General features: G+C 64.7%; 58 protein-coding genes (2 of these 58 running past the window's edge). 27 read left to right on the top strand and 31 right to left on the bottom strand.

The features are described from left to right. The 5 genes in view from zomB to glf are tightly spaced (at most 25 nt apart) and all read right to left on the bottom strand, a layout consistent with a single transcriptional unit that may run on beyond the window. On the bottom strand, positions 1–169 hold the beginning of the coding sequence (gene zomB, locus CSW57_RS12310; RefSeq protein WP_099383001.1) for a flagellar motor control protein ZomB. 1868 nt of this gene lie to the left of the window's left edge; 169 of the gene's 2037 nt are visible here — the first part of the coding sequence; it begins with the start codon at positions 167–169; its stop codon lies beyond the left edge, outside the window. Then, a complete protein-coding gene (locus CSW57_RS12305) occupies positions 156–1082 on the bottom strand; it encodes a decaprenyl-phosphate phosphoribosyltransferase (protein ID WP_099383000.1) in 927 nt (308 codons plus the stop codon). Before CSW57_RS12305 ends, zomB begins: the two co-directional genes overlap by 14 nt. Further along, on the bottom strand, positions 1079–1627 hold the full coding sequence (locus CSW57_RS12300; protein WP_099382999.1) for a phosphatase PAP2 family protein: 549 nt from the start codon (positions 1625–1627) through the stop codon (positions 1079–1081). The genes CSW57_RS12305 and CSW57_RS12300 overlap by 4 nt, the downstream gene beginning before the upstream one ends. Positions 1628–1652: 25 nt before the next feature. Further along, complete coding sequence (locus CSW57_RS12295) at positions 1653–3587, bottom strand: glycosyltransferase (RefSeq protein WP_099382998.1); 1935 nt, start codon at positions 3585–3587, stop codon at positions 1653–1655. After that, complete coding sequence (gene glf / locus CSW57_RS12290; protein ID WP_099382997.1) at positions 3584–4858, bottom strand: UDP-galactopyranose mutase; 1275 nt, start codon at positions 4856–4858, stop codon at positions 3584–3586. The genes CSW57_RS12295 and glf overlap by 4 nt, the downstream gene beginning before the upstream one ends. Positions 4859–5027: 169 nt before the next feature. On the opposite strand from glf, the gene CSW57_RS12285 reads away from it, so the two are divergent. Beyond that, positions 5028–5345 (top strand): hypothetical protein, encoded by a 318-nt coding sequence (locus CSW57_RS12285; protein WP_099382996.1) that lies wholly within the window; start codon positions 5028–5030, stop codon positions 5343–5345. A 68-nt stretch (positions 5346–5413) separates the two neighbouring features. Here CSW57_RS12285 and CSW57_RS12280 read toward each other — a convergent pair whose 3' ends face one another. After that, on the bottom strand, positions 5414–5905 hold the full coding sequence (locus CSW57_RS12280) for a nuclear transport factor 2 family protein (RefSeq protein WP_099382995.1): 492 nt from the start codon (positions 5903–5905) through the stop codon (positions 5414–5416). Next, a complete protein-coding gene (locus tag CSW57_RS12275) occupies positions 5898–6413 on the bottom strand; it encodes an RNA polymerase sigma factor (RefSeq protein WP_062794739.1) in 516 nt (171 codons plus the stop codon). Before CSW57_RS12275 ends, CSW57_RS12280 begins: the two co-directional genes overlap by 8 nt. 107 nt (positions 6414–6520) lie before the next feature. Here CSW57_RS12275 and CSW57_RS12270 point away from each other — a divergent pair, with 107 nt between their 5' ends. Both CSW57_RS12270 and CSW57_RS12265 read left to right on the top strand, forming a co-directional pair. Further along, positions 6521–8437 carry a dynamin family protein gene (locus tag CSW57_RS12270; protein WP_189339230.1) on the top strand — a complete coding sequence of 639 codons (1917 nt, stop codon included), beginning with the start codon at positions 6521–6523 and terminating at the stop codon, positions 8435–8437. Further along, the gene (locus tag CSW57_RS12265) at positions 8434–9870 is read left to right on the top strand and encodes a GTPase (RefSeq protein WP_099382993.1); all 1437 of its coding nucleotides are present in this window, start codon (positions 8434–8436) and stop codon (positions 9868–9870) included. The genes CSW57_RS12270 and CSW57_RS12265 overlap by 4 nt, the downstream gene beginning before the upstream one ends. 15 nt (positions 9871–9885) lie before the next feature. On the opposite strand, the gene CSW57_RS12260 is transcribed toward CSW57_RS12265, so the two are convergent. Beyond that, complete coding sequence (locus CSW57_RS12260; protein ID WP_099382992.1) at positions 9886–10545, bottom strand: TetR/AcrR family transcriptional regulator; 660 nt, start codon at positions 10543–10545, stop codon at positions 9886–9888. A gap of 146 nt (positions 10546–10691) precedes the next feature. Further along, positions 10692–11795, bottom strand: a complete 1104-nt coding sequence (locus tag CSW57_RS12255) for a glycosyltransferase (RefSeq protein WP_099383361.1) — start codon at positions 11793–11795, stop codon at positions 10692–10694. A 350-nt stretch (positions 11796–12145) separates the two neighbouring features. On the opposite strand from CSW57_RS12255, the gene CSW57_RS12250 reads away from it, so the two are divergent. The 4 genes from CSW57_RS12250 to CSW57_RS12235 all read left to right on the top strand — a co-directional run bounded on the left by CSW57_RS12250 (position 12146) and on the right by CSW57_RS12235 (position 16127). After that, a complete protein-coding gene (locus CSW57_RS12250) occupies positions 12146–12850 on the top strand; it encodes an MBL fold metallo-hydrolase (protein ID WP_223249212.1) in 705 nt (234 codons plus the stop codon). Positions 12851–12996: 146 nt separating this feature from the next. Then, positions 12997–13401, top strand: a complete 405-nt coding sequence (locus tag CSW57_RS24470) for a hypothetical protein (RefSeq protein WP_189339229.1) — start codon at positions 12997–12999, stop codon at positions 13399–13401. A 30-nt stretch (positions 13402–13431) separates the two neighbouring features. After that, positions 13432–13812 (top strand): hypothetical protein, encoded by a 381-nt coding sequence (locus CSW57_RS12240; protein ID WP_189339228.1) that lies wholly within the window; start codon positions 13432–13434, stop codon positions 13810–13812. A gap of 167 nt (positions 13813–13979) precedes the next feature. Continuing rightward, complete coding sequence (locus tag CSW57_RS12235) at positions 13980–16127, top strand: Hsp70 family protein (RefSeq protein WP_099382990.1); 2148 nt, start codon at positions 13980–13982, stop codon at positions 16125–16127. Positions 16128–16221: 94 nt separating this feature from the next. On the opposite strand, the gene CSW57_RS12230 is transcribed toward CSW57_RS12235, so the two are convergent. Both CSW57_RS12230 and CSW57_RS12225 read right to left on the bottom strand, forming a co-directional pair. Then, the gene (locus tag CSW57_RS12230; RefSeq protein ID WP_099382989.1) at positions 16222–16659 is read right to left on the bottom strand and encodes a hypothetical protein; all 438 of its coding nucleotides are present in this window, start codon (positions 16657–16659) and stop codon (positions 16222–16224) included. A 57-nt stretch (positions 16660–16716) separates the two neighbouring features. Then, complete coding sequence (locus CSW57_RS12225) at positions 16717–18411, bottom strand: SpoIID/LytB domain-containing protein (protein WP_189339227.1); 1695 nt, start codon at positions 18409–18411, stop codon at positions 16717–16719. 311 nt (positions 18412–18722) lie between these two features. On the opposite strand from CSW57_RS12225, the gene CSW57_RS12220 reads away from it, so the two are divergent. Beyond that, a complete protein-coding gene (locus CSW57_RS12220; protein WP_223249211.1) occupies positions 18723–20882 on the top strand; it encodes an N-acetylmuramoyl-L-alanine amidase in 2160 nt (719 codons plus the stop codon). 81 nt (positions 20883–20963) lie between these two features. Here CSW57_RS12220 and CSW57_RS12215 read toward each other — a convergent pair whose 3' ends face one another. Both CSW57_RS12215 and CSW57_RS12210 read right to left on the bottom strand, forming a co-directional pair. Then, positions 20964–21809 (bottom strand): HAD family hydrolase, encoded by an 846-nt coding sequence (locus CSW57_RS12215; RefSeq protein ID WP_099382987.1) that lies wholly within the window; start codon positions 21807–21809, stop codon positions 20964–20966. 1 nt (position 21810) lies between these two features. After that, positions 21811–22569, bottom strand: a complete 759-nt coding sequence (locus CSW57_RS12210; RefSeq protein WP_099382986.1) for a lysophospholipid acyltransferase family protein — start codon at positions 22567–22569, stop codon at positions 21811–21813. Between the two features lie 113 nt (positions 22570–22682). Between CSW57_RS12210 and CSW57_RS12205 the strand changes: the two genes are divergently transcribed. From CSW57_RS12205 to CSW57_RS12195, 3 genes are all read left to right on the top strand, one after another. Next, positions 22683–24473: a thiamine pyrophosphate-requiring protein gene (locus CSW57_RS12205; RefSeq protein WP_099383359.1), complete on the top strand. Its 1791-nt coding sequence runs from the start codon at positions 22683–22685 to the stop codon at positions 24471–24473. Positions 24474–24739: 266 nt separating this feature from the next. After that, positions 24740–25402, top strand: coding sequence for a GAF and ANTAR domain-containing protein (locus tag CSW57_RS12200; RefSeq protein ID WP_099383358.1), 663 nt, complete (start codon positions 24740–24742; stop codon positions 25400–25402). Positions 25403–25588: 186 nt separating this feature from the next. After that, on the top strand, positions 25589–25930 hold the full coding sequence (locus CSW57_RS12195) for a hypothetical protein (protein ID WP_099382985.1): 342 nt from the start codon (positions 25589–25591) through the stop codon (positions 25928–25930). Positions 25931–26017: 87 nt separating this feature from the next. On the opposite strand, the gene CSW57_RS12190 is transcribed toward CSW57_RS12195, so the two are convergent. The 3 genes from CSW57_RS12190 to CSW57_RS12175 form a co-directional block, all read right to left on the bottom strand. Then, a complete protein-coding gene (locus tag CSW57_RS12190) occupies positions 26018–26341 on the bottom strand; it encodes a WhiB family transcriptional regulator (RefSeq protein WP_099383357.1) in 324 nt (107 codons plus the stop codon). A gap of 129 nt (positions 26342–26470) precedes the next feature. Next, positions 26471–26959 (bottom strand): hypothetical protein, encoded by a 489-nt coding sequence (locus tag CSW57_RS24290; protein WP_143696529.1) that lies wholly within the window; start codon positions 26957–26959, stop codon positions 26471–26473. Between the two features lie 274 nt (positions 26960–27233). Further along, on the bottom strand, positions 27234–28052 hold the full coding sequence (locus CSW57_RS12175; protein WP_099382982.1) for an IclR family transcriptional regulator domain-containing protein: 819 nt from the start codon (positions 28050–28052) through the stop codon (positions 27234–27236). 265 nt (positions 28053–28317) lie between these two features. On the opposite strand from CSW57_RS12175, the gene CSW57_RS12170 reads away from it, so the two are divergent. The 7 genes from CSW57_RS12170 (at position 28318) to leuD (ending at position 36084) form a co-directional block, all read left to right on the top strand. Then, the gene (locus CSW57_RS12170) at positions 28318–29916 is read left to right on the top strand and encodes a bifunctional 3-(3-hydroxy-phenyl)propionate/3-hydroxycinnamic acid hydroxylase (RefSeq protein ID WP_099382981.1); all 1599 of its coding nucleotides are present in this window, start codon (positions 28318–28320) and stop codon (positions 29914–29916) included. Between the two features lie 2 nt (positions 29917–29918). Further along, on the top strand, positions 29919–31037 hold the full coding sequence (locus CSW57_RS12165) for an alpha/beta hydrolase family protein (protein ID WP_099382980.1): 1119 nt from the start codon (positions 29919–29921) through the stop codon (positions 31035–31037). Beyond that, entirely contained in the window at positions 31034–32398 is a 1365-nt protein-coding gene (locus CSW57_RS12160) for an amidohydrolase family protein (protein ID WP_099382979.1), read from the top strand. The genes CSW57_RS12165 and CSW57_RS12160 overlap by 4 nt, the downstream gene beginning before the upstream one ends. A 48-nt stretch (positions 32399–32446) precedes the next feature. Further along, entirely contained in the window at positions 32447–33634 is a 1188-nt protein-coding gene (locus CSW57_RS12155; protein ID WP_099382978.1) for a CaiB/BaiF CoA transferase family protein, read from the top strand. Further along, a complete protein-coding gene (locus CSW57_RS12150; protein WP_099382977.1) occupies positions 33631–34461 on the top strand; it encodes a citryl-CoA lyase in 831 nt (276 codons plus the stop codon). Before CSW57_RS12155 ends, CSW57_RS12150 begins: the two co-directional genes overlap by 4 nt. Positions 34462–34497: 36 nt before the next feature. Further along, positions 34498–35361, top strand: coding sequence for a dioxygenase family protein (locus CSW57_RS12145; protein WP_099382976.1), 864 nt, complete (start codon positions 34498–34500; stop codon positions 35359–35361). 90 nt (positions 35362–35451) lie between these two features. Continuing rightward, positions 35452–36084 carry a 3-isopropylmalate dehydratase small subunit gene (leuD, locus tag CSW57_RS12140; RefSeq protein WP_099382975.1) on the top strand — a complete coding sequence of 211 codons (633 nt, stop codon included), beginning with the start codon at positions 35452–35454 and terminating at the stop codon, positions 36082–36084. A gap of 1 nt (position 36085) precedes the next feature. Here leuD and CSW57_RS24285 read toward each other — a convergent pair whose 3' ends face one another. From CSW57_RS24285 to CSW57_RS12115, 4 genes are all read right to left on the bottom strand, one after another. Next, a complete protein-coding gene (locus CSW57_RS24285; RefSeq protein WP_143696528.1) occupies positions 36086–36406 on the bottom strand; it encodes a hypothetical protein in 321 nt (106 codons plus the stop codon). Between the two features lie 325 nt (positions 36407–36731). Further along, the gene (locus CSW57_RS12125; protein WP_099383356.1) at positions 36732–37556 is read right to left on the bottom strand and encodes a glycosyltransferase family 2 protein; all 825 of its coding nucleotides are present in this window, start codon (positions 37554–37556) and stop codon (positions 36732–36734) included. Beyond that, positions 37553–38536 carry a hypothetical protein gene (locus tag CSW57_RS12120; RefSeq protein ID WP_099382972.1) on the bottom strand — a complete coding sequence of 328 codons (984 nt, stop codon included), beginning with the start codon at positions 38534–38536 and terminating at the stop codon, positions 37553–37555. Before CSW57_RS12120 ends, CSW57_RS12125 begins: the two co-directional genes overlap by 4 nt. Then, the gene (locus tag CSW57_RS12115; RefSeq protein WP_223249209.1) at positions 38533–39615 is read right to left on the bottom strand and encodes a glycosyltransferase family 4 protein; all 1083 of its coding nucleotides are present in this window, start codon (positions 39613–39615) and stop codon (positions 38533–38535) included. Before CSW57_RS12115 ends, CSW57_RS12120 begins: the two co-directional genes overlap by 4 nt. A gap of 367 nt (positions 39616–39982) precedes the next feature. Between CSW57_RS12115 and CSW57_RS12110 the strand changes: the two genes are divergently transcribed. Further along, the gene (locus CSW57_RS12110) at positions 39983–40405 is read left to right on the top strand and encodes an STAS domain-containing protein (RefSeq protein WP_099382970.1); all 423 of its coding nucleotides are present in this window, start codon (positions 39983–39985) and stop codon (positions 40403–40405) included. A gap of 47 nt (positions 40406–40452) precedes the next feature. Beyond that, on the top strand, positions 40453–40884 hold the full coding sequence (locus CSW57_RS12105; protein ID WP_099382969.1) for an ATP-binding protein: 432 nt from the start codon (positions 40453–40455) through the stop codon (positions 40882–40884). 1 nt (position 40885) lies between these two features. Here the strand turns inward: CSW57_RS12105 and CSW57_RS12100 are convergent, their stop codons facing one another. Beyond that, complete coding sequence (locus tag CSW57_RS12100) at positions 40886–41638, bottom strand: lysophospholipid acyltransferase family protein (protein WP_099382968.1); 753 nt, start codon at positions 41636–41638, stop codon at positions 40886–40888. Between the two features lie 112 nt (positions 41639–41750). Here CSW57_RS12100 and CSW57_RS12095 point away from each other — a divergent pair, with 112 nt between their 5' ends. Both CSW57_RS12095 and CSW57_RS12090 read left to right on the top strand, forming a co-directional pair. Continuing rightward, entirely contained in the window at positions 41751–43316 is a 1566-nt protein-coding gene (locus CSW57_RS12095) for an MBL fold metallo-hydrolase (RefSeq protein ID WP_099382967.1), read from the top strand. 242 nt (positions 43317–43558) lie between these two features. Continuing rightward, the gene (locus CSW57_RS12090; protein WP_099383355.1) at positions 43559–45070 is read left to right on the top strand and encodes an FAD-dependent oxidoreductase; all 1512 of its coding nucleotides are present in this window, start codon (positions 43559–43561) and stop codon (positions 45068–45070) included. 44 nt (positions 45071–45114) lie between these two features. Here the strand turns inward: CSW57_RS12090 and CSW57_RS12085 are convergent, their stop codons facing one another. The 3 genes from CSW57_RS12085 to CSW57_RS12075 form a co-directional block, all read right to left on the bottom strand. Further along, entirely contained in the window at positions 45115–45504 is a 390-nt protein-coding gene (locus tag CSW57_RS12085) for an ATP-binding protein (protein ID WP_143696527.1), read from the bottom strand. Positions 45505–45771: 267 nt separating this feature from the next. Continuing rightward, the gene (locus CSW57_RS12080) at positions 45772–46182 is read right to left on the bottom strand and encodes an STAS domain-containing protein (RefSeq protein ID WP_099382965.1); all 411 of its coding nucleotides are present in this window, start codon (positions 46180–46182) and stop codon (positions 45772–45774) included. Between the two features lie 115 nt (positions 46183–46297). Next, positions 46298–47125 carry a SigB/SigF/SigG family RNA polymerase sigma factor gene (locus CSW57_RS12075; protein WP_023954937.1) on the bottom strand — a complete coding sequence of 276 codons (828 nt, stop codon included), beginning with the start codon at positions 47123–47125 and terminating at the stop codon, positions 46298–46300. Positions 47126–47299: 174 nt separating this feature from the next. Here CSW57_RS12075 and CSW57_RS12070 point away from each other — a divergent pair, with 174 nt between their 5' ends. Beyond that, the gene (locus CSW57_RS12070) at positions 47300–48478 is read left to right on the top strand and encodes a zinc-dependent alcohol dehydrogenase (protein ID WP_099382964.1); all 1179 of its coding nucleotides are present in this window, start codon (positions 47300–47302) and stop codon (positions 48476–48478) included. A 48-nt stretch (positions 48479–48526) separates the two neighbouring features. Here CSW57_RS12070 and CSW57_RS12065 read toward each other — a convergent pair whose 3' ends face one another. Then, positions 48527–48946 (bottom strand): ChaB family protein, encoded by a 420-nt coding sequence (locus CSW57_RS12065; protein ID WP_023954941.1) that lies wholly within the window; start codon positions 48944–48946, stop codon positions 48527–48529. A 122-nt stretch (positions 48947–49068) separates the two neighbouring features. On the opposite strand from CSW57_RS12065, the gene CSW57_RS12060 reads away from it, so the two are divergent. Continuing rightward, positions 49069–49917: an SDR family oxidoreductase gene (locus CSW57_RS12060; protein ID WP_099382963.1), complete on the top strand. Its 849-nt coding sequence runs from the start codon at positions 49069–49071 to the stop codon at positions 49915–49917. Between the two features lie 59 nt (positions 49918–49976). Here CSW57_RS12060 and CSW57_RS12055 read toward each other — a convergent pair whose 3' ends face one another. Both CSW57_RS12055 and CSW57_RS12050 read right to left on the bottom strand, forming a co-directional pair. Next, positions 49977–50483, bottom strand: a complete 507-nt coding sequence (locus tag CSW57_RS12055) for a hypothetical protein (protein ID WP_223249208.1) — start codon at positions 50481–50483, stop codon at positions 49977–49979. After that, positions 50480–51391 carry a hypothetical protein gene (locus CSW57_RS12050; RefSeq protein WP_099382962.1) on the bottom strand — a complete coding sequence of 304 codons (912 nt, stop codon included), beginning with the start codon at positions 51389–51391 and terminating at the stop codon, positions 50480–50482. Before CSW57_RS12050 ends, CSW57_RS12055 begins: the two co-directional genes overlap by 4 nt. Positions 51392–51891: 500 nt before the next feature. On the opposite strand from CSW57_RS12050, the gene phoU reads away from it, so the two are divergent. Beyond that, positions 51892–52545: a phosphate signaling complex protein PhoU gene (gene phoU / locus CSW57_RS12045; RefSeq protein WP_099382961.1), complete on the top strand. Its 654-nt coding sequence runs from the start codon at positions 51892–51894 to the stop codon at positions 52543–52545. On the opposite strand, the gene CSW57_RS12040 is transcribed toward phoU, so the two are convergent. The 3 genes from CSW57_RS12040 to CSW57_RS12030 form a co-directional block, all read right to left on the bottom strand. After that, positions 52530–53243 carry an ANTAR domain-containing protein gene (locus CSW57_RS12040; protein ID WP_099382960.1) on the bottom strand — a complete coding sequence of 238 codons (714 nt, stop codon included), beginning with the start codon at positions 53241–53243 and terminating at the stop codon, positions 52530–52532. The two genes, phoU and CSW57_RS12040, sit on opposite strands and share 16 nt — an antisense overlap. A gap of 295 nt (positions 53244–53538) precedes the next feature. Continuing rightward, the gene (gene serS / locus CSW57_RS12035; RefSeq protein ID WP_099382959.1) at positions 53539–54798 is read right to left on the bottom strand and encodes a serine--tRNA ligase; all 1260 of its coding nucleotides are present in this window, start codon (positions 54796–54798) and stop codon (positions 53539–53541) included. Between the two features lie 10 nt (positions 54799–54808). Continuing rightward, on the bottom strand, positions 54809–55225 hold the full coding sequence (locus CSW57_RS12030; protein ID WP_099382958.1) for an ankyrin repeat domain-containing protein: 417 nt from the start codon (positions 55223–55225) through the stop codon (positions 54809–54811). Positions 55226–55355: 130 nt separating this feature from the next. On the opposite strand from CSW57_RS12030, the gene CSW57_RS12025 reads away from it, so the two are divergent. Both CSW57_RS12025 and CSW57_RS12020 read left to right on the top strand, forming a co-directional pair. Further along, the gene (locus CSW57_RS12025; RefSeq protein ID WP_099382957.1) at positions 55356–56459 is read left to right on the top strand and encodes a septum formation family protein; all 1104 of its coding nucleotides are present in this window, start codon (positions 55356–55358) and stop codon (positions 56457–56459) included. A 3-nt stretch (positions 56460–56462) separates the two neighbouring features. Next, on the top strand, positions 56463–56813 hold the full coding sequence (locus tag CSW57_RS12020) for a metallopeptidase family protein (protein ID WP_099382956.1): 351 nt from the start codon (positions 56463–56465) through the stop codon (positions 56811–56813). A gap of 57 nt (positions 56814–56870) precedes the next feature. Here the strand turns inward: CSW57_RS12020 and CSW57_RS12015 are convergent, their stop codons facing one another. Beyond that, positions 56871–56902, bottom strand: the 3' end of a protein-coding gene (locus CSW57_RS12015; protein ID WP_099382955.1) for a histidine phosphatase family protein. It continues 634 nt past the right edge of the window; the window shows 32 of its 666 coding nt (coding positions 635–666); its start codon lies beyond the right edge, outside the window; its stop codon occupies positions 56871–56873.

Raw genomic sequence — 56902 nt, 5'->3', positions numbered from 1 at the left:
GGCGCTGCCACGCGCCGTAACCGAAGATCGCGCCCACCACGACAGCGCTGATCCATAGTGAGATGGTGGCCGGATCGACGCTGCGGCCGAGCACGCGTGGTTCAGCTACCGGCCGATCCCCAACTGCTGGCCGGTGTTCAGCTGATGGCCGCCGTTCAGCTGATGGCATAGACCGCGACACCCACGCATACTATCCACGCGATTGCCAGCAGCTGGAGAACACGATCGCCGAGCGCAATTTCTTCGGGTTCGCCCGCTTGACCACCGTCGACGTCCACTGCATATCGCAAGATGGCGATGGTGAAAGGCACCATGGACAGCGCGTACCAGACGTTGTCGTCGTGGCCGCCGTCCGTGTCGAAGGCCCACATGCCGTAGCAGAGCACCACCGCGGTTGCGGACAATGTCCAGACGAAGCGGAGGTAGGTGGTGGTGTAGTACTCCAGGCTCTTGCGGATCTTCGCGCCGGTCCGTTCCGCGAGCTGCAGTTCGGCGTACCGCTTACCTGCCGCCATGAACAGCGAACCGAAGGTCATCACCAGCAGGAACCACTTGGACAGACCGTTGGGAAGGTCGGCGGCCACGCCACCCGCGACCGCACGGAGCAAGAAGCCCGACGAGACGATGCAGATGTCGATGACGGGTTCGTGTTTGAGGCCGAAGCAGTAGGCGAGCTGAATGGCCATGTAGATGCCGATGACCACCGCGAGCTGCCAGTTGGCCAGGAACGAGATCGCGATCGACGCGACACCGAGCACGATGGCGAGCGCGAACGCCAGCTTGACCGGGACCACCCCGGCCGCGATCGGACGGAAACGCTTGGTGGGGTGATTGCGGTCGGCCTCGACGTCCAGGGCGTCGTTGACGAGGTAGATGCACGAGGCAACCAGGCAGAACGCGACGAAGGCGATGGCGGTCCGGCCCAGGATGTCCGGTTCGTCGACTGCTCCGGCCGCCACCGGTGCAGCCAGGACCAGGACATTCTTGACCCATTGCCGCGGGCGGACAGCCTTCACCAGACCGGTCGCCAGATTCTTCGGCGGGCCGCGCACCACGTCGTGCTCGATCGGCTCCTCGCTCACAACATTCCTCGGCTCTCTGTTCTCGTCAGTCTTTCACCGGCACCGACCGCGGCGGCGCAAGCAGCACCGATCAACGCGCCCCCGACGACGTCGGTCGGGTAGTGCACGCCGAGCACCAACCGCGACAACAGCATGGGCGGAACCAGCGCGGCGGGCAGCGCGGCAGGAGGTAATCCGGCGGCGCGGCCGATGAGGATGGCCGCAGCAGTGGTCGATGTGGCGTGGCTGGATGGGAAGCTCAACTTGCTGGGGGTCCCGACCCCGATCCTCACGTCGGCATGATCGGGGCGCTTGCGCCTGACGATGCGTTTGAGCACCACCGAGGCGGCATGGGCACCGAAGGCTCCGACACCCGCGGCCACCCACAGGTTCCGACCACGTTCGTCACCGCGGATCTGCGCGATGGCGGCACCTGTGCCCGCGACCGCAAGCCAGCCCAGTGAGTGTTCTCCGAAATGCGACAGTGCACGAGCCGAAGCCACGGCACCCGGCTTGTCCACGAACACACTCTGTACGGCCACAAGGACTTTGGTTTCGCCACTCATCGGCGCGAACGCTGCGGGATATGTATCAGTCGATTCCGAAGACACGTTCCCAGCTCTCTTTGCTGACCAGGTCGGCCTGAGCGGATCGGTACGTCTCCCGCATCTCGGGGAACCGGGCCTTCAGCTCGCGAACCAGGGCAGCCGATTCCCTTGCCAGCGCTACCATCTTGTCGCGGTCACGCTGCCGATAGACCACTCCCCGGCCATCCGCGGTGGTGACCGTGACCCCGTCGACCCGGCCGAGACTGAACCAACGGGCCTGCAGCGGCGGATAGTTGGCCTGCGGCACCTCGTGATGGCGAGGATCGGCCGGGCGCAAATTGTTGACGATGCTCGCGCTCAGCGAACGGATCTTCGCCACCGGGTTGAGTGGGATGGTCATGCCGTACGCGGTGGCCTCACCGGTGGTCGGCGGCAGTTCGGTGGCCGAAGGCAGCACCACCGCATCGGGGTACTGCTTGCGCATCGCGGCGATCTTGGGCAACGCCGTGGGCAACAGGTCCCGAACGTGCTCGGGACCTGCGAGGAAGTCGCGGATCGCCTCGTTCTGGATGGCGACTGTCGAATACTCCAGGCAGAGCAGATGTTTGGCGGTTGCCTTCGCCATCGACTTCAGGATCCCGGCGGTGGACCCGTCGTGGTGGATGGCCGCGACGACCAGGCGGTTACGCAGATGGAAGTACGCCTGCCAGTCGATGGCGTCGTCCTTGTCGCTCCAGGCCATGTGCCAGATCGCGATGCCCGGGATGGTGGCGGTGGGATATCCCGCCTTGCCGGCGCGGAGGGCGAACTCCCAGTCGTCCCACTTGATGAACAGCGGCATGGGCAGGCCGACCTTCTCGGCGGCCTCCCGCGGGATCATGCACATCCACCACCCGTTGCCGTCCACATCGATGCGACGGTGCAGGTTCTTGGAGTGCCTGCGGTCGCGCAGGGGGTATTGCGCGAAGTCGTGGTCGTACTCGACGTAGGGCGCGCTGGTCCACATGAAGGTGTCGTGGTTGATCACCTCACCCATGCAGTGCAGATGGCTGCGGTCCTGCAGATTGAGCATCTGCCCACCGACGAGCATGGGCGACTTCGCGAATCGGGACATCGCCAGCGCACGCAGGATCGAGTCGGGCTCGATGCTGATGTCGTCGTCCATGTAGAGGATGTACGGACTGTCTGTCAGCTTGAGGGCCTCGTACATGATGCGCGAGTAACCGCCCGAGCCACCGAGATTTCCCTGCTTGAACATGTGGAGCCGGTCGCCCAATGCTGCTGCGGCCTCGGCGAATCCGGCCTCTTCAGTGACGAGTTTGGTCCCCTGGTCCGGCATCATCACCGCATCGATGACCTCGTCGACCAACGGGTCGGAGGTCAGTGCCCGCAGGGCATTGACCGCGTCGGTGGGGCGGTTGAAGGTGGGGATACCAACCGTGACGCGCTTGGTGTCCGGGCCGACGGGAGGATCGATGGGTGCGTACCAGCCGGCCGATATCACCTCGACGTCGGTGTCCGTGGTGACGTCGAACCAGATCCATCCGCCATCCTCGAACGGCTCGAGTCCCACCTCGAACTCGATGACGCCCTTGCCGTTCTCGTCGACGGGCACCAGGTTGCCGTCGACTGCGATCCGCGAACCGTCGACCTTGGAGCGATAGACGTCCACTCGGCACTTGCCGACGAGCTCGATCCGCAGCACCACCGACTTCAGGACAGTCCACCGACGCCAGTACGAGGCGGCAAAGGCGTTGAAGTAGGTCTCGAAGCTCACCTCGGTCTCGGCCCCGAGCACCACCGATGTGCGGCTGGGCGCGTGTGCCCGCCGGGCGTTGCTCGTGGCCTCCACCAGGTACAGCGAACGCACGTCGAGTGGCTCGCCTTGGCGCGGCAGGATGACGCGTTGCAGCAGGTTCTTGGCGACGTCGTACGTCTGCGGATTCTGTGATTGCTCGGCTGCAGTGGTGACTGTCAAGAGTTACGCCTCTCCGGTGGGGTCGAGCCGGCCTTGGTGGAGCCCGGCTCCGCCTCTGGCTGCGTCTCCGCCAGCGGCGCACCGGTTTCGAGATGCGGTGCCAACGTGTTCTCGTACATCGTCAGTGCGCTCGCGATGGCCATGTGCATGTCCAGGTACTGGTAGGTGCCGAGCCGGCCCCCGAACAGCACTTTGTTCGACGCGGTCTCGCGTTTGGCCCGGGAGCGGTAGGCGTTCAGCTTCTCGCGATCCTCGGGGGTGTTGATCGGATAGTAGGGCTCGTCGCCACTCTCGGCGAACCGGCTGAATTCCCGCATGATGACCGTCTTGTCGGCCGGGTACTCACGTTCGGGATGGAAGTGACGGAACTCGTGGATTCGCGTGTACGGCACGTCGGCATCGTTGTAGTTCATCACCGGGGTGCCCTGGTAGTCACCGGTCTCGAGGACCTCGGTCTCGAAATCGAGTGTGCGCCAGCCCAGCTCGCCATCGACGAAATCGAAGTATCGGTCCAGCGGGCCGGTGTACACCACAGGCGCGTCGGGGCTCTGGGCCCGCAGCTCATCGCGCACATCGAACCAGTCCGTGTTCAGCCGGACCTCGATGTTGTCGTCGGCGGCCATGTTCTCGAGCCACGCGGTGTATCCGTCGACCGGAAGTCCCTCGTAGGTGTCGTTGAAGTAGCGGTTGTCGAACGTGTACCGCACCGGCAACCGCGCGATGTTGGCCGCCGGCAGCTCGGTGGGATCGGTCTGCCACTGCTTTGCCGTGTAGTGCTTGACGAAGGCTTCGTAGAGCGGGCGGCCGATGAGGCTGATGGCCTTCTCTTCGAGGTTCGCGGCTTTCTCGGTCTCGATCTCGCTGGACTGCTCGGCGATCAGGGCTCGCGCCTCGTCCGGCGTGAAGTACCGCCCGAAGAATTGCGACACCAGGCCGAGACCCATCGGGAACTGGTAGGCCTGCCCCTGGTACATCGCGAAGACCCGGTGCTGATACCCGGTGAAGTCGGTGAACTTGTTGACGTAGTCCCACACCTTCTTGTTCGACGTGTGGAACAGGTGGGCACCGTATTTGTGGATCTCGATACCGGTGGTGGGCTCGGGCTCGGAGTACGCGTTGCCACCGATGTGCGAGCGGCGATCGAGAACCAGGACGCGTTTGCCCAGCTGGGTCGCGGCACGCTCGGCGATGGTCAGTCCGTAGAAGCCCGATCCGACGATGATGAGGTCGTAGCCTGAGCTGGTATCGGAACTGGAGCTGTCGGGGGTCACGGGTGTTCAGCGTAACGGACCGGCCCCGCAGCTCCGACCCGCCACGGGCCACGCACGGACAACAAAGCGGGTGTTCTGGGGAACATTCCGGGGTCGGTGGCACTCCTATCACCGACCAACATGCCGCGCGCCGCCCGCGCAGCGGCACCCACGACCGAGGAGAAGTACCGTGACCAGCCCAAACGACCCGCTCAGCGACATCTTTTCGCAGATCGCCGCCGACGACGCGGTTGACCCGGCGGTCTTCGACCAGAGCCTCGAAGCCGCCTTCGACTACGACGGCGCCGGATTCGACGAATTGATTCCCGACAGCGACGACAGCGCCACCGAGGGTGATCTCGTTGCCGATGTCGATGGCGGCGATGTCGACTCCCCTGACGATGTCTTCGAGACCGACGACGCCGACATCGACGACGATGCGACCGACTTCTCCATCGGCCCCGACCTCACCGACGACTACTCCACGGACGACGACCTGACCCTGTGAACCCGATGTTGTGCCCTTCTGGCGACCAAAACCGCAGGTCGAACTCGCCATAAGGGCACAACATCGGTCTAGCGCAGGTGGTCGATCAGGACGTCAGGGTTGCCCTGCGACCACACAGTGACGATGGTGAGGCGCTTGATCCGCCAGATGTCGCCGTCGCGGACGAGCTCGGCGTCGTATTTGTTGCCCATCATCACCTGGTCGGTGGTGTGTCGTGATGGCCCTTCACCCGGGCGGAAATGCTGGGCCATCGCGTAACAGTTCAGGACGGCACGGTCACCGTCTACGCGAACCCGGAAGTTCGACAGTGCGTGCATGGTGTCCAGCGGTCCCATCGACATCAGCAACATCCCGACCACCGACTCGCGACCCTCGATCGGGGGGAATCCACTGTCCTCGTCGCCGACCCGGCTGACGTCGAACAAGACGTCGTCGGTGAATGCCGACTCGAGCAGACCTCGGTCGGCGGCGTCGAGACCGAACGCGAAGCGGTTGAGAGCATCCTCGGGGTCGGCGGTGGCGGGAATGGTGTCGATCGTGGCGGGGATTGCCTCAGGCATCTTGCAGAATCTCCAGCAGTTTGGCGCGAGCCCGGTTGATCCGGCTCTTCACAGTTTGCACGCCCACCCCCTGCTGGTCGGCTATTTCTTGATATGAGAGATCGCCGAACTCACGCAACACGATCGCCTCACGGAACTCGAGTGGCAACGCGGCCAGCGCGGTGCGAACCCGGTCGACGTCGGTCACCTGGGCATCGATTCGGGGTGCAGCCGACTCGAACTCCGGCGGACCGTCCGCGGAGGTGTCGAGACGCTTGCGGATCACCGCGAGCGCGGCGTTCGCGGCGATCCGGTACATCCAGCTGGTGAACTTCGAGTCGCCACGGAACTTGCCGATGTTCTGCCAGGCAGCGATCAGCGCGTCTTGCAAGGCGTCCTCGGCGTCGTGTCGGTTGGCGGTGATCCGTAGGCAGACGGCCCAGATCTGGTCGCGGTTGCGGGTGACGAGTTCACCGAAAGCCGCCTGGTCGCCTTCTTGACTGCGTAGTACCAGGTCACGCTCGCTCATGTCGGTCACTTGATAAATGTCGCAGACACCCAGGGATACGGCAGAGTTATCGGCAGCGAAACCGATCCATCGACTGACCCTTTTACTCGATCGAATCTGGAGTGACCGTGAACGCAGGTGCCACCGCCCACGCGGCTGAAACCCTGGCCGCTGCGACCGAGACGCTGCGCAAGTACGGACAGACGAAGGCCGCCGAGCTGGCACAAGCCCGCTTCCACGCAGCGGACTCGGCAGCTGCGGTCGTCTTCGTCGGTGAGGTGAAGCGCGGCAAGAGCACCCTGGTGAACTCGCTCATCGGCCGGGCCGACCTCGCACCCGTGGGTGTCGACATCACCACCAGCGCGAGCGTGTGGTTCTCGCCCCCCGACGACACGCTTGCGGCCGGCACCGCCCGCCTGGTCTTCGGCGATTCCGATCAGGTGATCCCGGTCGACCAGCTCCCGGAATGGGTGACGATGGGTGGCCGGCACGTGCTCGACCCCACGATCGAGGCGTTGCCCACCGAGGCTGTGGTTGCCGTCGACCCGTTGCACCTTCCCGGTCTCACCCTGGTGGACACACCGGGCGCCGGCGGCCTGGACCCACGGCACGCGCGCCTGGCACTGACCGCCGCGCGCCGCGCCGGGGCGATCGTGATGGTGTGTGACAGCGCCGCTCCCCTGACGGCACCGGAAATCGAGTTCCTCAGGACCGCTACCGAGACCTCCGGTTCGGTGGTGGTGGCGATGACGAAGATCGACAAGAACCGCCGCAACTGGCGAACCATCGCCGAGGAGAACAGGACGATAGTCCGCAGCCGACTCGGTCGCGAAGTCCGGGTGATCGGGGTGTCCGGGGTGCGCGCGCTCGCTGCGTTGACCGAATCTGCGGGCACCCGCGAGGAGATCCTCACGGCCTCGGGCATACCCGCGCTGCGGGACGCCATCACCGGCTTGCTGGACAACGCCGAGATCGCGCCGCAACTCGACGGACTGCAGGTCTGCCTCAGCGGCATGCATCGGATGAAGACCCGCCTCGACACCGAGATCGATGTGGTGCGGGGCAATTCGAGCGCACTCGACGACCTGAATGAGAAAAAGGCTCAACTCAAGGCGCTCCGCGAACACGGCACCGAGTGGGACCAGCACCTGTCTCGCGACATCACCCTCGCCCGTCAACGGGCCGTGGCCGTACTCGACGCCGATTTCAACAAGATCAAGGAGGACTGGAGCGCACGGATCAACGGCGAGGGGTGGCGCATCCTGCGCAAGCAACCACAGGTGTTCACCGCCGCCATCATGTCCGACCTGCAAGCTGCGTCGGCGCGGGCATTCGACACCTTCGCGACCTCGCTACACGACATCGTCTCCCGGCTGTTCGGCAACGACGAGCACTGGGAAGACATCATGGATACCGTTGCGAGCGCGCTGGTCGCCGAGGACATCAATTCTCCAGAGGTGCAACGGAAGTGGAAAGACGTCGTCGATCCCAGCGCCATGATGATGGGCTTCATGGGGGCGAACCTGCTCACCGGCGGAATGGTCGGCGGCGCGATCTTCGGCAGCCTCGCGATGGCGGCCGTGCTGCCGATCGGGCTCGTGGCCGGAGGTGTGTGGTTGTCGGTGAACTTGGGCTACCGCGCCATGCGCAACGGACGCCAGCACCTGATCACCTGGCTGCGGGAAACACTGTCGCTCGCCAACAAATCGACGCTGCGTGTGATCGACCGAACCGTCGCGACCGCGCGACCGGAAATCGTGGTGGCCTACCGCCGTCACCTGCGTGCCCAGACCGATGAGATCACCGAACAGATCAACGCCGGAGCCGAGGCGGCAAAGGAAGACAAGGCAACCCGAGACAAGCGGGTGCGCGGTCTGACCCGCCGTCTCACCGAGATCGTCTCTCTCATCGAACAACTGGACACCGCCATCGCCGGGCTCAAAGCCGATGCCCGACGCAGCGACGTGGACCTCGGCGACCATGTGGCTCTCGGGAAAGACCCGGTGCTCGGCACAGAGTCGGCCTCCATCGGTGACACCCCGTGAGCCGGCCCCACGAAGGGCGACGGACCCGGCCCCATGCTCTCCGTGATCAGCTCACCGCGGCGCTGGCGGAGATCGCGCGTATCGACCGTCCCCTGGCTCGCAGCACCGCCCAGATCCGCGACACCCTCTGGGCGCCACCGCGTGTGGTGGTCGTCGGGCGGGTGAAGGCCGGCAAGTCGACACTGGTCAACGCCCTGATCGGCGACCTGGTCGCCGACACCGCCGCAACCGAGTGTACGAAAGTCGTTGCGGTGTACCAGGACGGTGCGCCGGCGCGCGCCGAGGCGGTGAAGATCGGCGGCGCCCGGCACACCGTCCGGCTGGTCGACGGCAGACCCACCGAATTGGGTTGTCCGACAGATCAGGTCGCCTATCTCGACCGTTTTCTACCGAGCCGGTTGCTGCGCAACATGGTGCTGATCGACACCCCCGGGCTGGCGACCATCACCACCGGTAACGAGCAGGCCACCCGCCGCGCACTGATCGACGGGTTCGGGCAGACCCGCGACGCGTCGGTGAACGCCGACGCGGCGATCTTCCTGTTCGACGCGACGCCGCGCGCCGACGAAGTGCAATTCCTGCGCGAGCTGGGTTTCTCGGCGGTCAACACGATCGGGGCCCTGGCCAAAGCGGACACCCTGGGCGAGGGCGCATTCGGCGACGTCGATCCCATCGACGCGGCACGAGCACAGTCCGCCGTGATCGCCGAATCGATGTCGGCGAGCCTGCTGACGGTGCAGCCCGTCGCCGGATTGTTGGCGCAGACGGCGCAGACCGGCCAGTTCACCGAATCCGATGCCGACGCACTCGCGGCACTGGCCGGGCTCTCCGACACGTCGCTCGAGCTCTGGCTGGAAGCAGAGACCCCCTCCATCGGCACCGACGCCGAACGCGACAGACTGCTGGACCTGTTGGGCGAGTACGGCTTACGGCACGCCAGAAAACTCGCCCCGCGCGGCGCCCACGCGGTCAACTCATGGCTGCAGCAGCGTTCGGGCGTCGACGAGCTCCGGGCGAACATCGAACTCGATCTCACCCGGTCGGTACTCATCACGCGAGCTGTGCGGGCGTGCACCGAGATCGAGCATCTGGCGTTGACGCATCCTGCAGGCGGCCAGATCCGGTCGTACCTGCGTCAGGTTCGTCAGACCCCCCAGGCACACACCATGGCCGAGTTCAAGGCGATGCGCGCCCTGACCCGATCGGACCCTGAGTCGCCTTGGGTCGGCGAGTTACGGCAGATCCTGATCGGCTCGGGTATCGCGGGTCGGATCGGCCTGCCGCCCACCGCTGACCGCAATACCGTTGCGGCCGAGCTGGATCGACGCCTTCGCCAGGTCCATGAGGCCGGCCTCATGGGCGGGTCCGCGGCGGAGGAGCAGGCGGTGGCCGTGCTGTTGCGCACCTACTCGATGATGCGCCGCGCGATCTGACGGGACACAGACGGGTTACCCGGTCCCACGCGACGACGGAGCCAGCCACATCCCCACGATGGCATCGAGCAGATCGGCGGAGAAGTCGTCCCAGCCCAGCGACTCGTCGTCGAGCGCATCCACGAGACGTCGTTCACGCTCGGCTGTCATGTGCACCGACAACTGCCGTGCCATGTCGGCACGGAACCATCGGACCTCGGCAGGCAGCTCGGGAAGTCGACTGCCGATGCCGCGCAACGTCTCCTGGAGCGATGGTGAGGTGAGCGAATCGTTGTAGACGATGTCGCGCAAGGTGGGGTCAGTCAACACCTGCGCACTGAACCGGGCGTACCAGGTGGGGCTTCCGAGGGAGGCGAGGTGGTCGATCGGCGGCTGGATCAGACAGGCGATCCAATCCCGGACTTCGGGTGAGTCCCCCGCCTCACGGAGCAACCGTGCGCGATGCTGTTCGATGCCGACCCCGTGTTTGTGCACGATGGCGCGAACGAGGTCGGTTTTGGTGCCGAAGTGATACCCCACGGCAGCGTTGTTTCCTTGCCCGGCAGCTTCACTCACCTGCCGGTTCGAGACCGCGAACACCCCGTGCTCGGCGAAGAGCCGTTCCGCGGCGGAGAGGATCCGCTCGCGCGTCTCCTCTGCCCGCGCCGACTTGGTGCCGGTGTTGCCACTCGCCATTGGTTTCCTCGAGTCCTCGGGTGAAGGGCCGCCCGCGGGTCATCGATGAACTGCATCGCGGCGTCTTCCACCATCTACGCAGCGACCAACTAAGTCAAGTGATTGAAAACCCTGATTCGGCGACGCCTGTCCCCTTCAGCGTCCCGTCACACCGCCAGCGCAGCGAGCATCTCCCGGACCGCCCGCGGCCACCCGAAGTCTTCGGCACGCCGCCGGGCGGCCTCGCGTCGGGGGGCCTCGGGCCGGGACAACACATCACCGATGCCGTGGGCGAAACCCTCGGGCGAGTTCTCTGCCACGAACCCGCACTCTCGATCGAGGACCTCGGCGAGCGCCGACGTGGCAGAGACGACTGCCGGTGTCCCCGAGGCAAGTGATTCGAGCGCCGACAACCCGAAGGTCTCGTGCGGTCCCGGGGCCAGTGCCACATCGGCGGACGCCAGCAGCCGGGCGAGTGCCAGCTGGTCGGTGATGAACCCCGCGAATTCGACGGGCAGACCGACGGCGCGGCGCTCGAGTCGTCCTCGCATGGGCCCGTCTCCCGCGATCACCAACCGCGCGTCGACTCCGTTGTCACGCAACACACCAAGCGCGTCGATGCTCCCGTCCACGTGCTTCTCGACCGAGAGTCGGCCGCAGTGGACCAAGAGCGGCTGATCCGTCCTCGCCCACCGAGCACGAGTCCCGGCGTCACGACGATCGGGATGAAAAGTCCGCAGATCCACGCCGAGCGGTACGCGCCTGACATTGCTCGCGCCGATCCGATCGAACTCTTCGCGGGCGAACTCGGTGGTGCACACCACCGTGTCGTACGACTGCGCGGTGCGGCGGTTGGCCACGTCGGCCAGCCGTCGCGCGGCTTGCGCTGGCATCACCTGACCGAGCATGCGGTCGAGGCGTTCGTGGGAGATCATCGTGCTGGCGACATCTCGACGCCGAGCCCACTGCCCGAGCCCACGCAACGTCAACCGGTCGGACACCTCGATGGCGTCGGGTCGCATGGCGGCGGCGACATCGACCACGGGCCGCATCCGCGCCACCCGATATCCTCCGGTGAACGCAACCCTGGGAGCGGGGACGGTGATCCGCACGACTCCGGAGGCCAACTTCTCCTCGGTGTGCAGTGGTCCCGGAACGATCAGCGTCACGTCGTGCCCTGCCGCGCAGTACCCGGCCCCGAGCTGATCCACCGCAGTCCGGAGGCCCCCGGACCGGGGGCCGTAGAAGTTCGCGACCTGCACCACTCGCATCCTCGGACTGTGTCGCGAGCAGAAGTGCTCGATGCATCCGCCGATCGAACGCGAACTCAACAAATCGTGAACTCTGATCACCTCGATACAACCGGTCGGACAGGCGCCGTCGCCGGACCGCGCGTTTTGGGGCACCGTAGGCCGGGTAATCCGCCGAAAGCCGCCCGACACCACATCGGCAGGAGATGCCCGAACCATGACCTCGACAATCGAAAATCGCCAGGGCGCAATCGATTTCCTCGTCGGGTGTTCGTTCGACTCGTTGCTCGACCGTGCGCGAGACGCCCCCAAGAACCACTTCTGATCGGAGCAGCACTGTGCTGAGCAAAAATGTCGCCCCGGGCATCCACATGTTAACCTACGCCTCCACGAATCTGTATCTCGTGGAGTACGACGATCGGGTGCTGATCGTGGATTCCGGATTGCCCCGGGTGTGGCCTCACCTGATCTCAGCCCTCGACGAACTGGGCCGCAAGCCCGACTCGGTCGAGGGAATCGTGCTCACCCATGCGCATTTCGACCACGTGGGCACCGCACGTCGGGCGCAGAAGGAGTGGAATGTGCCGGTGTGGGTGCACACCGACGACGAACGGCTCGCCCGGCATCCCTACCGCTACCAGCACGAGAAGACGCGGCTGCTCTATCCACTTCGGTACCCGGCATCCATCCCCGCGCTCGGACGGATGACCATGGCCGGGGCACTGATGGTCCGGGGAGTCCTCGATCCGACTCCGATCACCACCGACCAGGCGCTACCCGGGGCGCCGGTGGTCATCCCGACGCCAGGCCACACCGTCGGTCACATCGCTCTGCACTTCCCCGACCGCGACGCCCTGATCGCCGGCGACGCACTGGTCACGCTCGATCCGTACACCGCCCAGACCGGACCACAGATCGTTGCCGGTGCCGCGACGGCAGACAGTGGTCGCGCCCTGGGTTCGGTCATAAGACTCGCCGATACGCACGCATCGGTGGTGCTGCCAGGACACGGCAAGCCCTGGAACGACGGCATCGAGGCGGCCGCCGACCTCGCCCTCTCGCGGGGTCCGCACTGAGTTCTTCTGGCTCGATCGGTCGGGCAGCGAAAACTTCCTGAAGTTTTCTCTGATCCGCCGGAACATTCACGCCACCGGGTTTCTCCTATTCACAACACAGCAAAGCCACCACGGCCTGCGCCCACCCCGCACACAAGGAGAACCCAATGTCCGACAACAGCATCCCCGAAATCGCCGAAGACGCCACCGTCCTCGAGGTCTTCGACATCGACGGCGACGGAGTCGTCGAGTCCGCACTGGTCGATGTCGACGCAGACGGCTCCGGCGACGCACTCATCCAGGATTACGACCAGAACGGCGAGCCGGAGACCATCGCCTTCGACACCGACGGCGACGAGCACTACGAGACGGCGGTCTCCGACACCGACGAGGACGGCGAGGTCGACACGGTCTTCGTCGACGAGAACGTCGACGGTGTCCACGACGTGGCGTTTGTCGACGAGAACCAGGACGGTGAGGTCGACGCCGTCTACACCCACGACATCACCACCGACGAGTGGACCGAGGTGGACCCCTCCACCGTCGAGACGCCCGACACCAGCGCTCTTTAGATCGACAAACGATCACAGGAGCTGTGAACCATGTCTGATTCGGTCCACCCCGAGCCGTCCCCGCAGGATCCCCCGGCCGAGCACAGCGGCCACTCCGACGTCGTCGAACCGCCTTACGTTGTTGAAACAGCCGACTTCGACGGAAACGGCTACTCCGAGTCCGCGCTGCTCGACACCGACGGCGACAACGTCGGCGACACGATCGTCCAGGACTTCACCGAAGACGGCGAAGCAGAGACCATCGCGTACGACACCGACGGCGACGGGTTCAGCGAGACGAGCCTGTCCGACCTCGACCAGGATGGGACGGCCGACACCGTCTTCGTCGACCTGGACCAAGACGGTGTGCACGACCTGTCGGTCACCGACTCCGATCAAAACGGCATCCCCGACGGGTTCACGGTGCTCTGACGAGCACCCGACGCCCCGCCTCGACACGGACCGCATTCGTCGGTCATTCGACAGCAGGACAAAGGCCGCCGTCAGCCCGGTGATCAACTAGGTTGACGGTGGCCGAGTCCGCTGTCCCAATCGTCATTTCCCACACTGAATCCTGAAACCGGAAGGACCCATCACCGATGTCGAACCAATGGTGGCTGGCAATCGACTTCGGCACGTCCAACACCGCGGCGGCCGCCTACGAACCCGGGCACGGCGCGCCGCAGGTGGTGCCGCTCTCGCACAACAGCGACATCATGTCGTCGTCGGTCTACGCAGACTCCTACCGCAACATCGTGGTCGGAGAGGCCGCGGTCAATCAGGCCGGCAACAACCCGGCAGCATTCATCACCCATCCCAAGCGGCACATCAACGCCGGAACCGTTCCGGTCGGCAATCTGGATCTGCCGTTGGAGAATCTCATTGCCGCCGTGCTCAATTCAGCTTTGACACGCGCGTCGGAGAGGCGCGGTGGCACAAGGCCGACGCGGTTGATCCTCACCCACCCCGTGGCGTGGTCGCCCGAGGAGATCGACATCCTCACCCGCGCTGCCGAATTGATCGGCTTCGATCGATCCGCGGTCACACTGATCTCCGAGCCACGCGCGGCGATCGCCCACTACACCAGCGCGATCGGCGATGCGGCGGACGCGGGCTCGACCACGGTCGTTGTCGTCGACTACGGCGGCGGGACATGCGATGTGGCGGTGGTGAAGCTCGGCGCGGGAGCCGCGGGCGGTGCCGGACCCATCGACCTCGTTGCCCACGACGGCAACAACGGTCTCGGTGGCAAGAACCTCGACGCGATGATCCGGCGTTGGGTGGACAGGCAACTCACCTCGCGGAACCCCGAACTGCTGGAGTACCTGCGGGGCGCCAACCTGTCCACCAAGCGAGCGGTCGACGACAACATCCGGCGGGCCAAGGAATTGCTCTCGGAGTCGCCTCGGGCCGTCATCAACATCAGCGCCGGTGGCCACGAGGCCACCCTCGAACTCACCAGGGGCGAGTTCGAACAGCTCATCTCACAGAACGTCGATGCCGTGGTGGAGTTGACCTCCCGCACACTGGCCCGTGCCGGAGCCGGCCGCGACGTCCGGATCTATCTCACCGGCGGATCATCCCGGGTGCCGCTGGTGCACCAACGACTCGGCGAGCTCGGCACCGTCGCCACACTCGACAACCCGAAGACCGTAGTGGCCCTCGGTGCCCTGGAATCCGTTGTCGGACAACAAGAGGGAACGGCGGCAGCTTCGCCCGGCGCACCGATACCACCTGTTGTCCCGGTTCCCCTGTCCAAGTCACCCGAGCCTCCCCGATCAGCCCAGTCCACCCCATCGGCCCAGCCCACTCCGGAGTTCCCGCCCACCCAGCAGGCACCGATCCCCACGGGAATCGAACCGCCGCCGTCGTGGGGTGCCCCGGCCGCGCAATCCGGTGGTTACACCCAGAACCCGTACGACGGTGCAGGAGCCGGCCCCTACGCGGCCGGACAGGCCAGTACCTACGGCCAAGAAGCTGCCTACGGACAAGCCCCGTTCGGCCAGGGGTCACCGTACGGTACTGCCGGCCAGCAGAATTCGGGCCCGTTGTACGGATCCGGCGGTGGTCAGCCCCCGTACGGCGGGGCCACGCCGGCCACGCTGCCGAATCCCAACCGCAACCGGAACATCGCCATCGCAGCAATCGCAGCCGTGGTTGTTGTCTTGGTGGTGGTCATCCTCGGCGTGGCCCTGGCGAGTTCGGGAGGCGACGACGACCCGAAAGCACAACCGGGCCAATCCTCCACAACGTCGACGACAACAACCACAACAACCACGCGGCGCACGCAGCCGACCACCGAGACCTCCACCGCGGCAACGTCGCTCGACGCCGACGATCAGGCGCTGGCTGATGCGAACACCGATCTCGTCGACATCACCACATGCGGGGAGAAGTCGCGACCGGACTACGCGTTGGCCGCAATCGTCTGCGAGCCGGCGCCCGCCGTCGTGGCTGACGGAACCGGAGCTGTTCGCGCGGAGAACATCGTCATCATCGAGTCGTCGGACTCGAACATCAAGGCGATAGCCGACAGGGAGTACTCCGAAGGCAACTCGTCGGAGATGTTCTCCCGTCCATTCGATGGCGGCACCACATATGCGTACTTCGCCGCGATGGACAACGGCGGGACCGGCTACTTCGTGTACTCCGAAGCCAACTCGACCGTGACCTGGTGGGTGACCACCAGTCCTGATCAGGCGGCTTTCACCGCGTGGCTGCAGTCGGCCGGCATCTGTATCTGCTGAGTCGGCCAAAGCCCGGTACGAGTCCAACAATAAGCAGTTCGCCCGTCGGCTTTGCCGGCGGGCGAACTGCTTGTTCAAGAAGAAATAGGTGGGTTCAGTCGACTTCCTGGAACAGCGAGTCGCCGTCGTCGGGGAACGCCTGACCCTGTCCCTGCACTCGCGAACTACCGTCGTGAACGATCAGACCGTCGTCGGTCTCCAGTTCCTGCACTCCGTCGGCGAGGACATTGTCGTCGGGTCCCTGATCATCGATCACCTCGTCGACCAGCTTCTCGGTCAGTTCGTCGTCGGGCGCGGCTGCGACTGGCACTTCCGGCTGTTCCTCGGGCTGCACGTCCGGGACCTCTTCGGCGATGCGCTCGTCAAGGGACTCGCCTTCGCGTTCCTCACTGTGCGTGGTGCCGAATTTGTCCGCTTCCGCCCAGTGCTCTGGGGGATCGACGACGTCGTCGTCACCATGATTCTTGAGGTCGTCGGAGTCAAGGCTCTCGCTTGGGCTCAGGGTGTCGCCAGGACCGTCTTCAATACTCATGGACACCGGATGCCCGTTTGCGCGACTGCCGAAACGCAGCGCTGCGGGCGCGAACGCCTACTTGCGCGAGGCCTGGCCGGTGGCGGGATCGACTTCGAGGACGCCACCGGCGAACTTGCTCTGGAAAACCTGGGTGACCGGCCCGAGCAGGGTGCTCAGCGAGTCCTCGAGCGGTAGCCCGAGCACGCTCTCGCCGCCCTGTAGTGCAAAGTTCAGCAGGGCCAGGCCGCCGAGAGCATGTGCACCGGTGTCGGGACCGAAGAACACCGAACCGTTCTGGAACTGCTGAACCGCGCCGGTTCCCGACGTGGTCGGCAGAATCGGCCCTAGGGCTTCCCCGAGCACACCTGAGCTGCCGCCCAGTTCGGTGAACTTGCCACCGATGGCCGCTTCGGCGAGTGCCAGCAGTTCGCTGACGAGATCTCCGGCTCCGGTTCCCGGCGTTGCCGGCAGTTCACCGGTGGGCAGCGGGGTGCCGCCCGGCGCCGGGATGGCTGGCACGCCACCTGTGGGCGTGGAACCGACTCCGGAGGGAGGAGCAACGATCGCGGGCGGAGTGGTCTGACCCTGGACCGAGAAGAACGACGAACGCAGTTGCAGTTTGGTGCGCACCTCCTGCGCCGGGACGTCGACCGTGCCGCCCGTACCGCTGATCCGAACCGTCGCCGCGCGGCCGTTCTCCGCGCCCATGCCGTAGGCCTCGATCACCTCGAAACCGGTGAGCGACCCGACACCGAAGGTGGAGGCGATGCTGTCCGAGCTCACCGTGGCGGTCCAGTCGCGGTACGGGGAGATGGTGTCTCCTTCGTCGAGCACAGCCGGGAAGTCCCGGCCGTCGGTGGCCCCACCTGTGGAGGAGGAGAACTCGGTGAATGCCGGCTTCCCGTCCTTCATCAGGACCACACCGGCGGTGGCGTCGACAGCGGCGTTCGTTCGTGGGTCTTCGGCACCGACACCGCCGTAGACCTGTGAGTTCTGGGTGTCGTCGATGGGCTTGCTGATGTCCATGGACGCGAGGGCGTAGGTACGGGCGGCCACCGCCTGGGCCTTGAGCGCCTCGGCGCCACCCTCGTCCGCCCAGCTGACGATGATCTCTTTGGGGACGACACCCTTCACGTAGTCGTCCAGCGGCACGACGTTGATCACGCGGTCCCCGTCGAATCCGAGTGAGCCCCGGAAGGTTTCGTTCGAACCACACATCTTCAGCAGTTCGGGCACCGGACGGCCTGGACCCGCGGTGATGGGCGACACCATCGATCGAGGCAGCTCGACCGTCTGGACCACACCGCCACCGCATCCATCAGTGATGGTGGCGGTGGACCCGGACAAACTGACTGCTTGTCCGGGCGCCACCGCCACCTCACCGACCTTCAGGCCGGCATCCGCGAAGACATTGACCGACGACTCGCCTGTGAGAATTACCGAGACGTCGACGTTGTCCACCTTCCCCGCGGTGGTGCCGCCGTAGTAGTGACTCAGGATCTGAGTCGAGGACCAACCTTGTTTGGCGTAGCCGAACGCACCCCACTGACCCATCCCGCGTCCGTGGCCGTTGCCGTGTCCGATCAGCGTCACCTCGCCACCGACGGTGAGATCGACGTTCGATTTCACCGTCTGCGGCACTGCCCACATGGTCACGCCGGCGGCGAGCAACAGTGACACCCCGGCCGCAGCCGTCCGCCGCAGACCGGTGCCGAACACATCACGGCCCCCGATGGGGCGGGTTGTGTACAGCCCTGGAATGCGCGACATAGATGTCCTCTCATCACTCGCCCACGGTCGCGGTCAAGCGCACGCGGTAGCCGCGAGCTTGTGACTAGTGGGACTGTTGTGACAGTAGTGAAGGAACAGCGGCCACAAAAGTCACATCGAGTAACAACAGCATCACGAGTTTCACGCCACGCCGAGCGTGGTCGTGGACTTCGGTGTCCGTAGAAGACACGATTTGGCCGTCTGGCAAGTCGATGGGGAAGTCGACGTCGCCCACGAGACGCCAGTTTGGCGTGCGTGGCGGCGCCGGTGAAAAGACTGTCGATCAGTTACGACAATCAAGGGAGAACCACGTGCGCTACCGCCGACCGAAGCCGTCGATCGTCCTGGGGACGGTGGCCGCCGTCGTTGTCGCCAGCCCGGTTGCAGTCCTGGTCGGGGGAAGCGCGCCGAACTTCGCCGTCGACCCGACCGAGCCGCCCGCCATCACCGCGACGACGATCAACCAGATCAACCTCAACGAGGTCCCGACGATCGTGCTGAACCTGGTCAAGTCCGGGCTCGCCGACGCCGGGGTGACCTTGCCCCCGATCGATGTCTCGGGCATCAAACTGCCCGACATCCCGCTGCAGATCCCACCCGGCCTCCTGCCGACCGACCTGCTCCCCTCGACCACCGCGCCGGGAACCATCACCACCTCCCCCTCGGTGCCATCGTCGACAGATGCGTCCAGCAGTGCTCCGGCCCCGGCGACCGGCGAGGACGTCCCCGAGGGCGCGATCGTGAAAGAGGTGGGTCAAGAGGACCCGTTCTCCATGGTCGGCCTGACCTGGCAGGGCGTCGCCAACACCACTGCGTATGTGCGTGCCAAGCAGATCGACGGCAGCTGGGGCCCCTGGGTCTCGGCCGACCGTGTCGACGGCGTGAGTGCCAAGGATCCGAACAAGCAAGGCACCGAGCCGGTCTGGGTCGGCAAGACCAACCTGGTCCAGATCGCGGTCACCGACGACGGTGTCGCCGCCCCTGGCACCGGGACCGGGTCCACCGAGGGGTCTGCGACGAGTTCGCCGAGTGGAACACCTCCGACCACCACGACCGGCCCCACCGATGAGGTGCCGACGACAACCACCACCTTCACCACTCCCCCGGTTCCCAAACGCACCGACACCTCCATCCCCACCTCGACCGCCACATCAGGCGAGGTGGTTCCCCAGGCGTTCACGCCCAAGCAGGAGCCGTTGCTCACCACCACCGGTGCGCCCGGGCAAAACGCTCTGCAGCAGGCGATCTCGACCATCAGCGCCGCATTGATCACGCCCGGCACGGGTGCGGTCCTGGGATCGCAGCCCTTGGCGGCTGACCCCGCCGCTCCCGCAGCGGCGCCCGCTCTGCCCGCCGTGGCCGCGCCGTCGGCAACCCCCCAGGTGATCACCCGGGCGCAATGGGGCGCCGACGAATCCATTCGATGCTCTGATCCCACGTATGACGACACTCTCAAAGAGACTGTCGTGCACCACACGGCGGGGACGAACGACTACACCCGCGAACAGTCCGCCGAGATCGTGCGCGGCATCTACGCCTACCACGCGCAGACCCTGGGCTGGTGCGACATCGGTTACAACGTGCTGGTCGACAAGTACGGTCAGATCTTCGAAGGCACCGCAGGCGGGTTGGACAAGAACGTCCAGGGCACCCACACCGGCGGCTTCAACAAGGACACGATGGGCCTGTCGCTGATGGGCAACCTCAACGAGATGGCTCCCTCGCCCGAGATGCTCGCTGCCGCAGGATCTTTCCTGGGCTGGCGTCTCCGACTGGCGGGCCTGGATCCCCGCGGCACGGGCTCGGTGGTGTCGCAGGGCTTCGACGGAGCCTTGTTCGCGGCCGGTGAGACGGCGACGCTGCCGATCATCAGCGGGCACCGCGACTTCTACTCCACCGAATGCCCGGGCAACCTCGCCTACGAGGCGCTGCCACAGATCCGCGAGATCGCCGCGTCGGGTGCTGCCGTCGTGGCGCCTCCGGCCGCCCCCGCCCCGGTCGACGCGGCGCCGGTACAAAGTCCGGTGTCCGGTACCGAGAACCCACAGGTGCTGTCCACCACCGACACCGGCGCCATCGCCCAGCAGTGGATGGCGACCGGCGGTCCCACCGGTGAACTCGGCAACGCCGTGACCACCGAGCAGACCACCCCGGACGGCAGCGCAAAGTTCGCGGACTTTGAGAACGGCAAGATCTACTGGTCCGAGTCCACCGGCGCGCAGATCATCAAGGGCGCCATCGCAAAAGCGTGGGCCACCATGGGCTTCGAGAACAGCCCGCTGGGTCTGCCCACCTCATCGGAGACGACGGGACCCGACGGCGTCACGCAGAGTTTCCAGGGCGGGACGTTGGTGTGGAACCTGGTCACCGGCATCGTGCGGGTGCTGCGTACCTACATCGACACGTTCAACGACACCTACGACGCCCAGCGCGAGGCGGCCGCGGTACCGACCGCACCGCCGGCAGGCTGACACCTGACGCACGGTTCCGGGTGTCGCGCAACGGTTCACACCGGTGCGCGACGCTCGGTGCCGCGCGCGGTCGGTGAGCCGCTAGAACCACCGGGCCAGCACCTGGCCCACCCCGCCGGAGTTGTTGTCGGGCGCGATCTCATCTGCCGCGGCGATGGCGGCGGGATGGCCACCGGCCATCGCAAAACCCCGGGTGACCCAACGCAACATCTCGACATCGTTGGGCATGTCTCCGAACGCGATCGACGCACCGGTCGGTAGGTCCTTCAGCTCGGCCAGCGTCCGCAATCCGCTGGCCTTGCTGACGCCGGGTGCCGATAGTTCGATGAGCCCGTTGTCGGTGGAGAACGTGACGTCGGCGAGGTCGCCCACCACCGCCTCCAGACGCCGCGCCATCTCGTCGCTGCTCAGTTCGGGACGCCGGACCAACATCTTCACCGCGTTCTCCGACAGGACGTCGGCTTCACTCATCTCGATGTGGTCCGGATTGAGCCACGCGTGCTGATAGCCCGCGGTCGCGACAAACGGGGGCGTCGCCGCATCGTGTGCACTCTTGCCCACCCGCTCCACCGCCAGACCGCATCCCGGGATCTGCTCGTAGGCAAGCGCGGCCAGTTGCTCGAGCACTGAAGCTTTGAGCGTCGCCGAATGCAGTACCTGATCGGTGGCGACGTCATAGACGATCGCGCCGTTTGCGCACACGGCAAGCGGCTCGACCTCGAGTTGGTCGGTGATCTCGGCTATCCACCGCGGCGGACGGCCGGTCGCGATCACAAACGTCGCACCCGCCGCCGTCGCCTTGGTGATCATCGTTCGCACGAGCTCGGGAACGGTGTTCTGGTTGTCGATGAGGGTTCCGTCGACGTCGCTGGCGATCAGCGTGGGAGGCCCGGCGAACTCTGACGGCGTTTCATCCAATTGGGGCATTTCATCCATTTTGCCGCTTGTCGCGCCGGGCGGCCGAATCGGCCGCGTCCAGTGCGTCGGCCTCTTCGATCGTGGGTGCGCTGCCTCCGAGCCTGGCGGGCACCCAATATGCGCCTGCGGGGTGTTCGCCGTAGCGTTCCTGGACGTCCGCGAGCATGCTCTGCATCGTCGACCGCAGATGGTCGGCCAGTAGACGGGCCTCGATCGCACCCCCTCCACCCGGCGCGATCGGGTCACCGAACTGCACGATGATCGGCGTGCGGCTACGACCGAGGTTCCTCGGTCCACCCTTGGTGGCGATCCGCTGAGCGCCCCAGACGATGACCGGCACGATCGGCACCCCGGCATCCATCGCCATGCGTGCGACGCCCGACTTGAAGGTCTTGATCTCGAAACTCCGGCTGATCGTCGCCTCCGGATACACGCCGACCACCTCACCATCACGCAAGGCCTGGACTGCGAGTTCGTACGCCTGCGCCCCGGCGGACCGGTCCACCGGCACGGTCCTGGTGTGTTTGATGAGAAACCGCATGATCGCGATCTGCTGCATCTCCGACTTGATCATGAAACGCACACGGCGACCCCGGTGGTGGACGCCCAGTGCTGCGGGCAGGAAGTCCACGTAAGCGGTGTGGTTGATCGCGAGAACCACTCCGCCGGCGGCGGGCAACTTGTCGAGATCAAGAAACGTCAGCTTCAGGCCCTGCACCTTGACCAGGGTCTTGGCGGTGATCTCGAGCGCCCGGAATACCGGTTCCATGCGCTCAGGGTAACGGCCCCACGGTGGCGCGAGATCTGCACACGGGTGTGAGCGAGGTGCCAGTCGGGTATGCGGCCGACACGAAGAGTGATTCACGCACCACAGGGAGAGCCATGTCAGCAACGGTCGGCGATGTCGTCCTGGAACGTCTACGTCAGTGGAACATCGGCCAGGTCTTCGGCTATCCGGGCGACGGCATCAACGGGTTGCTGGCCGCCTGGGGTCGCGCCGACAATTCTCCCCAGTTCGTCCAGTCCCGCCATGAAGAGATGTCGGCTTTCCAGGCGGTCGGTTATGCGAAATTCTCCGGACAGATCGGAGTATGCGCGGCCACAAGCGGTCCCGGCGGTATCCACCTGCTCAACGGGCTCTACGACGCGAAGCTCGACCACGTGCCGGTACTGGCATTGGTGGGGCAGACCGAGCGCAGCGCCATGGGCGGGTCGTACCAGCAGGAAATCGACATGCTCTCGCTGTTCAAGGATGTCTGCAGTGAGTACGTCCAGATGTGCACCGTGCCCGAGCAGATCCCCAACCTCATCGATCGCGCGATCCGGATCGCCCTGTCCGAGCAGGCACCCACGGCGCTGATCTTCCCGTCGGATGTGTTCGAACTCGGACACACGCCACCACAGCACGAGTTCAAGCACGTGCCGTCGAGCCTGGGGCTCTCCCCCGGCGCGCCCGCCGCCGATCCGGCCGCCGTCCAGCAGGCCGCGGACCTCCTCAACGCCGGCGAGCGTGTTGCCATCTTGATCGGACAGGGCGCACGCGGCTGCGTCGGGGAACTCACCGAGGTCGCCGATCTCCTCGGCGCCGGGTGCGCGAAGGCACTGCTCGGGAAAGACGTTCTGCCGGATGATCTTCCATGGGTCACCGGATCGGTCGGACTGCTGGGCACCACGGCCAGCTACCAGATGATGAACGACTGCGACACCTTGCTGACGGTGGGGTCGAACTTTCCGTACAGCCAGTTCCTCCCCGAACTCGACCAGGCCAGGGCCGTTCAGATCGACCGATCCGGAAAGTGGATCGGCATGCGTTACCCCTACGAACTGAACATCGTCGGCGACGCAAAGACCACGCTGCGACAACTCATTCCACTGTTGCAACGCAAGGAAGACCGCAGCTGGCGGGAAACCATCGAATCGAACGTCGACCAGTGGTGGACGATGGCCGAAAGTCAGGCCACCACCGATGCCGAACCGACCAATCCCATCAGGATGTTCCACGAGTTGTCCGAGCGGATGCCGGACAACGCCATCATCGCCGCCGACTCGGGAAGCGCCGCCAATTGGTATGCGCGACACCTCAAGTTCCGCGGTTCGGTCCGCGGCTCACTGTCGGGGACGCTGGCAACGATGGGCCCGGCGGTGCCGTACGTCATCGGGGCCAAATGGGCCCACCCCGACCGGCCCGGGATCGCGTTCGAGGGTGACGGCGCGATGCAGATGAACGGCCTGGCCGAGATGCTCACCATCGCCCGGTACTGGAAGCAGTGGGCCGACCCGCGGCTGATCGTGGTGGTGCTGCACAACAACGACCTCAATCAGGTCACGTGGGAGCAACGCGCCATGGAGGGAACCCCCAAGTTCGTAGAGTCGCAGTCACTGCCCGACATGAACTATGCCGAATTCGCCCGCGGCATCGGGCTTCTCGGCATCAATGTCGACACCACCGAGGAGATCGGACCTGCCTGGGACGCCGCCCTCGCGGCCGACCGCCCGGCATTGCTCGACGTCCGATGCGACCCGAATGTCCCGCCCATACCGCCGCACGCAACGCTCGAGCAGGCGAAATCACTCGGCAGCGCACTGATCAAAGGTGACGAAGACGCCTGGCAGGTGGTGAAGAACACCGCCAAACAGAAGCTTGCGCAGGTTCGGCCGTCTGACGACAGTTGAAGTGAAAACGCCTGGGGCAGTTGATCTGTGGATCACACGTGGTACGCCGATAAGATAGATTATGTCAACTAAACTTGACAACGGGCCGGTAGGGCCTTCTCTCGGTGCCGCATAGTGGCCAGCAGTTCGACGGGGCTTTATCCGGTTACGGTTAGCAGACGCCGTACGACACTGTTCGGCTGTAACTGGATGGGAGCTCAACAGTGAGCACCGACGACCCCGATCACGCTGATGTGTACGTCAAGATCGCTCAGCTGGCCCGTGAGATGAGCGAGCACATGCCCGCTGACACCACCAGCGCCTTGGACGAGCTGGTCGGCAATGCCGTCGCCCACATTCCGGGCGCCGCCTATGCCGGCATCACCGTGGTAGCCCGGCGAGGCGAGGAGATCACCACCCCTGCGGCGACCGGTGAACATCCCCGTACGCTCGACGCCCTGCAGCACAAGCACCATCAGGGCCCGTGTTACGCCGCCGCGACCGAGCACGACAGCTACTTCATCAGCGACCTGCACACCGAAGAGCGGTGGCCTGCGTTTCGGTCCGACGCGATGGCCCACACGCCCATCCGGTCTATCGCCTCGTTCACTCTGTTCACCACCCGCGACACCGTCGGCGCACTCAATCTTTACGCTGTCGAACCTGACGCCTTCGGCCAACAGTCTCGCGACCTGGGGTACGTTTTCGCTGCCCATGCCGCCGTTGTGTGGGCTGCGCTGCAACGCACCGAGCAGTTCCAGAGCGCACTGGCCAGCCGCGACATCATCGGCCAGGCCAAGGGCATGGTCATGGAACGCTACAACCTCGATGCGATCCAAGCCTTCGAGTTGCTGCGTCGACTCTCGCAAGACTCGAACACCCGGATCTTCGACATTGCTGATCGGCTCGTGAGGGCAGACCATCCCCCATCGCCGGGGGGCCTTCCGTAGTTCACGTAGGTACGGATCCAGAGGGCGAGCCAGTCAGAGACAACTCACGAAATCTGTTGCCCTGCAACATGTAACAGCCGGCTATCAATGAGTATGTCAAGTAAACATGACAACACGCTGGTGGGGCTCATTCACAGCCGAAGGGCTAGCACGCCTTCTCGACGCGCACGAACGCATACTGGTTGAGTGGATCCGGACGAGGCGATTGCAACGAATCGGATACAGCGCGGTACCCCAGTGGCCTATAGGGGGCCGGACGACGACCGCGACATTCGTAATCAGGCGGCGCAACCTGCTTTGTTATTCCACGGACATCCAGGGCGAATCACCGACGCGACGCTGCAACACATCCGGGTCGATTGGGTGGGGCTCGAGGATGAGCCAGCGAGCTTCGCCGTCGGATTCTGCCTGACCACCGTCGACGGTGGTCGGCCCGGCCCTACGGTGCCGGGTTTGGCGGAGATTTCGGAGGACGAGTTCAGGGTGCGGAAGCAACGAATCGAACGCGGCCAGCGCCCGCTACCGTGACCCTCCAGCGGTAGCCCAGTCGGGCTCTCCCTCGCCAACACGGACTTCGCAAGCTTCGATCTCGGCACGGCCCACGAGCGATAGTCGTTACAGGGTATGCGGACTTGTTGAGTTGTAGGCAAGAAGTGCGCGTTCTTTGGGGGTTGTTGCTCCCCAAATTCCGTACGGCTCACCGACGTTGAGTGCGTGTTCGAGGCACTGTCGCTGAACTGGGCAGGTGTGGCAGACAGATTTTGCCTGGGCTTCGAGAAGTTCACGTTCGTGACCGCGAGAACTGTTGGGCGGATAGAAGATCGATGCATCGGCGTTGCGACAGCTGGCCGCTTGTTGCCATTCCCAGTGATCGGCCACTGGTGGCGGCAATGTGGGTGTTTGGGTTCGGTATCGCGAGACCAGTGCATCAACCACCATGTCCTTAGGCATGGGGCTCCCGTGCGGCGATGGAATCTAACTTGTTCAAACGCTTCGCTTTCGGTGACTGAACCGGGCCCGAAGTTCTATCCAGGTAGCTACGGCGAACCTAGGGGTTCCGGGGGCTTGTTAGGTCCGCGAGCTGCGTGCCATCACGACGGCGTGAGCGATGATGCCCAGGAGGCCGACGATGATGAGGTACCCGCCGATGCGCATGTTGGGCAAGGTGTCGTAGAACCCTCCCCAGGTCAGTGGTCCCTTGACGGCGAAGATGGTCACTACGAGAGTGACGAGTGCGAGGATCCCTTCGGCTGCTGCGATTAGTGTTGAGCGGCTGAGGATTGCGGCGACGGCCAGGACAATTGTGGCCACAACCAGGACCCAGGCGAGCCACCCGAAGTACGACGATTGCACCGTCGAGGGGCTGTTGCCAGATAGGTCAGCGAGGTCGCCGAAACTAAATGACATTTCGGGGACGTTGTTCGCTGGCTGGGCGGGGCTGAAGAGCCAGGTTGGACCTATGAGACTGATGATGGACAGCACCGATCCGGCAACTGCGAGAGCGATGAGTGCTGCGGGGGTGCGTGTTGCTGATCGTCTGGGGGTTGTCGTGGTCATGGTTATCTCCGATTGGTCTGAGCAGCAGTGGATTTGACGTCTGCTGCAAATGTCGGTCTTGCGGGCCACCGCGTAGATGGGCCGATGTTTGTCCGCCAGGCGGACACTGGTCCGACAAGGTGGTGTCGCAGAGCATGCACCCAACCGCAACGGTGTGTCAAGAGTCACTATTACGCGGTTAGTTTCCTTTACGCAGAACTGTTTCAGCGAGATAGGTTGAACATCAACACTTTTGGTGTAGAGCTACCGTTCGGCGAATAGTCCGAAAAAGGGCCTAGGCGGTGGAGCGGTCGTGGTGCAGGCGCTCGATGGGCCGGGCCTGCCATTGCGCCCAGTCGCGGCTGATGTGTGCGGCGGTTTCCTGCAGCAGTGGCAGGTAGGTGCCGGTCAGCGTGTCCAGAGACGTCTCGGCTGAGTGCACGGTGACGTTGACGGCGGCCCGAACCACGCCGTGGCCGTCGGTCACGGGAACGGCAATGGACCGGACGCCGGGTGCGAGTTCGTTGTCGGCCAACGCCCACCCCTGTTCGGCGACCTGGGCAAGGGTTGCAGCGAGGTCGGACTCGTCGAACGACGGCGCGGGCAGGCCTGAGCGAGTGCGCTCAGCCAGGGCAGCAAGGGCGTCGTCGAAGTTCAACGCAGCCAACAGGACCTTGCCCTGCGAGGTCACCATCGCGGGGAATCGGGTGCCGATTTCCACGCGCAAGGCAATCAGCTTGGGCACTGCGACACGTGAGACGTAGACGATGTCGGATCCGTCGAGCTGCGACATCGACGACGATTCGCCGGTTCGTGCCACGAGATCGTGCAGGTGTGGTCTGGCGATGTCCCACAATCCCAGCGAGCCCACGTAGGCCATGCCCAATTCGAGAACCCGAGGGGTCAGCATGTAGGCGCCGGCGTCATCGGAACGGACGTAGCCCAGCTCCTCGAGCGTGAGCAGAATTCGCCGCGCTGTCGGTCGTGCGAGGTCTGCTGCGGTGGCCACGTCGCTCAGACGCATCGTGGGGTGAGCGGGAGAAAACGACCGGAGCACATGGAGTCCCCGGGCCAGTGCCTCGATGAAATCGGGTCCGGTGCCTCGTTGAGCCATCGTGGTGTCCTCTCGCCGCGTAGTGCCGCCCCCATTATTCGCCCACCCCCACTCCCGGCTGCTCAGTGACGCAGGCCCAAGGTTCCGGAGATATGACGCTTGACACATCCGGCGGAGAGTTGCACTCTGGACCCTACAAGAACGGACTAGTGTCCGCCAGGCGGACACGCTGGGTGTGGCGGTCGAGATTCTTGGCAGCGCCATGGAACTCACTTCGGAGGTTCCCGTGACGCCCGATTCGATGAAGTCTTGAAAGGACCTGCACATGGATACCTACGACGTCGTAGTTATTGGCTTTGGACCGGTCGGTCAGATGGCCAGTGCTCAACTGGGCCAGGCCGGGCATTCGGTGGCCGCGTTCGAGGCCCACCCGAAGCTGTATGGCATGTCGCGGGCCGGGCACATGGACGACGAGATCGTACGAACGCTGCAGAAGATCGGTGCGGCCGACGAGTTCAAGACCGATGCGGTGGCGTGGGAGAACTACGACATGCGCACCAAGGCCTTCGGCGGCGAGTTGCTGCTGCGTCTGGACTGGAGCAAGATCGGGCCGCACGGTCACCGCGGACACTGGATCTTCTACCAAAACTTCCTCGAGCTGGCGATGCACCGCCAGGTCATGGAGACCGGCAACGTCACGGTCACCATGTCCACGCGTGCAGTGTCGTTCACCCAGGACGACGAGGGCGTCACCGTCACCCTGGAAAACCGGGACTCCGGCGAGCAATTCGACGTGCGCGCGAAATACCTGATCGCCGCCGACGGCGCGAACAGCCCGATCCGTGAAGCTTTGGGCATCTCGACGTGGGTCGGTAACTGCGACTACGAGCAGCTCGTTGTTGACTGCAAAGAGAAGCACAAGCTCAATTTCGAGTTCGACAACGGCCAGTTCGCCGACCCGAGCCGACCGGGATGCCTGTTCCAGCTCGGCGCACACCACCATCGCTGGGAGTGGACGCTACTCCCCGGTGAAAGCCCTGAAGACTTCACCGAGGAACGTGTGTGGGAACTACTCAAGCCGTGGGTGGGTCCCGACGACGTGGAGATCCTGCGGCGACCGGTGTACCGGTTCCGTGAAGTGGTGGCCGAGCACTGGCAAGACCGCCGCGTTCTGTTGGCCGGCGACGCCGCGCACGTGTTGTGGCCCTTCGCCGGTGAGGGAATGTGCAACGGCATCCGCGACGCCTCTGCGCTGGTGTGGCGTCTCGACCTGATCCTCAAGGGGCAGGCATCGCCGCAGATCCTGGAAAGCTACACCGCGGACCGCAAACCCAACTTCATCGGCTGGATGAACCTCTCACGCGAGATCGGTTTGCCATGTGTGATCACCGATCCCGAGATCGCAGCGATGCGAGATCAGGGCATGAAAGCTGCACTCGACGACCCCTCGCTGATCCCACCTCTACCCGAAATCCCCGGCCCCACTGCCTTTGCACGGCCCGATGACCCGTTCGCCGGCGGGATCGCCCATCAGGGAGTGGTCACCGTCGACGGCACGACAGGACTGTTCGACGACGTTGTCGGCGGCGGATGGGTGTTGCTGACCCACTCCTCGGCAACTCAAACCGCGCTGACTTCGGCCCAAACCGACATCGCTGACCGGCTCGGAATCACGATCGCGCACGTCGGCCCGCAAGGGTCCGGGGCACCGATCATCGATACCGAGGGCACCTACGCTGCATGGCTCGAGTCAATCGGAGCGCAAACTCTGTTGCTGCGCCCCGATTTCTGGGTATTTGGTGGCGTCGCTGACGCCGCCGACAGTGGCGCATTGCTCGATTCCCTCGCCGACGGACTGGCCGGACGCTTCCCCACCCCGCCGCGGGTACCCCAGCCCGGCGCCGTCGCCGCGGCCACGAGGTGACCATGGCCGAGACCGACCCACGTACTGCGCCGCCGTGGCAGGCGGAGGTCGACGCGCACAAACGGGCGATGCCGCTGCAACGGCTGCTCGGCAACGGTATGGACTACGCCGATGTCATCGAGATCTACGCCCTCGCCGACGCCGGCACCCCCTGGGCCGATGCAGGTGCTCGAGTCGGGGACGTCGCTGCCGATAAAGCCAACGCAGCGCTCGCCGCCGGACACATTGCCACCGCACGGAGCTACTTCCGCCACGCCAGCGCGTGCTACCGCGTCGGCCAGGTCCCCCTGCCCGACACCGATCCGCGCAAGCGGCCCATGTACCGCAAGCTGATCGATTTCTACGGCGCAGCAGGCGATCTCGACAGCCCGCGAACCGAGCACATCGCTATCGCACATCGCGGCGGCTACCTCTACGGGTGGCTGCTGCGGCCGGCGGGTGTCAAGACGCCCCCGACGGTGATCGTGATGGGCGGGTTCGACGGATGGCGCGAGGAGTACCACGTCGGAGCGTCCTACCTGCTCGCCCGCGGTATCGCGGTCTTCCTCGTCGACGGGCCGGGGCAGGGCGAAAGTCGATTGTTCGGTGGACTGCACATGACCCCCGAGGTGCACACCGCGTTTTCGGCGATGGTCGATTACCTCCAGGCCGACGACAGGTTGAGTGACACCGTCGGTATCTGGGGCAACAGCATGGGCGGCTACCTCGCCGCACTGACCGCGACCCGCGACGAGCGCATCGCGGCGTGCATGGTCAACGGCGGCACCATCCGACCGGCTGAGATCCTCGACCGGTACCACCGGTTCATCAGCAAAGTGCAACCACTGCTCGGCATCGACGACCCCGATCACGCTCGCACAGCAATGAACCAATACCAGCTCATCGCAACGGATCTCGCGGCGCTGCGTTGTCCCTTGCACGTCATGCACGGCACCCCCGATCAGATCTTCCTGATCAACAACGCCCGAGCGATACATGACTGGGCCGGGTCCACGGACAAGACATTCACCGAGTTCCCCGACGGTGATCACTGCATCTACAACCACTCACACGACAAACACACCACCATCGCCGACTGGTTCGCCGACCGGCTCTCACCCCACGAGGAGCGACCACGATGAGCACCGCTGACACCCCAATTCCCGCCGGGCGCATCCTGATCCAAGGTGCGCACCTACTGACCCAGGACGACACCATCGGAGACATCACCGGTGACGTCCTCATCGACGACGGCCGCATCGTCGAGGTGGGAGTGGGTCTGGACGCCACCGGTGCGACTGTCATCAACGGCACCGACCGCGCAGTCCTACCCGGGTTCATCGACACCCACCGCCACACCTGGCAAGGCGCGATCCGACAGGTCGGCACCGGCTGGGACTTCCCGAAGTACCGCCAACACATCCAGGTGACCTGGGGCCCGCAGTTCACGCCCGACGACGTCTACATCGGAAACCTCGTCGGCGCCCTGGGCGCCCTCGACGCCGGGATCACCACACTGCGCGACGAATCGCACATCCAAAACAGCCCCGAGCACACCAATTCCGCGATCGCAGCATTGCGCGACTCCGGGATTCGTGGGGTGTTCGCGTTCGGATGGCCCTCGATCGACTCCAACAAATGGATGCTGCGTGGCGAGGCAACCCACCCCGAAGACATCCGCCGGGTCCGCACCGACCTCCTCGCCGACGATGACGCACTGGTCACCCTGCAGGCAATGCTCCGCGGCCCCGAGCTCTCCACCCTCGAGGTCACCACCAAAGACTTGCAGATGGCCCGCGACCTCGGCATTCGCTCGAGCATGCACGTCGGCAACGGTCCGTGGGGCCCACAGTTCCGGGGCATCGGATCCCTCGGCGACGCCGGCCTGCTCGGCGAGGACCTGCTGTTCATCCACTGCTGCACCAGCGACGACGAAGAACTGAAAATGCTCGCCGATTCCGGCGGCCACGCCTCGGTCTCTGCGGCAGTCGAGGCAGTGCTGCCCGGACTGGGTGCCCCCGCCACCGGACGCCTGCTGGCCCACGGGATTCGCCCCAGCCTGAGCATCGATACCGAGGCCTCGGTCGCCGGAGACATGTTCAACGTCATGCGCGCAGCACTGTCAGCGCAGAACGTGGGCATCAGCATCGACCCCGGCACCTACGACACCCTGCCCGCCTTCACCCCCGCCGACCTGCTGGCGATGGCCACCATCGAAGGCGCCCGCGCCTCAGGGCTGGACCACAAGACCGGCAGCATTACCCCCGGCAAGGACGCTGACCTGATCATGCTGCGGCTCGACGACGCAAACCTGCTGCCCGCCAACGACATTGCCGCGAGCATCGTCGGGGCCGGGCACCCCGGCAACATCGACACCGTCCTGGTGGCCGGGCAGGTCCGCAAGTATCAGGGGCGGCTCGTCGGTCTCGACCTCACCGGCATCCGCCGGCGCGCCGAGGCTTCCAGGGACCGGCTGTTCGCGTTCGACCTCGTCGAGGGCTGACCCGATCCCACCGGACCCCGACGGGGTCACTCGAAAGGAACTGTTCACGTGAGCTCTGCATCCACGACCGGCCCACGGCCGCTCGACGGCATCGTCATCGCCGACTTCTCCCGGGTCCTCGCCGGCCCCTATGCCACCATGTTGCTCGCCGACATGGGCGCCGAGGTGATCAAAGTCGAAAGCCCTGGCGGTGACGACACCCGATCCTGGGTACCCCCGGTCCGAGAAGACGGGGTCTCCACCTACTACTCGGCGATCAACCGGAACAAAAAGTCGATCGTCCTCGACTTCAAAGACTCCGATGACCTTGCCGTCGCCCACGCCCTGTCTGCCCGCGCCGACATCGTCGTGGAGAACTTCAAGCCCGGCGGCCTCAAGCGGTTCGCCCTCGACTACGACTCGGTCAAAGAACGCAATGAGACGGTGATCTACTGCTCGATCAGTGGGTTCGGCTCCGCCGAGGGCGCCACGCTACCCGGATACGACCTGATTGTGCAGGCGATGTCGGGGTTGATGAGCCTGACCGGCGACGCAGACGGGCCCGCCTACCGCGCCGGGATCAGTGTCTTCGATGTGATGGCCGGTCTGCATTCGACGATCGGAATCCTTGCCGCCTTGCAGTACCGGTCGATCACCGGCAAGGGCCAGAACATCGAGACGAGTCTGCTCGCCTCGGCGATGAGCGGGCTGGTCAACCAGACCTCGGCCTACGTCGCCGGCGGGGTCACCCCGACCCGGATGGGCAACGCCCACCCGAGCCTGTTCCCTTACGAGCCGCTGCCCACCGCGGACAGCGATCTGATCATCACCGCCGGCAACGACGGCCAGTTCCGCAAACTCGTCGAGGTCCTGGGCGTTCCCGAACTGGCCGACGACGAACGTTTCGCCCGCAACGCCGACCGCACCGAACGCCGAGAGGAACTGCGGCCGTTGCTCATCGAACGACTCAAGACCCAACCGGCCGACTACTGGTTCACCAAACTCAACGAGGTCGGTGTCCCGAACGGGCCGATCAACACCATCGCCCAGGGCGTGCAATACGCCGAAAAGCTCGGCCTGGCACCGATCGTGCAGGTCGGGCCGACGGGGCAGACCGTGCCCGGGGTGCGTAACCCGATCTCCTTCTCGGACATCGAACCCCGCTACGACCTGGCCCCACCCGCACTCGGCCAAGACACCGAGGAAATCCGCTCCTGGCTGGCCGCCACCACAACCGCAGCGTACGGAGAGAAATGACCACCGAACCCACCGTGCCCCGGTACCCCACGTCCCTGGGCACCTCCACGGCCACCGACATCAACCTCCTCGGCCAGGACCTGGCCGGCGATCTCATGGGCAAAATCAGTTTCGGTGAACTCGCCTACTGGCTTGTGGCCACCCGCCGCCCCACCCCAGGCCAACTCCGCGTCTTCGAAGCAGTGCTCGTCGCCCTTGCCGATCACGGGTTCACCCCCACCGCGATCGCCGCGCGCGTCACCTATCTCAGCGCCCCCGACTCCCTACAAGGAGCCCTCGCGGCAGGACTACTCGGCGGCGGGTCCCGCTTCCTCGGCGTCACCGAAGACTGCGGCCAGTTCCTACACGCGGCAATCACCGAACACACCGCCGCTGGAAACCCACTACCCACCACCGACGCCGACTGGGACGAGATGGCCCTGGGCGCCATCACACGCCAGAAGCAAACCGGCAAACACGTTCCCGGCCTGGGCCACCCCAACCACAAAGACGGCGACCCCCGCACCCCAGTCCTCATCGCTATCGCCGAAGACGCCGGAGTCAAAGGCCCCCATCTGCGGTTGTTCGAAGCGATCGGCCGAATGAGTGAACGCGGCGTCGGACGCAAACTGCCCCTCAACGGTGCCGGCGTGTGTGGCGCCGCCCTCGCCGACATCGACCTACCGGTGGAACTGCTCCGCGGATTCGCGCTATTGGCCCGCTGCGCCGGGCTCCTCGGACAACTCGCCGAAGAGCACCGCTCCCCGATCGCCAACCAGATCTACATGAGCGTGGACCGCAACGCCTACTACGTCGACCCCGACACCACCGCCGATCCAGGCCACTGACCACCTATTCGCGAACTGACATTCAAGGAGACGACGATGGCCTTCGTCAACGAGGACAACATCACCGACCTCGCCATCACACGGTGGTCCACCGCCCGGTCCCCGCGGGTGGCCGAATTGATGACAGCGTTGGTGCGACACATCCACGACTACGCCCGCGAAGTGCAGTTGACCTCCGAGGAGTGGATGGCGGCCATTGAATGGCTCACCGCCACCGGGCAGATCAGCAACGACAAACGCCAGGAGTTCATCTTGGCCTCGGACGTGGTCGGACTGAGCATGCTGGTCGTCCAGATGAACAACCGATTCGCTGAACAGGCCACCCCGGCAACAGTTTTGGGACCGTTCCACATCGACGGATCCCCACCGGCCCCGTTCGGCTTCGACATGTCCGAAGGCATCGCAGGCACCCCCCTGTTCATCACCGGAAAGGTCACCGACACCGCCGGCACACCGATTCCCGGCGCCGTCCTCGATGTCTGGCAGGCCGACGCCTCGGGAACCTACGAGGCGCAAATGCCCGACATCGACGAAGCACGCCTGCGAGCGAAATATCAGGCCCGCGAAGACGGCGCCTACTGTGTGCGCACCATCGCCCCGCTCGGCTACACCATCCCGATGGACGGCCCGGTCGGCAACCTCATCGCACAGACCGAGATCAGTGAATACCGGCCCGCTCACGTGCATTTCATGTTCGAACAGCCCGGCTACAAAAAGTTGATCACTCACCTGTTCCAACAGAACACCGACTACCTCGACAGCGATGTCGTCTTCGGAGTCAAGGACGCCCTGATCGTGCCGTTCGTCGAGCACGCCCCCGGCCCAGCCCCCGACGGTGAGGTCATGGCCGAACCGTTCCTGGTCGGACACTTCGACTTCGCCCTGCAACCGGATAGCTAGCGGGTCCTTCTGTGCCGGCCGGGGCCAACTCGGCAAAGCGCCTCGGCCCGGTCGGCAACTCCTGTTCCCCCACCTGGAAAGGCCCCTCCCATGGAGCCGTTTCACACCTGCACCGCGATCGCGGTCCCCCTGCGGCGGAGCAACGTCGACACCGACCAGATCATCCCGTCGAAGTTCATGAAACGCATCACCCGAACCGGCTATGACGACGGACTGTTCGCCCAGTGGCGCACCAACCCCGACTTCGTCCTCAACACCACACCGTTCGACCGGGGCCGCATCCTGATCGCCGGGCCCGACTTCGGCACCGGTTCTTCACGCGAACATGCAGCCTGGGCGTTGTGGGACTACGGATTCCGGGCGGTGCTCTCCGCCCGGTTCGCCGACATCTTCCGCACCAACGCCGGAAAAGCCGGCCTGCTCTGCGCCGAGGTCCGGCAACCCGATATCGAACGACTGTGGAAAAGCGTCGAGGACGAACCGGCCACACCTCTCACCGTTGACCTGCGAACACGCACCATCACCACCGAGCACTACGCGATTGCTTTCGATATCGACGACTACACGCGTTGGCGACTCCTCGAAGGCCTCGGCGACATCGACCTCACTCTGCGTCACGCGGAGCAGATCGATGCCTACGAACGTTCCCGGCCCCGTTGGAAACCCACGACCTTCGGTGACCACTCCGCCGGCCCTCCTCCCACTTCTCGCCCCGACGCCTGACTCACGACATACGCAGAGAACCATGCACCGCACCGTCGGCACCGACGGCAAGAGCAGACGATGACGCCCCACTACCGCACACCCGACCGGACACCGCCATGGCTGAAGCGGTCACATCCACTCCCCACCCGGCGGCCAGTGTGTGGCTGCGGAATCTGCGACCGTCCGCTGCCGCTCCCGAATCGGCCAGCTCCGCGGCCACCGTCGCCGACGCGGTAGACCGGATCGGTCCGGCCCAGTGGAATGGGCGTGCGAAGTCGGCGGGTCGATGGCCACCCGAATCATTGGGGAGATACCCGAACTCGGCGGTGGTACCGAACAATTCGACACCTTGCGAATGGGCACCGAATCGTCGGCTATCCGTTCACTGTTGTGGATCAGCGGGTTCGCCGACTCCCTGCCCGCTGTCACCGAGGAACCACTCGCCGGGGTGCGTGAGTTCGTCCGGCGCAGCGTCTCGCTCGACCAAGTGCTACGCGGCATCCGCCTGGGCCATGCCCAACTGTCCACATCTTTCATGACTGCCTGCCGCGAACTCGTCCCCCGGGTGAGCGCACCGATCAAATGCAGATCATCTCCGACCGGCTGTTCGAGTACATAAACGCCGACGACATCAGCCAACGCAGGGATTCCTAAGATGTGCAATGTCACGCTCTCACCCAACGGTTGTGCTCGTTGTCGAGCATGACCAGTCCGAGTTCGGCGAATCCGTCCAGCCAACCTCTCATCGGCCACCAACCCCAGCGGTCGTGAAAGATGTTGGCATTGAGCAAGATGTCGTCGAGGTGCTCCACGGGCGGGTTCGAGACAGGGTGAAACTGGTGATAGGCGTGGGCACCGCCCACCCAGGCGATCTCGAATCGCTGAGCCGCCGCCATCTGGGCGAAGTCGGTGTCCTCCCCGCCATAACCGGTGTACCCGTCATAGAAGCCACCGATCCGGGTCCAGTCGGCTGCGGTGACAGCAAAGGACAACGACCAGAACAGATTCATGTCGGTGCCGAGCTCGACGGAGCCGACGGGTGGGTTCGGCCGCGCGCGATGGGGCGCCGTCAGAGGCGCGAGGTCTCCACCGCCACGTGCCACGTCGGAAGCCCGTTCATCGAGATACGTGACAGGCCCACAGAACAGGAGGCGTTCTCCAGCCCGGCTCTGGACGGCGGCCTTGTATCGGGACACGAGATCGGACGCGGGGATGCAGTCGACATCGAGGAAGACCAGAAGGTCGGCGCCGCGGTCCAGGGCGACTGCTGCAGCTGTGTTGCGCGCGAGAGCGAGCGGCAGTCTGTCGTCGATGCGTGCGACGTGTTCGACCACCGCCTCACCCAGGTCGACCTGTTCAGCGATGTCGGGATCGTCCATGGCGACCACCACGTGTAGGTCAGGTCGTTCGGATGCGACTGCGAGAGCGCGTAATTGGGCCCGCAGATGCCGGTGCCGGCCACTCACGATCGTGAGCACGGCGACGGTCATGTCCATCTCAGGACGACGTCCTCGATCACCTCTGCGGCGCGCTCGGCGGCACCCTCTGTCTCCCACCGGGACCAGCGCTGCGGGGGTGTCTGCGCAGCCGCCGCGCACAACGCGGGCCATGCCGGGGTCTCGGGCCACGCCGATGCCACCGTGGCCAGCTGGAGCACCCGCTGCATTTCGGCGACGGCCCGCTGTTCTCCGAACGGCCGGTCTTCGGGAATGACGATGGCCGGCCTGGCAGCGACCGCCAAGTCGGCAACGGTGTTCTGTCCCGAATTGCCCACCACCACACCGGCATTGCACATCGCGGGCCAGGGATCCGGCAGCCAGCTGTCGGGTCCACCGGCGAAACGCCACGTCATGTCCGGATACGCAGACCGGCAGGCCTCGACTGTTTGTTCCGACATGCGGGTTCCGCCGGATCCGGTCATCACCAGGACGTCGGATCGTTCGGCGTTATCCACGCATCGGGTCCGGCCGGCAAACCTGCTGATACCACCGGTGAATGTCGTCTTGTGCAGATGGGGGCGCAACCAGTCGGGTTCGTAGATCGCCGAGGGCCACGGCGCGATGATGGCATCAGCCAGCCCATAGGCCAGCTGATGTGGCGAATCGTCGCGGGTGCCGGGCATCGCCACCACGACCACCGGAACACCGAGCAGCCGGGCGAACACCGCGACCTCCACCGACACGTCGACGACGAGTGCGGCCGGGTCCGTCTCCTCCACCCAGGCGGCCAGCTGAGCCATCCGGCCTCGCATCCCCGGATCTCGGATCGGGGCCCAGTGGACCATTCCGCCGGCGGTCACATCTCGAGGCTCCCCGAGGTCGTCGCGGTCCAACTCGACAACGCGCTGGAACACACCGGGTTCGATCGGAGCCGACGACAGCGCGGTGACGGGCGTTCGCATCGCCCGGGCGATCGACGCTGCCCGATTGCGGTGGCCGTGGCCCTGGTGGTGGACGTAGTAGCCGATCATGCGGCCAGGTGGGTGTGACCGGCCAGCCGTCGATACAGCGACAAGTACTGATCCACCATGGCACCTTCGGCACAGTGACTCTCGGCTCTTGCGCGCACGACGCCGCGGTCCAAAGTCATCGCCAGGTGTGCCGCGGCTGCCAGCGAGTCGACGTCATAGGAGTCCGCAAGCACCCCGCCGTCATCGCCGACGATCTCCGGGATCCCCCCGCGCCGGAAGCTCGCGACCGGGGTCCCGCACGCGAGCGATTCCGCCACCACCAGGCCGTAGGGCTCGTCCCACAGGGGTGTCACCAGGGTGGCGGCCGATGAGCCGACCACCGTCGCCAGTGCGCTCTGGTCGAGGTGGCCGACGTACCGGATGCGATCGTTGAGCAACGGGCTGATCTCACGGTCGAAGTACTCCCGGTCGCTGATGGGTCCGGCGAGCCGGAGTCCGAGACCAGCCCGGTCGGCGGCGAGTGCAGCGAGGTGGGCGCCCTTCTCCGGCACGAATCTCCCGAACCACACGAGGTCGTCGCCGCCGGTACCAGCAGGCCAGAGGCTCAGATCGACCCCGTTGCTGATCACCTCGATGTCCTGGGCAACGTGGCCCCACGACCGGGCCGTGTGCTCGCTGACCGCGGCGAACCGGGTGTTCTCGGTGTTCACCTCGATCGCGGATTCCAGCCACGGCGTCGGTGGTGTGTGCAGGGTCGTCAGGACCGGCGCGGTCGCAGTACGGGCCAACGCGATGGGCAGATAGTGGAGGCTGTGGTTGTGGATGACGTCGAACTCGGCATCGCGGCCCAGGCGAGTCATCAGTTCCAGGTAGGCGTGGTGTGCGGCCATGAACCCTGGCTCCGGCATCGACGTGTCTCGTTGTGCCGCTGGGCTTGGGTCGAACTCGCTCACATCGAGCAGCGAGTGATCGATGCCCAGATCGGATCCCGCGGCGGCGAACAACGCCACATTGTGACCGCGATTCGACAGGGCCCTGGCCAGATGCCACACGTGGGCTTCGAGCCCGCCTGCAAACGGTTCTGCGATCGGATAGCGGTGCGAAGCGATGAGTGCGATGGACAGCGGTTCGTCGCTCACCGCCGGTGTCGTCTCGGTAGTGCACATTCTGGACACAGTGTTCGGACAACGCTCATTGACGCTCCATGCTCCTGACTCTCTACGACGGCCCGCAGCGGGGCCTCGATCACACTGCGCACCCTCGAGGTTCTGATCGACCCGTCGCCGCACAGCCACACAACTTGATACCCCGACTCACGGGACACGAAACGGCGCCGTTTGTCGCGGGTTGGGAGTATGGGTTCGGCGGATGCGGCGACCAATTGGTAACCGTGTGGTCAAGCTGTGCAAATATGGACTGGTCGGTTCAGCTAGAAGCCGGGGGTGCGTGCTGTCCCGACTACCGGATCGCGCGCACGGTAAAAACACCATTGAGCAAGGGGAATCGATGGAATCGATCGACGGGCAAGCGCAAGTCGCCCGCGGAGGTCACGAGTTGCCGGGTACCGGCCTGACCATCGCCGCAGACCGTAAAGGCGGGCTGGTGGTGTTGACCGTGCGCGGAAGTATCGACATCCTCACCGTCCCGCAGCTGGCAGACGCCGTTCGCGAGGCGATCAGCGGTGTGCCGGCCGGACTCATCATCGACATCACCGAAGTCGATTTCCTGTCATCGGCGGGCATGGCCGCCCTGGTCACCGCCCACGAGAACATTGCGCCGACGGGCAAGTTCGGCGTTGTCGCCGACGGCCCGGCCACCGAACGGCCCATGCGTCTCGTCGGTTTGGACGAGACGATTCTCATGTATGCGACCGTCGAGGCCGCGGCTGCGGACTTCGCCGATGAGAGCAACGATCCTTATACCGCTTAAAAGCGGTGCTGCTTGGGTAACAGTGAGCTGTGGGTGCCGATCAAGTCATGACGAACTCGCCGACCGAGGGCGTACGGCTCATGTATACCGATGTGGCCGCCGAACCGGCGGCCGCGACCTCGCTACGCCAGTTGCTGGCTGAATGGCTTGCCGAGCATGTGCCCGATGTCGGCGACCTCTCCGACTCGATCACGCTGGCGGTCTACGAGGCGCTTGCCAACGCGGTGGAGCACGCATACTCCGGGCGTGAGCCGGGCACGATGAGCCTGCGCGCCACCTATCACCCGCACGATCAGCAGTTGAATGTGACCGTTCAGGACCACGGGAACTGGCGAGAACCCGACCCGACAACTCACCGGCTACGCGGCCGCGGCATTCCCTTGATGCAAGCGCTCGCGGACCATCCGCGCATCAACCCCAGTCCTCAGGGCACCACGGTGAACCTGGAATGGAATCTCGGCGCCGAGCGCGACAAGTAGGTCAGACGCCGCCGTCGCGCTTGGCCGCCCGGGCGGCCAGGTCCTCGGCATCCATCCGGTTGGCCTCTTCCAGTGTGGGTGCCGATCCCCCCAGTCGAGCGGGCACCCAGAACTCCCCTTGTGGATGTGGCCCGTAATTCTGTTGCAAGGTCAGCAGTTCCTCGCTCATCGTCTTGTGCAGACGCTCGGTCAGCGAGGCCGGATCGCCATCGGGCGCGATCGGCTCTCCGACGCCTATCGAGATGGGGATGTTCGTCCGGCCCAGTCGCTTGGGATGGTCCTTGGTCCAGACCCGCTGAGCGCCCCAGATGACTGTCGGCAGGATCGGGACACCCGCTTCGAGCGCCATCCGCGCAGCACCGGACTTGAAGTCCTTGATCTCGAAGCTCCGGCTGATCGTCGCTTCGGGGTAGACACCGACGAGCTCCCCCCGCTGCAGGTACTCCACCGCGGCGCGGTAGCTGTCCGCGCCGGCCGAACGGTCCACCGGGATGTGTTTGAGACTCCGCATGATCGGCCCGCTGATGCGGTGGTCGAAGACCTCCTTTTTGGCCATGAACCGTACTTTGCGTTTACCCTGCAGAAAAGCAGGCAAGCCGGCGTAGGTGAAGTCGAGGTAGCCGGTGTGGTTGATCGCCACCACCGCGCCACCAATCTTCGGTACGTTCTCGACCCCGGTCACGGTGAACTTCAGGCCCTCGGCGGCCCAGAGTGATCTGGCGATGGCGATGACTGTGTCGTAGACCGGTTCCATGCGGCGAGCATAGCGTTGGCCAAAGAGGGGCCACCCGGAACTGGTCGATACTCTGGTTCTCATTGCGACGAACCAGAACTTGAAGCAATAACCACGATTTTGGAGGCAGCACGTGCAGGTCACGAGCATTGGGCACGCCGGATTCCACATTCAGACTGATGCCGGGTCGATCTTGTGCGACCCGTGGGTGAACCCCGCCTACTTCGCCTCATGGGTGCCGTTCCCCGACAACAGTGAGCTGGACTGGAAGGCGCTGGGCAACTGCGACTACCTGTACGTCAGCCACCTCCATCGGGACCACTTCGACGAGCAGAACCTGCGCGACAACGTCAGCAAGGACGCGACCGTACTGCTCCCGGACTACCCGGTACCAGACCTGCGCCGCGAACTGGAGAAGCTCGGGTTCACAAAGTTCGTGGAGACCGAGGACTCGGTGAAGACCACCGTCACGAACGACAAGGGCAGTCTCGACGTGATGATCGTCGCACTGCGGGCGCCCGCTGACGGTCCCATAGGCGACAGCGGGCTCGTGGTCAGCGATGGCGAGACCACCGTCTTCAACATGAACGATGCACGGCCTGTGGATCTCGACGTGATCGCTGCCCAGTTCGGTCACATCGACCTGCACCTGCTTCAGTACTCGGGCGCGATCTGGTACCCGATGGTGTACGACATCCCGAAACGCTCCAAGGCCAACTTCGCAGCCCAGAAGCGTCAGCGCGGTATGGACAGGGCGAGGTCGTACATCGAGCAGGTGGGTGCCACCTGGGTCGTCCCCTCGGCCGGGCCGCCCATGTTCCTGGATGAAGATCTGCGCTACCTCAACGACATCGAGAACGACCCAACGAGCATCTTCCCGGACCAGGAGACGTTCCTGGACCAGATGAAGGAGAAGGGCACAGACGACGGGGAGAAGCACCGTGGCCTGATGATGGTGTCGGGCTCCACCGTCGACATCACGGGCTCACAGCTCAACGAGTTGTCGCATCCGTATCCGCCGGAGCAGGTCTTCGGGCCCAACAAGGCCGCGTACCTCGATCGGATGGCCGAGAAGTTCGCTCCGGTGATCGCTGCGCAGAAGGCCACGTGGGCGCCCGCCGTCGGCGACCCCCTGCTGCCCGCTCTCAAAGAACTCTTCGAGCCGATCATGGCCCAGAGCGATCTGATCTGCGACGGCATCGGGTACCCGGTGGGATTGGTGATGGGCGAGGAGACCGTTGTCCTCGACTTCCCCAACCGCACAGTACGAGAGCCGAAAGAAAAAGAGGGCAAATACCGGTATGGATTCCGGATCGCGCCCGAGTTGGTCAGAACGGTCCTGCGTGACAATGAACCCGACTGGGTCAACACGATTTTCCTCTCGACGCGTTTCACCACCTGGCGCATCGGCGGATACAACGAATTCCTGTACACGTTTTTCAAATGTTTGACCGATGAGCGAATTGCTTACGCTGACGGGTGGTTCGCCGAGGCACACGACGACTCGTCGTCGATCGAAAAGGACGGCTGGAAGATGCAGCGCCGCTGCCCCCACCTCAAAGCCGATCTGACCAAGTTCGGTGTCATCGAGGGCGACAAGTTGACCTGCAACTTGCACGGCTGGTCATGGGACCTGCCCAGCGGGCGGTGCCTCACCAGCAAGGGGCATGAATTGCGAAGCGCTCGAATCGAGTCCTGACGCCGACTCATTTCGAGACCGGTTGACCTCAAAGCCGTACGGGAGTTATATTTCTCCAGCGTTTGAGGTGAACACTCCCTCGGCGTGGGAGACTCAAAAAGCGAGTCTCCCCTCAAACTTCTTTGCTTTCATCGCAGCTATTCCGTTCCGCCGGGTCAATTGATGCCGGCGGAACGGCGTTTCGCGAGAGCAGTTTGAACTGCAGACACCGCGGGTATCAGAGCGCTGTGTCCTCACTGTGGATGAAGAGCATTGAAGTCGACCCGCCTGCTCGGAGTATCGCCGACTCGCGCTTCGACTACGTTGTTGTCGGCGGTGGCATCACAGGTGTGACCACTGCCCTGCTTCTTGGTCGATCGGGTGCCGACGTCGCCCTGGTCGAAGCCCGACACGTCGGTGCCGTGGCCACGGGCAACACCACCGCGAAAGTCAGTGTCCTCCAGGGCACTCGACTGTCCTCCATCTCGAGTAAGCATTCGGCCGCTGCGTTGCGAGGTTATGTCGACGCCAACGTCCAAGCGCAGCAATGGCTGCTGGCGTTTTGCCGGCAACACGGCGTGCCGTTCGAGATCGAGACGGCGTACACCTACGCGCAGTCGGACAAGGGCCTCGACAGCATCCGCAAGGAGTTCCAAGCCGGCCAGAAAGCAGGCCTCGACGTCCGCTGGGTTGACGATCCCGGGACCCCGTTTCCATCGGTGGCGGCGGTGGCCCTCGACGACCAGGCCCAGTTCCACCCACTTGATGCCCTCGGAGCCCTCGTCGCCGAAGCCCAGCGGCACGGCGTGCAGATCTACGAGAACACCAGGGTCGTATCTGCGCACAGCAAAGACGGCGACCAGTTGCTTCGCACCGACCAGGTGGATCCCGTCTCAGGAGACGACCTCACCGTTCGGGGCCAGAGGATCGTATTGGCCACCGGCACACCGATTCTCGATCGAGGAGGGTTCTTCGCTCGCGTCCATCCCGAACGTTCGTACGCTGCCGCCTTCTCGGTCTCGGAGCCGATCATGGCGGGCATGTACCTTGCCGCCGACCAGCCGTCGAGGTCGGTCCGGTGGGCTCCGGGGCCCAACGGTGAGCCGCTGCTCCTCACGGGCGGAAGTGGACATCCCGTGGGGCGGGCCAAGTCGGAGCAGGAGCACGTCGACGAGCTGATCGACTGGACCACAACGTATTTCCCGACCGCGCAGTTGACCCACCAGTGGTCGGCGCAGGACTACGTCACGATCGATGAGCTTCCCTACGTCGGACCGATCCTTCCCGGGCACGACAGCATTTTCGTAGCGACCGGATTTGCCAAGTGGGGCATGACAAATGGGGTCGCTGCGGCGTTGGCGCTCACCGGCCGGCTGCTCGGCGGCGGTCCGCCGTGGGCGGAGTACCTGGACTCGTCCCGCCCTGCTCAGGTTGTGGGTGCCCCCTCTGCCGCGGTGATCAATGCCGAGGTCGGGCTGCACATGGCCAGGGGGTGGGCGGGCGCAGCGATCAAGCCCGGCTCCTCGACGGACACCGACGAGACTGTTCCTGAGGGCGGCGGGGTGCTGCGTCGCAACGGTGCCCGCCCGATGGGCGTGTGCACTGTGGAAGGGCAGACGCACAAGGTGTCGGCGGTGTGCCCTCACCTTGCGGGTGTACTCAACTGGAATGACGCCGAGAAATCGTGGGACTGCCCGCTGCACGGATCGCGTTTCGCGGCCGACGGGGCGGTCCTTGAGGGGCCGGCCACCCGACCGCTCACCAAGCTCGACTGAACCGCGCCGACGTAGTCGTCCCCGTCGGCCCGGACAGGGTCTGGTTACTTCACCAGTTCGATGGCGACCAGACGGCCATCGCTGTCTGCCTCGCCTTCATGGACGGTCACCGACTCGGTCAGCGTTTGCAACACGTGCCATCCAAAACCGGTCTGTGGCAAGGAGTTAGAGCTCGGGAGCCACGACTGGACCACACCGTTGAAGTGGTGCTCGGCTGTGGTGAAGGCGACCGTCAATTCGGCACCCGGTCCGGCATGTCCGATGATCGTCATCGCGGCTTCGTCGACGGCCAATTTGATGTCGGCGACCTCGTCCAGGGAGAAATCGGCCAGCACCGCCAGGGTCTCGGCGATGGCCCTGACCATCGCGACTTGCGACTTGTCGGCGGGCACCCGGATATTCACCGGAGCCACTGCCGTTTCGTCGATACGCATGACGTCACCCACTACCACTTCGATCCCCCTTTACCGGGCAGGTTACCCCGGCCAACGGCGTTGATCACGATCGACATTTGCACTACTCCTACTACGGTCTCACCCCGTATACCCCGACGATGGCTGCCCTAAGCACTCTTGCGAAACAAATAGTCAGGGTGCCTTCTGAGCCCCACGATTTCACAGTCCGATGTCCGCGTACGCGCCGCACCGCCCTACAGCTGCGAGCGGAAGTGAAGCCCCTCGAACGAGTTCGGGGTCGGGTTGCTACTGCGCAGGAGTGGCTTGGCGTGCCGATTCCAACGAGTCGAAACATTCGACGAGGTCTCCGAGAAGCTCCAACGGCCGGCTCACGGGCCGCCCGCAAGCCACCGCGAACCATCGATCCTCAGTGGCTGCGGTCTCGGCGACGTCGATGAGCAGTTCGAGGCACGACGACGGTGCGAAGTCGACGTCCGACAAATCGACGATCAGCGCCTTGGTTCCACCGAGCAAATGATCGAGGTAATCCTGGAGGAGCACAACGGTGTCGCGGTCCACCTCACCATCGACCCGGACAACGACGGGATGCGCACGGGTACAGGAGAACGTGATCTTGCGGGTGCACGTGTGCCCGAGTTCGGTCATGGAGCCGATGTCTCGTAGTTCAGGATAGAAATTGGTCTCCGACGGCGACATGAAAACCTCCGGCCGACTGGCGATGACTGCCCCTGGAGCTCGCCGCCCACCGAGCAGGCCACTCCGCAGAGCCCGGCTGCCTTCCCAACCTGATTAACAATCTACAATTCATTCTTCAGTTCAGGAAGGAATTCGGGCCACCCAGTGCGCCGTCTTCGTCAGAGCCGAGCTCGTCACGCAACTTGGCGAGGGTGCTGGAGAGGATGCGCGATACGTGCATCTGCGAGATACCAAGTTGTTTCGCGATCTCGGTCTGGGTCTGGGATCCGAAGAATCGCAGCACCAGAATTCGTCGCTCACGCTCGGAGAGCTTGGCGAGTGCGGGGCGAATCGCGACGTAGCTTTCGACGTGCTCGTACTCGGGATCTTCCGAGCCCAGTGTCTCCAACAACGGCGCGCCGAGTTCGTCGTCGGCCGCGCCGGAATCGGTGGACAGGGCCTGATAGGCGCCACGCGCCAACAAGCCTTCGGTCACTTCGGCGACGCTGAGATCGAGCTCAGCGGCTATCTCGCTGGGCGACGGTGCCCGCCCGAGGCGCTGGGACAGGTTTTCCGAGGCGTCGCTGATCGACTTGTGCAGCTCCTTGAGCCGGCGTGGGACACGGGTGGCCCACGCCGCATCCCGGAAGTGCCGGCGCACTTCGCCCATGATCGTGGGCACTGCGAAGGACACGAACTCCGAACCGTGCTGAGGATCGAACCGATCCACCGCGTTGACGAGGCCTAGGCGGGCAACCTGGACGAGGTCATCGTGATTCTCGCCGCGGCCACTGAAGCGGCGGGCGATGTTCTCGGCGAGAGGAAGGCAGCGGGTGATGACCTGGTCTCGAAGACGGTCCGCAGCGGGCGTGCCCTTCTCTTTCTCCCGTAGACGCGCGATCAAGTCCACGACGTCGGCATAGTCGTCTGAGACCCGCGCCTTCGGCTGAGTTCGCTCCAACACGGTCCCATCTACGCTGGCTGATTCAACTCGTCTGGGTTACCCCGTCGAGTTCGTCTTCAATCACCCTGTCATGCGGCCCTGTTCTCGAGCAGCGCTTGGGTTCACCACGGCACTCCGTGGGTATCCGGCCCGCGTGCCCGAGAACGAAACGGGCGGACCCGACCAGGAGGACTTATGAGAGCAGTGACGTGGCAGGGCAAACGGGACGTGCGAGTCGAAACGGTACCGGATCCGAAGATCCAAGAGCCGACCGATGCCATCATCGAGCTGACGACCACGAACATCTGCGGTTCAGACCTCCACCTTTATGAAGTGCTGGGCCCCTTCATGAGCGCCGGTGACATCCTCGGCCACGAGCCCATGGGACGTGTTGTCGAAGTGGGCGCCGACGTGAAGAATTTGGCCGTGGGTGACCGAGTGGTCATTCCGTTCCAGATCTGTTGTGGCAGTTGTTTCATGTGCGACCGAGGTCTGCACACTCAGTGCGAGACGACTCAGGTGACGTCGGAAGGTCGCGGGGCGGCCTTGTTCGGTTTTTCGCAACTCTATGGGCAGGTTCCCGGGGGGCAGGCCGAATACCTGCGTGTACCGCTGGCCGACTCCACCCACATCAAGGTGCCCGAGGGGCCGCCGGACTCGCGATTCGTGTACCTCTCAGACGTGCTCCCCACCGCGTGGCAGGCGGTCGAGTATGCGAATGTGCCAGAAGGTGGAACGGTTACGGTTCTGGGACTCGGACCGATTGGTGACATGTGCGCCCGCATCGCTGCTCACCGCGGTTACGACGTGGTCGCCGTGGACATGGTTCCCGAGCGCCTCGATCGAGCCAAGGCCCGCGGTATCGACACCATCGACATGCGCTCGAACAAGAACATCGGAGATGTCATCCGCGACCGCACCTCCGGGCGCGGCACCGACTCCGTCATCGACGCGGTGGGCATGGAGGCCCATGGTGCGCCGGTGGCGAAACTCATCCAGACGGTGGCCGGCCTTCTGCCCGACGCGGTGGCCCAGCCGGTGTTCAAGACCGCAGGCGTGGATCGGCTCGCGGCCGTGAACACCGCCATCGACGCGGTACGACGCGGGGGGACCGTGTCCCTCATCGGTGTTTACGGCGGCGAAGCAGACCCGCTACCCCTTGGCACCATGTTCGACAAACAGATCAATGTGCGCATGGGACAAGCCAACGTCAAGCACTGGGTGGACGACATCATGCCGCTTCTCACCGATGAGGATCCGCTGGGCGTCGACAATTTCGCCACCCACGAGGTCAGCCTCGAAGAGGCACCGCACGCTTACGAGATCTTCTCCAAGAAGCAGGACGGCGCAGTGAAGATCTTGCTCCGCCCCTGAGATCGTTAGGGCCAACCCCGAGCTCCCAGGAAGACCGTCCGGGAACCGTCACCGGTTCTTGGCGGTCTTCTTTCGGTTCGCCTTCTTGATGGCGGAGACCAGTTCCTTCTTCTTCATGGAGGAGCGGCCTTTGATGTCGAGGCGTTTGGCCACCTTGACCAGATGGTCCTTGCTCGCATTGGCGTCCACTCCCTCGGCTGACTTACCCGAGGGATTGGGGCCGCCACTCTTGGCCCGGCTGTCGGATGGACCCTTCTTCTTCTTGGGTTCCCAACGGTCGCCCACCTTTTCGAAGCTGTGCTTGAGGGCGGAGAAGGCCGTGCGGTGCGCACGTTTCTCGTCGCCGTATTCGTCCATCGCCGAGTCGTAGGTCTTGGTGAACGTGCGCTGCGCCTTCTTGCCCGACTTGATCAACGTACTCGGCAGCTCGCTCTTCTTCGGCGCACCCGATTTGGTCGTCTTCGGCATGTGCTTCCTCCTTCTCGAGAGTTCGATCGGTCCTGGAGGTTACCCGCCGGCCGCACCGCCAAACTCGAGGTTTCACCCGGTCAGCGCCGGGTAAGCAGCGGTGAACGAGAAAGGTGCAAACCATGAGCGAACATCCAGCCGAGAACATCGAATACCCGGGCCACACCGGGGACATGAGCGAGCAACCCCACGACGAGATGCGTTCGTACCAGGGCCGCGGACTCTTGCAGGGCAAGAAGGCCCTCATCACCGGCGGCGACTCCGGCATCGGACGGGCAGTCGCCGTGGCCTATGCCAAAGAGGGCGCAGACGTCGCCATCGCATACCTGGACGAGTCCGACGATGCCGCACACACCAAGGGGCTCGTCGAAGCCGAAGGACGTCGATGCACCACGTACGCAGGGGATCTGGCCGATCCCACACACTGCCGCCAGATCGTCGGCCGAACGGTCGAGGACTTGGGCGGTCTGGACATCCTCGTGAACAACGTTGCCTACCAACGCGTTGTCGAGGACTTCTCTGAGATCACCCCCGAGCAGTGGAAGCGAACGTTCGATGTGAACATCCACAGCTTTTACCACGTGACCCATGCTGCTCTCGAGCACCTCGGCGAGGGTTCGGCAATCATCAACACCGGCTCTATCAACGGGTTGCGCGGCAACAAGTCGTTGATCGACTACTCGGCCACCAAGGGCGCGGTCATCGCGCTCACCTACTCGCTCGCGCAGAGTCTCGTCGACCGCGGAATCCGGGTGAACTGTGTTGCGCCGGGACCTGTCTGGACACCGTTGATTCCCGCGACGATGCCGGCCGACAAGGTCGCCGACTTCGGTAAGCAGGTTCCTATGGGTCGCGCCGCGCAGCCGGACGAGATCGCTCCGTCCTACGTGTTCTTCGCATCGCAGACCATGTCGTCGTACTACAGCGGCGAGGTGCTGGCCCCGATCGGCGGCGAAACGCTGCCCGGCTGAGGTCGGCGGGGCGACAACCCAGTTGGCCGAAGGGATCTTCGGGCCGGCAGGACAACCGATTACGGGTTCTTCGCCTCGGTGATCGCCTCACGGATCGCCTCCGCGCATTCGGCTCCCGCAGCTTCGGGGCCTAGCCCGATGTAGAAGGTACCGGCTTGTCCGTGCTCTCCCGGGAACCCGCCCAGTGTGATCCCCGAATCCTCCACCGCCGCAAAGGTGTCTTCGAGCGCGCTGCCCACCCGGGCCGAGGCCTGCGACATCGGAACCGACAACACGGCGGTGCCCCGCTTCTCACCCGCTGTCACCACGATCAGGTGCGTGGAGTGGATGACCACGAGCACCTCGTGCGCCGCATCCGGATCGGTCCAGTTGGCCTTGCGGCGGAACACTTTTCCGAGAAGCGAGTTGGAAGGCAGATTCTGGCTGGAGGTGAGCCAGGCGGGCATGTCGTCGCTGAGGACCAACTGGTGGCTTTGAGCATGTTCTGCCAGGGCTGCCGTCATCTCCATGGACAGTTCGTCGAAGCGGACCATCCGGGTGGACCGCTTGTACATCGTGGTGCTCATGCTGGTGCCTTCTCTGCTCCGGACTCGGCCTGTGCGCTGGCTTCCACCGCGCCCGACCACGCCACTGTGACCGCGCCGACGACCGCGAAGATGAAGCCGAGAACAGCCAACCATGTCCGGCCCGGGAGTGCGTTGTCACCCAGCCAGATGATGCCGACCAGACCGGGCACCACCGTCTCGCCCACCACCAGCGCGGCCGTCGCGCCGTTGACCGAACCCAACTGCAGCGCGACGGTGTGCAGGTAGTAGCCACCTATTCCGGCGACAGCGAGCGCGTAGGCGGCGGGATCGGTGAGGATGTCGACCACGTCGAAGTCGGAAATGCCGTGCAGGATGCGCACCGCGATGGCCACGGCGCCGAACATCGCGCCCGCACACAGCCCGGCGGCAATCGCCGCCCGGGAGCCCAGCCACCTGATCAAACCGATCGAGCCGGCGAACAACACCAGGGTGACGGCAAGCAAGCCCCAGTGGAACCAGGCGGCGTCGTGCCCGTGGCCTTCGGAGTCCGCAGAGATGCCGAGCGCGAACAGCGCCACGATCACGACCGCGATCGCCAGCCAGTCCCTCTTGTGCAGGTTGATGCCGAGCACGAAGATGCCGAGGATCGCTGTCACCACCAGATTCGCACTGACGATCGTCTGCGACAGGAAGAGCGGGATGAGACGCGCCGACACCGCGCTGCCGCCGAACCCGACAACATCGAGAACGGTTCCGACGATGAACGCGGTCGTCAAGACCGCGGCCATCGTCGACCGCATGGTCGGCGCGCCCTTGTCGGTCTCGAAACCGCTCTCGCCGCGCGCGGCTGCCGCCTGCTTCGCCGAGCGTGCGCCGTAGGCCTGCATGACGGAGGACACCCCGTATGCGATGCACGCGAACAACGCCGCGAGAATGCCGATGATCATGGGGGGATTATGTCGGGGCCCGACCACTTCCGCGCATGAACGCGCCCAGAGTGCGGAATAGTGCGGCACCTGCGCCCGTTGTAGCAAGCGACGATGTTCGTATCACTGCCCCGGGTACCACCCCAAAGTTGCTGCGAGCAACCACTTGCCGAGAGGCGCACTGGCGAACATCGTCCCGTCTGACGCGAAGGCCGCGACACCCACAGGTGCCGCGGCCTTCGTGCGCGGTGCTCTCCGTGCAAACTCGACGATGCGAAAACCCACGTCGCAGACGTGGGCTCCAACTGAATCAGCACCGTGCGGCCTCTAAAGTCGGCGGAATCGGTCGCGTCGCATCGAAAGCGTCGTCACCGATGAGCAGACAAGTAGTATGGGTCACAGGCGCGTCGTTCGTCCGCCATCTCGCCATCTGTCTAAGAATGCGCAGTCACTTTCAGCGAGTCCATCACTCCCTCGGCGATTCTCATGCGGCCGCTGACTCCAGACAGAGAGACACTCTCATGCGCAGCACTTTTCGCGACCAGTTACGCGATCTCAACACAACGCTCAGTACGATGGCCACCTTCGCCGGCAATGCCGTCGAGCGAGCCAGTCACGCCGTTCTGTGCGCAGACCTCGCGGCTGCGGAGGAGGTCGTCAGTTCGCACGATGACCTACGGGCACTGTCGGCTCGGGCAGAGTCGCAGGCTTTCCTGCTTCTGGCCCGGCAGGCTCCCGTTGCCTGCGATCTACGGACAGTCGTCGCCGCGACGCACATCATCGCCGACATCGACCGCATGGGTGGACTTGCCGTACACATCGCCGAAGCAGCGAGAAGGCGTCATCCCGCGAGCGTTGTCCCCGACGAGGTGGCCCCCTACTTCTCGGAGATGGCCCAGGTTGCGGTGACGATGTCGCACACCGTCGGCGATGTGCTGCTCACTCACGATCCGGCCGACGCGCGCCGGCTCCACGACGATGACGACATCATGGATGATCTGCACCACCGACTGACGTCGACCCTCGACGACAGCTCGTGGCCGCACGGCGTCGCAGCCGCCATCGACGTCACGCTTCTCGGTCGGTTCTACGAACGCTTCGCCGATCACGCTGTGCTGATCGGCCGTCGTATCGTCTTTCAGGTCACGGGCGAATTACCTCAACCGGCTTCCTGATCACCTTCGGATCGATTGCTGATGATCTGCCGGGCTATCTCGGCAACCCGTACATTCGATTCCTGCGACAACTTGGTCAGGAGTTTGAAGGCCTGAGTGGCGTCGATCGAGAATCTCTCCATGATCATCCCTTTGGCCTGACCGATGATGTCTCGCGATGCCAGGGCGCTCTCGAACTGCTGCTGTCTCAATGCAGCGTCGAATATCAATGCCGCGTGTGCCGCCAGTGCATAGCCTGCTTCGACCGCGTCATCGGTGATGGCATGCGCGCGGTCCGAATAGAGGTTGAGGGCACCCATCCCCTCGGCGTGGGTGAACAACTCATACGACACTGACGACCTGACCGGCGACTGGTCGCGCGCTGCCTCGACCAATCTCGGCCAGCGGTTCTCCGACAGCAGGTCATCCACCCTTACCGTGCGGTGTTTCCAGGCGGCATCGAGGCATGGGCCTTGACCGGCTTGCTGTTGAAGTTGATCGAACTGCTCGGCCACCTGATGGGTGGGTGCCATTGTGTCGAGGACGTTCTCGCCCCTGGTCAAGGTGATGCCTGCGAAGACGATGCCCTCGATCACGTCAACAGCATTCGCGGTGATCTCGGTGAGAACTGCTTCCGGTCCCTCGGGCGCCTTGGCGTGTGCGGTGCGGGCGAGGTCGGCAAGCACGGTGTGCAACTGAGCGTTCGACTCATTCGGCATCGATTCGGAACTCCAATGTCGACATCGGTGCGCGCCACCCCATCACAGGGAAAGCGTTTTGGCACCGACAATACGAATACAGCAGGCGCCGCTACCTTCTGAGCTCGAACACCCGGCGCGCGACGTTCCGTTTCAGGAGACGTCGCGCGTCATGACATTACTTCATCGTCGCCGGTAGAGCTGTTGCAGGTGAAGTCAAGTTTCATCCGCGATGAAAGGCCGGCACGGTCTGTCGAGGCAGTCAGTCGTCAAAAAAAGAAAGCTCGTCGTGCACGCCTGCATCGAGAACTCGTGATCAGCGGGCAGGCGCGAGGATCTCCGAACCCACAAAAGGCACCAGTGCCTCCGGCACCCGCACGCTGCCGTCCGGCTGCTGGTGGTTTTCCAGGATCGCCACGATCCAGCGGGTGGTGGCCAGGGTGCCGTTGAGGGTCGCGGCCACCTGCGGTTTGCCGTTCTCGCCTCGGTACCTCACCTGTAGGCGGCGTGCCTGGTACGTCGTGCAGTTGGAGGTCGAGGTGAGTTCGCGATAGGTGTTCTGCGTCGGAACCCATGCCTCACAGTCGAATTTGCGCGCCGCCGATGAGCCGAGGTCGCCGCCGGCAACGTCGATGACGCGGTACGGAACATCGATCGCGGCCAGCATGTCCTTCTGCCAGCCGAGAAGCTTCTCGTGTTCGGTCTCGGCGTCTTCGGGCTTGCAGTAGATGAAGGCCTCGACCTTGTCGAACTGGTGCACCCGGATGATGCCGCGGGTGTCCTTGCCGTAGCTGCCCGCCTCACGACGGAAACAACTGGACCAACCCGCATATCGCTTGGGTCCGGCGGAAAGGTCGAGAATCTCACCCATGTGGTAGCCGGCAAGTGGGACCTCGGACGTACCGACGAGATACAGATCATCTTCGGCGAGGTGGTAGACCTCGGCCGAGTGGGCACCGAGGAATCCGGTGCCGTCCATCACCTCGGGTCGAACGAGTACCGGAGGGATCATCACGGTGAAGCCGTTGGCCGTCGCCTTCTGTGCCGCGAGCTGCATTAGCCCCAGCTGCAGCATGGCGCCCGGCCCGGTCAGGAAGTAGAAGCGTGAGCCCGAGACCTTCGCCCCGCGCTCCATGTCCAGCAGACCGAGGCTCTCGCCGAGTTCCAGGTGATCCTTGGGGTTCTCGATCGGGGTGGGCTCGCCCACGGTCTCCACGAGGACGAAGTCCTCCTCGCCACCGGCAGGTGCCTCCGGCGCGACGATGTTGTTGATGGCGCGATGAGCGGCTGCCATCTTCTCGTCGGCCGCGGACTCGCGGGCGTGTGCGGCTTTGACCTGGTCGGCAAGGTGCTTACCCCGAGCGAGCAGTTCCTGCTTCTCCTCGGCGGGCGCCTTTCCGATGAGCTTGCCGAGGTCCTTCTGTTCCGAGCGCCGCTGATCGGCCTCGGCGATGGCCGCCCGACGCTCGGAGTCGGCGGCGAGCAGCACATCCACGAGGCCGGGATCCTCACCGCGGGTGCGTTGAGATGCCCGGACGAGGTCGGGGTTGTCGCGCAAAATCTTCAGGTCGATCACTCTGGAAACCCTACTGGTCGAGCAGCCCCAGGTAATCTTCGCGCCCGAACATCGAAGCGGCATCACGCGCGGTGGGGTGCCCCGTGTCCGGATCGGCCCCCGCGGCGATGAGCGTTCGCACCACAACGTCATGCGATTTGAAGACAGCGCCGGCGAGCGGCGTCTGCCCCTTGTCGTTGACGCGGTTGACGTCGGCACCCGATTCGATCAGACCGGAGACCACGTCGTGGTGCCCGTGGTAGGCCGCCAGCATCAGCAGGGTGTCGCCTGCGCCGTTTGTCAGATTGACCGGCACACCGGCTTTCACATATCCGAGTACGGCCGTGTCACCGGACCGTGCCATGTCGAACAGCCGTCCGGCCAGCTCGGCGACATCCTCGCTCGGCATCACGGCGTCAGATTCATCGCCCCTCGCGTCTGATTCCATCCTCCGACGATAACGCGGGCCATGCACCCGAGGGTTTCGTCTCGCGGCCACAGACCTCAGTGCACAACGCGGGCCATGCACCCGAGGGTTTCGTCTCGCGGCCACAGACCTCAGTGCATGATGGACACCGATGGTTGACAGAGACGGCCGACGAGATCGACTGGGTCACGTGCTTCGACACCCGGTCAGGGTGCTGCTTGCCGCCATCCTCGTGGGTGCGGTGATCTGCGCAGGCGTGGTGGCTGTGCTGGGTGGGTTCGACGATCCCGGCAAGGTCGACGGCGAAGAGATCGGCGACGCCAAGACGTCCGCGCGGTCGAGCCCGTTCTCCGAGTCGGTTGCCGGCGACTGCCTGACCTGGCCGGTTTACCTGCCCGCCAAACAGTCGAAGGTCGACTGCACCGCCGAGCACATGTTCGAGGTCGCCGGATCGGTGGACACCGCTGCTTACCCCGGTATCCAGTTCGGCGAGGACGCACCATGGCCAACCGCTGAGCAGTTCACCGCGATCCGCGACGAACACTGCCCGGTGGTGGTGAACAACTATCTGGGCGGCCGGCTCGATCCGGCCGGCCGGTTCTCGGTCGGACTGATGTACCCCTCCCAACAGCAATGGACGGACGGGGAACGCAGTTTGCGTTGTGGGTTGCAGTTGTCGGGCACCACCGGCACGTTGAAGCCGTTCGCCGGTCTGGTTCGCGACCAGGACCAGTCTCAGCAGTGGCCAGAGGGCACCTGCATCGGGATCGACCCGGCCACCCGTAAGCCCACCGACCCGGTGGATTGCGCTGAGCCCCACGCTTTTCAAGTCACCTCTGTGGTCGACCTCTCGGCGAGGTTCGACCCCACGGGGGCCGGCGCGCCGTACCCCCCTGTGGCCGAACAGGACAACTACCTCAAGACCACCTGCCCCGACGTCACCAGCCAGTTCCTCGGCGGCCCCGACAAGCTGACACAGTCCACTCTCAACCTGCAGTGGTCCACACTCGCCGAGCCGAGTTGGCTGGCCGGCAGCCGAAAAGTGGTGTGTTATATCGGCTTACCCGACCAGGGCGGATTCGCCACGCTGGTCGGCGACGCCGCGGCCGGGAGCCTGCTCATCAACGGCAAGGTGCCGACCCCGCCCCCCGTCGAGCCTCCTGGACGCCTCATCCCATCACCGGTGCCACTGCCGCCCGGTATCGAACCCAATCCGATCGAGACCCCGGCGCCGGCCGGCGGCGGTGGTGGCTGAGCGATGCCGGTTGTCATGTCGGACAAAGCGTTCGACGAACTGGTGTCCGATGCGCTCGACACCATCCCCGAGGAACTCGCCGCTGCGATGAACAACGTGGTGGTCCTGGTCGAACCGCACCATCCCGAGGAACCCGACCTACTCGGGCTGTACTACGGAATCGCACTGACCGAACGCGACAGCCACTACGGCGGCACCCTCCCGGACACCATCACCATCTATCGCGAGCCCATCCTCGACATGTGCGACAGCGAGGACGACGTGATCTCAGAGGTCGCGATCACGGTGGTCCATGAGATCGCACATCACTTCGGTATCTCCGACGACTGGCTCCACGCCAACGGGTGGGGTTGAGACCGGAGCGCATCCGCCCCGGCCAGCCAATTGCCACGGCCGGCCCAACCGCCCTGACTAGCCCATCGGGTCGCGGGCGAGCTCTGGTT

The organism is Williamsia muralis (genome assembly GCF_002735905.1).
Lineage (GTDB): Bacteria > Actinomycetota > Actinomycetes > Mycobacteriales > Mycobacteriaceae > Williamsia > Williamsia muralis_A.
Note: the sequence above shows the minus strand (reverse complement) of the source record. Positions and strands in the feature narration are given on the sequence as shown.

Coding starts and splice junctions, on each gene's coding strand:
- CSW57_RS12300 (WP_099382999.1), bottom strand. CDS start 1,627: ATGAGTGGCGAAACCAAAGTCCTTGTGGCCGTACAGAGTGTGTTCGTG.
- CSW57_RS12280 (WP_099382995.1), bottom strand. CDS start 5,905: ATGCCTGAGGCAATCCCCGCCACGATCGACACCATTCCCGCCACCGCC.
- CSW57_RS12275 (WP_062794739.1), bottom strand. CDS start 6,413: ATGAGCGAGCGTGACCTGGTACTACGCAGTCAAGAAGGCGACCAGGCG.
- CSW57_RS12260 (WP_099382992.1), bottom strand. CDS start 10,545: ATGGCGAGTGGCAACACCGGCACCAAGTCGGCGCGGGCAGAGGAGACG.
- CSW57_RS12255 (WP_099383361.1), bottom strand. CDS start 11,795: ATGCGAGTGGTGCAGGTCGCGAACTTCTACGGCCCCCGGTCCGGGGGC.
- CSW57_RS12250 (WP_223249212.1), top strand. CDS start 12,146: ATGTTAACCTACGCCTCCACGAATCTGTATCTCGTGGAGTACGACGAT.
- CSW57_RS24470 (WP_189339229.1), top strand. CDS start 12,997: ATGTCCGACAACAGCATCCCCGAAATCGCCGAAGACGCCACCGTCCTC.
- CSW57_RS12240 (WP_189339228.1), top strand. CDS start 13,432: ATGTCTGATTCGGTCCACCCCGAGCCGTCCCCGCAGGATCCCCCGGCC.
- CSW57_RS12235 (WP_099382990.1), top strand. CDS start 13,980: ATGTCGAACCAATGGTGGCTGGCAATCGACTTCGGCACGTCCAACACC.
- CSW57_RS12230 (WP_099382989.1), bottom strand. CDS start 16,659: ATGAGTATTGAAGACGGTCCTGGCGACACCCTGAGCCCAAGCGAGAGC.
- CSW57_RS12225 (WP_189339227.1), bottom strand. CDS start 18,411: ATGTCGCGCATTCCAGGGCTGTACACAACCCGCCCCATCGGGGGCCGT.
- CSW57_RS12215 (WP_099382987.1), bottom strand. CDS start 21,809: ATGCCCCAATTGGATGAAACGCCGTCAGAGTTCGCCGGGCCTCCCACG.
- CSW57_RS12210 (WP_099382986.1), bottom strand. CDS start 22,569: ATGGAACCGGTATTCCGGGCGCTCGAGATCACCGCCAAGACCCTGGTC.
- CSW57_RS12205 (WP_099383359.1), top strand. CDS start 22,683: ATGTCAGCAACGGTCGGCGATGTCGTCCTGGAACGTCTACGTCAGTGG.
- CSW57_RS12200 (WP_099383358.1), top strand. CDS start 24,740: ATGAGCGAGCACATGCCCGCTGACACCACCAGCGCCTTGGACGAGCTG.
- CSW57_RS12190 (WP_099383357.1), bottom strand. CDS start 26,341: ATGGTGGTTGATGCACTGGTCTCGCGATACCGAACCCAAACACCCACA.
- CSW57_RS24290 (WP_143696529.1), bottom strand. CDS start 26,959: ATGACCACGACAACCCCCAGACGATCAGCAACACGCACCCCCGCAGCA.
- CSW57_RS12175 (WP_099382982.1), bottom strand. CDS start 28,052: ATGGCTCAACGAGGCACCGGACCCGATTTCATCGAGGCACTGGCCCGG.
- CSW57_RS12170 (WP_099382981.1), top strand. CDS start 28,318: ATGGATACCTACGACGTCGTAGTTATTGGCTTTGGACCGGTCGGTCAG.
- CSW57_RS12165 (WP_099382980.1), top strand. CDS start 29,919: ATGGCCGAGACCGACCCACGTACTGCGCCGCCGTGGCAGGCGGAGGTC.
- CSW57_RS12160 (WP_099382979.1), top strand. CDS start 31,034: ATGAGCACCGCTGACACCCCAATTCCCGCCGGGCGCATCCTGATCCAA.
- CSW57_RS12150 (WP_099382977.1), top strand. CDS start 33,631: ATGACCACCGAACCCACCGTGCCCCGGTACCCCACGTCCCTGGGCACC.
- CSW57_RS12145 (WP_099382976.1), top strand. CDS start 34,498: ATGGCCTTCGTCAACGAGGACAACATCACCGACCTCGCCATCACACGG.
- leuD (WP_099382975.1), top strand. CDS start 35,452: ATGGAGCCGTTTCACACCTGCACCGCGATCGCGGTCCCCCTGCGGCGG.
- CSW57_RS12125 (WP_099383356.1), bottom strand. CDS start 37,556: ATGACCGTCGCCGTGCTCACGATCGTGAGTGGCCGGCACCGGCATCTG.
- CSW57_RS12120 (WP_099382972.1), bottom strand. CDS start 38,536: ATGATCGGCTACTACGTCCACCACCAGGGCCACGGCCACCGCAATCGG.
- CSW57_RS12110 (WP_099382970.1), top strand. CDS start 39,983: ATGGAATCGATCGACGGGCAAGCGCAAGTCGCCCGCGGAGGTCACGAG.
- CSW57_RS12105 (WP_099382969.1), top strand. CDS start 40,453: ATGACGAACTCGCCGACCGAGGGCGTACGGCTCATGTATACCGATGTG.
- CSW57_RS12100 (WP_099382968.1), bottom strand. CDS start 41,638: ATGGAACCGGTCTACGACACAGTCATCGCCATCGCCAGATCACTCTGG.
- CSW57_RS12090 (WP_099383355.1), top strand. CDS start 43,559: ATGAAGAGCATTGAAGTCGACCCGCCTGCTCGGAGTATCGCCGACTCG.
- CSW57_RS12085 (WP_143696527.1), bottom strand. CDS start 45,504: ATGCGTATCGACGAAACGGCAGTGGCTCCGGTGAATATCCGGGTGCCC.
- CSW57_RS12080 (WP_099382965.1), bottom strand. CDS start 46,182: ATGTCGCCGTCGGAGACCAATTTCTATCCTGAACTACGAGACATCGGC.
- CSW57_RS12070 (WP_099382964.1), top strand. CDS start 47,300: ATGAGAGCAGTGACGTGGCAGGGCAAACGGGACGTGCGAGTCGAAACG.
- CSW57_RS12065 (WP_023954941.1), bottom strand. CDS start 48,946: ATGCCGAAGACGACCAAATCGGGTGCGCCGAAGAAGAGCGAGCTGCCG.
- CSW57_RS12060 (WP_099382963.1), top strand. CDS start 49,069: ATGAGCGAACATCCAGCCGAGAACATCGAATACCCGGGCCACACCGGG.
- CSW57_RS12055 (WP_223249208.1), bottom strand. CDS start 50,483: ATGAGCACCACGATGTACAAGCGGTCCACCCGGATGGTCCGCTTCGAC.
- CSW57_RS12050 (WP_099382962.1), bottom strand. CDS start 51,391: ATGATCATCGGCATTCTCGCGGCGTTGTTCGCGTGCATCGCATACGGG.
- phoU (WP_099382961.1), top strand. CDS start 51,892: ATGCGCAGCACTTTTCGCGACCAGTTACGCGATCTCAACACAACGCTC.
- CSW57_RS12040 (WP_099382960.1), bottom strand. CDS start 53,243: ATGCCGAATGAGTCGAACGCTCAGTTGCACACCGTGCTTGCCGACCTC.
- CSW57_RS12030 (WP_099382958.1), bottom strand. CDS start 55,225: ATGGAATCAGACGCGAGGGGCGATGAATCTGACGCCGTGATGCCGAGC.
- CSW57_RS12025 (WP_099382957.1), top strand. CDS start 55,356: ATGGTTGACAGAGACGGCCGACGAGATCGACTGGGTCACGTGCTTCGA.
- CSW57_RS12020 (WP_099382956.1), top strand. CDS start 56,463: ATGCCGGTTGTCATGTCGGACAAAGCGTTCGACGAACTGGTGTCCGAT.